The sequence below is a fragment of the Streptomyces erythrochromogenes genome, assembly GCF_036170895.1.
GTDB lineage: Bacteria > Actinomycetota > Actinomycetes > Streptomycetales > Streptomycetaceae > Streptomyces > Streptomyces erythrochromogenes.
Genome location: NZ_CP108036.1, coordinates 1,698,393 through 1,754,698, shown reverse-complemented (window position 1 = coordinate 1,754,698; position 56,306 = coordinate 1,698,393). Strand labels below are relative to the sequence as shown.

49 protein-coding genes and 1 riboswitch (2 of these 50 cut by a window edge) are annotated in these 56,306 nt (G+C 73.0%); of the genes, 24 read left to right on the top strand and 25 right to left on the bottom strand.

What is annotated here, in order from left to right; genetic code table 11:
• Window positions 1–878: the 3' end of a SpoIIE family protein phosphatase gene (locus OHA91_RS08180; RefSeq protein ID WP_031154490.1), read on the top strand. The gene continues 1,189 nt to the left of window position 1, outside the view; only the last 878 of its 2,067 coding nucleotides appear in the window; its start codon lies beyond the left edge, outside the window; it ends in the stop codon at window positions 876–878.
• A gap of 48 nt (window positions 879–926) precedes the next feature.
• On the opposite strand, the gene OHA91_RS08175 is transcribed toward OHA91_RS08180, so the two are convergent.
• Window positions 927–3,695 carry a SpoIIE family protein phosphatase gene (locus OHA91_RS08175; protein WP_037633199.1) on the bottom strand — a complete coding sequence of 923 codons (2,769 nt, stop codon included), beginning with the start codon at window positions 3,693–3,695 and terminating at the stop codon, window positions 927–929.
• A 190-nt stretch (window positions 3,696–3,885) separates the two neighbouring features.
• Window positions 3,886–5,034: a glycerate kinase gene (locus OHA91_RS08170; protein ID WP_266493356.1), complete on the bottom strand. Its 1,149-nt coding sequence runs from the start codon at window positions 5,032–5,034 to the stop codon at window positions 3,886–3,888.
• A 143-nt stretch (window positions 5,035–5,177) separates the two neighbouring features.
• Here OHA91_RS08170 and OHA91_RS08165 point away from each other — a divergent pair, with 143 nt between their 5' ends.
• Genes OHA91_RS08165 through OHA91_RS08155 form a run of 3 tightly spaced genes read left to right on the top strand, consistent with a single transcriptional unit; the run spans window position 5,178 to window position 7,820 of the window.
• The gene (locus OHA91_RS08165; RefSeq protein ID WP_328738937.1) at window positions 5,178–6,845 is read left to right on the top strand and encodes a BCCT family transporter; all 1,668 of its coding nucleotides are present in this window, start codon (window positions 5,178–5,180) and stop codon (window positions 6,843–6,845) included.
• Window positions 6,846–6,854: 9 nt separating this feature from the next.
• Window positions 6,855–7,355 carry an NUDIX domain-containing protein gene (locus tag OHA91_RS08160; protein ID WP_266493359.1) on the top strand — a complete coding sequence of 167 codons (501 nt, stop codon included), beginning with the start codon at window positions 6,855–6,857 and terminating at the stop codon, window positions 7,353–7,355.
• A gap of 36 nt (window positions 7,356–7,391) precedes the next feature.
• Entirely contained in the window at window positions 7,392–7,820 is a 429-nt protein-coding gene (locus OHA91_RS08155) for a hypothetical protein (protein WP_031154497.1), read from the top strand.
• 7 nt (window positions 7,821–7,827) lie between these two features.
• Here OHA91_RS08155 and OHA91_RS08150 read toward each other — a convergent pair whose 3' ends face one another.
• Entirely contained in the window at window positions 7,828–8,217 is a 390-nt protein-coding gene (locus OHA91_RS08150) for an SHOCT domain-containing protein (RefSeq protein ID WP_328738936.1), read from the bottom strand.
• 205 nt (window positions 8,218–8,422) lie between these two features.
• Here OHA91_RS08150 and OHA91_RS08145 point away from each other — a divergent pair, with 205 nt between their 5' ends.
• A complete protein-coding gene (locus OHA91_RS08145; RefSeq protein ID WP_031154503.1) occupies window positions 8,423–9,493 on the top strand; it encodes a class I SAM-dependent methyltransferase in 1,071 nt (356 codons plus the stop codon).
• Here OHA91_RS08145 and OHA91_RS08140 read toward each other — a convergent pair.
• The 11 genes from OHA91_RS08140 to OHA91_RS08090 form a co-directional block, all read right to left on the bottom strand.
• Entirely contained in the window at window positions 9,475–9,990 is a 516-nt protein-coding gene (locus tag OHA91_RS08140) for a methylated-DNA--[protein]-cysteine S-methyltransferase (RefSeq protein WP_031154506.1), read from the bottom strand. The genes OHA91_RS08145 and OHA91_RS08140 overlap by 19 nt on opposite strands.
• A gap of 12 nt (window positions 9,991–10,002) precedes the next feature.
• The gene (locus OHA91_RS08135; protein WP_328738935.1) at window positions 10,003–11,487 is read right to left on the bottom strand and encodes an AlkA N-terminal domain-containing protein; all 1,485 of its coding nucleotides are present in this window, start codon (window positions 11,485–11,487) and stop codon (window positions 10,003–10,005) included.
• Between the two features lie 747 nt (window positions 11,488–12,234).
• Window positions 12,235–13,095 (bottom strand): CDP-diacylglycerol--serine O-phosphatidyltransferase, encoded by an 861-nt coding sequence (gene pssA / locus OHA91_RS08130; protein WP_245386197.1) that lies wholly within the window; start codon window positions 13,093–13,095, stop codon window positions 12,235–12,237.
• The gene (locus OHA91_RS08125) at window positions 13,082–13,738 is read right to left on the bottom strand and encodes a phosphatidylserine decarboxylase (RefSeq protein ID WP_031158098.1); all 657 of its coding nucleotides are present in this window, start codon (window positions 13,736–13,738) and stop codon (window positions 13,082–13,084) included. Before OHA91_RS08125 ends, pssA begins: the two co-directional genes overlap by 14 nt.
• Before the next feature lie 186 nt (window positions 13,739–13,924).
• On the bottom strand, window positions 13,925–15,130 hold the full coding sequence (locus OHA91_RS08120) for an acyl-CoA dehydrogenase family protein (RefSeq protein WP_031158096.1): 1,206 nt from the start codon (window positions 15,128–15,130) through the stop codon (window positions 13,925–13,927).
• Between the two features lie 2 nt (window positions 15,131–15,132).
• Window positions 15,133–15,645 carry a MaoC family dehydratase gene (locus OHA91_RS08115; RefSeq protein ID WP_030027414.1) on the bottom strand — a complete coding sequence of 171 codons (513 nt, stop codon included), beginning with the start codon at window positions 15,643–15,645 and terminating at the stop codon, window positions 15,133–15,135.
• 15 nt (window positions 15,646–15,660) lie between these two features.
• A complete protein-coding gene (locus tag OHA91_RS08110; protein ID WP_031158092.1) occupies window positions 15,661–16,635 on the bottom strand; it encodes an HpcH/HpaI aldolase/citrate lyase family protein in 975 nt (324 codons plus the stop codon).
• Window positions 16,632–18,713, bottom strand: coding sequence for a protein meaA (locus tag OHA91_RS08105; RefSeq protein WP_037634175.1), 2,082 nt, complete (start codon window positions 18,711–18,713; stop codon window positions 16,632–16,634). Before OHA91_RS08105 ends, OHA91_RS08110 begins: the two co-directional genes overlap by 4 nt.
• A 31-nt stretch (window positions 18,714–18,744) precedes the next feature.
• Window positions 18,745–20,082 carry a crotonyl-CoA carboxylase/reductase gene (gene ccrA / locus OHA91_RS08100; protein WP_031158088.1) on the bottom strand — a complete coding sequence of 446 codons (1,338 nt, stop codon included), beginning with the start codon at window positions 20,080–20,082 and terminating at the stop codon, window positions 18,745–18,747.
• Window positions 20,083–20,470: 388 nt separating this feature from the next.
• Entirely contained in the window at window positions 20,471–21,286 is an 816-nt protein-coding gene (locus OHA91_RS08095) for a TetR family transcriptional regulator (protein WP_031158087.1), read from the bottom strand.
• A gap of 163 nt (window positions 21,287–21,449) precedes the next feature.
• Window positions 21,450–23,246 carry a 3-hydroxyacyl-CoA dehydrogenase family protein gene (locus OHA91_RS08090; RefSeq protein WP_328738934.1) on the bottom strand — a complete coding sequence of 599 codons (1,797 nt, stop codon included), beginning with the start codon at window positions 23,244–23,246 and terminating at the stop codon, window positions 21,450–21,452.
• 397 nt (window positions 23,247–23,643) lie between these two features.
• Between OHA91_RS08090 and OHA91_RS08085 the strand changes: the two genes are divergently transcribed.
• A complete protein-coding gene (locus OHA91_RS08085) occupies window positions 23,644–24,201 on the top strand; it encodes an adenylosuccinate lyase (protein ID WP_328738933.1) in 558 nt (185 codons plus the stop codon).
• A 10-nt stretch (window positions 24,202–24,211) separates the two neighbouring features.
• Here the strand turns inward: OHA91_RS08085 and OHA91_RS08080 are convergent, their stop codons facing one another.
• The 3 genes from OHA91_RS08080 to OHA91_RS08070 all read right to left on the bottom strand — a co-directional run bounded on the left by OHA91_RS08080 (window position 24,212) and on the right by OHA91_RS08070 (window position 27,401).
• Window positions 24,212–24,658: a RidA family protein gene (locus OHA91_RS08080; RefSeq protein ID WP_328738932.1), complete on the bottom strand. Its 447-nt coding sequence runs from the start codon at window positions 24,656–24,658 to the stop codon at window positions 24,212–24,214.
• Between the two features lie 24 nt (window positions 24,659–24,682).
• Window positions 24,683–26,257: an alpha/beta hydrolase gene (locus OHA91_RS08075; protein ID WP_328738931.1), complete on the bottom strand. Its 1,575-nt coding sequence runs from the start codon at window positions 26,255–26,257 to the stop codon at window positions 24,683–24,685.
• A gap of 112 nt (window positions 26,258–26,369) precedes the next feature.
• Window positions 26,370–27,401 (bottom strand): Rv2578c family radical SAM protein, encoded by a 1,032-nt coding sequence (locus OHA91_RS08070; protein ID WP_328738930.1) that lies wholly within the window; start codon window positions 27,399–27,401, stop codon window positions 26,370–26,372.
• A 164-nt stretch (window positions 27,402–27,565) separates the two neighbouring features.
• On the opposite strand from OHA91_RS08070, the gene OHA91_RS08065 reads away from it, so the two are divergent.
• The 4 genes from OHA91_RS08065 to OHA91_RS08050 all read left to right on the top strand — a co-directional run bounded on the left by OHA91_RS08065 (window position 27,566) and on the right by OHA91_RS08050 (window position 32,561).
• Window positions 27,566–28,015, top strand: coding sequence for an SRPBCC family protein (locus OHA91_RS08065; RefSeq protein ID WP_031158074.1), 450 nt, complete (start codon window positions 27,566–27,568; stop codon window positions 28,013–28,015).
• A gap of 311 nt (window positions 28,016–28,326) precedes the next feature.
• Window positions 28,327–29,163, top strand: coding sequence for a M55 family metallopeptidase (locus tag OHA91_RS08060; RefSeq protein ID WP_328738928.1), 837 nt, complete (start codon window positions 28,327–28,329; stop codon window positions 29,161–29,163).
• A gap of 1 nt (window position 29,164) precedes the next feature.
• Complete coding sequence (locus tag OHA91_RS08055; RefSeq protein WP_078959648.1) at window positions 29,165–30,550, top strand: M20/M25/M40 family metallo-hydrolase; 1,386 nt, start codon at window positions 29,165–29,167, stop codon at window positions 30,548–30,550.
• 22 nt (window positions 30,551–30,572) lie between these two features.
• Window positions 30,573–32,561 carry a prolyl oligopeptidase family serine peptidase gene (locus OHA91_RS08050; RefSeq protein ID WP_107064841.1) on the top strand — a complete coding sequence of 663 codons (1,989 nt, stop codon included), beginning with the start codon at window positions 30,573–30,575 and terminating at the stop codon, window positions 32,559–32,561.
• A 3-nt stretch (window positions 32,562–32,564) separates the two neighbouring features.
• Here OHA91_RS08050 and OHA91_RS08045 read toward each other — a convergent pair whose 3' ends face one another.
• Entirely contained in the window at window positions 32,565–33,623 is a 1,059-nt protein-coding gene (locus OHA91_RS08045; protein ID WP_031158062.1) for a vWA domain-containing protein, read from the bottom strand.
• A gap of 125 nt (window positions 33,624–33,748) precedes the next feature.
• Entirely contained in the window at window positions 33,749–34,468 is a 720-nt protein-coding gene (locus tag OHA91_RS08040) for a hypothetical protein (protein ID WP_031158060.1), read from the bottom strand.
• 40 nt (window positions 34,469–34,508) lie between these two features.
• Between OHA91_RS08040 and OHA91_RS08035 the strand changes: the two genes are divergently transcribed.
• The 3 genes from OHA91_RS08035 to OHA91_RS08025 all read left to right on the top strand — a co-directional run bounded on the left by OHA91_RS08035 (window position 34,509) and on the right by OHA91_RS08025 (window position 38,123).
• Entirely contained in the window at window positions 34,509–35,066 is a 558-nt protein-coding gene (locus OHA91_RS08035; RefSeq protein ID WP_031158054.1) for a GNAT family N-acetyltransferase, read from the top strand.
• A 125-nt stretch (window positions 35,067–35,191) separates the two neighbouring features.
• Complete coding sequence (locus OHA91_RS08030; RefSeq protein ID WP_031158053.1) at window positions 35,192–36,091, top strand: arginase family protein; 900 nt, start codon at window positions 35,192–35,194, stop codon at window positions 36,089–36,091.
• Between the two features lie 64 nt (window positions 36,092–36,155).
• Window positions 36,156–38,123 carry a DUF5107 domain-containing protein gene (locus tag OHA91_RS08025; RefSeq protein WP_266493420.1) on the top strand — a complete coding sequence of 656 codons (1,968 nt, stop codon included), beginning with the start codon at window positions 36,156–36,158 and terminating at the stop codon, window positions 38,121–38,123.
• A gap of 40 nt (window positions 38,124–38,163) precedes the next feature.
• Here the strand turns inward: OHA91_RS08025 and OHA91_RS08020 are convergent, their stop codons facing one another.
• Complete coding sequence (locus OHA91_RS08020; RefSeq protein ID WP_328738927.1) at window positions 38,164–38,994, bottom strand: methyltransferase domain-containing protein; 831 nt, start codon at window positions 38,992–38,994, stop codon at window positions 38,164–38,166.
• Between the two features lie 191 nt (window positions 38,995–39,185).
• Between OHA91_RS08020 and OHA91_RS08015 the strand changes: the two genes are divergently transcribed.
• From OHA91_RS08015 to OHA91_RS08005, 3 genes are all read left to right on the top strand, one after another.
• Entirely contained in the window at window positions 39,186–39,758 is a 573-nt protein-coding gene (locus tag OHA91_RS08015; RefSeq protein WP_031158046.1) for a TIGR03086 family metal-binding protein, read from the top strand.
• Window positions 39,759–39,878: 120 nt separating this feature from the next.
• Entirely contained in the window at window positions 39,879–41,093 is a 1,215-nt protein-coding gene (locus tag OHA91_RS08010; RefSeq protein WP_328738926.1) for an aminotransferase class I/II-fold pyridoxal phosphate-dependent enzyme, read from the top strand.
• Window positions 41,094–41,179: 86 nt separating this feature from the next.
• Complete coding sequence (locus OHA91_RS08005) at window positions 41,180–42,277, top strand: MBL fold metallo-hydrolase (protein WP_031158042.1); 1,098 nt, start codon at window positions 41,180–41,182, stop codon at window positions 42,275–42,277.
• Here the strand turns inward: OHA91_RS08005 and OHA91_RS08000 are convergent.
• Window positions 42,274–42,732 (bottom strand): MarR family winged helix-turn-helix transcriptional regulator, encoded by a 459-nt coding sequence (locus tag OHA91_RS08000; RefSeq protein ID WP_031158040.1) that lies wholly within the window; start codon window positions 42,730–42,732, stop codon window positions 42,274–42,276. The genes OHA91_RS08005 and OHA91_RS08000 overlap by 4 nt on opposite strands.
• Before the next feature lie 207 nt (window positions 42,733–42,939).
• On the opposite strand from OHA91_RS08000, the gene OHA91_RS07995 reads away from it, so the two are divergent.
• Window positions 42,940–43,911: an NHL repeat-containing protein gene (locus tag OHA91_RS07995; RefSeq protein ID WP_037634163.1), complete on the top strand. Its 972-nt coding sequence runs from the start codon at window positions 42,940–42,942 to the stop codon at window positions 43,909–43,911.
• 203 nt (window positions 43,912–44,114) lie between these two features.
• On the opposite strand, the gene OHA91_RS07990 is transcribed toward OHA91_RS07995, so the two are convergent.
• Both OHA91_RS07990 and OHA91_RS07985 read right to left on the bottom strand, forming a co-directional pair.
• Window positions 44,115–44,762 (bottom strand): DedA family protein, encoded by a 648-nt coding sequence (locus tag OHA91_RS07990; protein WP_328738925.1) that lies wholly within the window; start codon window positions 44,760–44,762, stop codon window positions 44,115–44,117.
• Window positions 44,759–45,535, bottom strand: a complete 777-nt coding sequence (locus tag OHA91_RS07985; RefSeq protein ID WP_031158033.1) for an MBL fold metallo-hydrolase — start codon at window positions 45,533–45,535, stop codon at window positions 44,759–44,761. The genes OHA91_RS07990 and OHA91_RS07985 overlap by 4 nt, the downstream gene beginning before the upstream one ends.
• A 141-nt stretch (window positions 45,536–45,676) precedes the next feature.
• Here OHA91_RS07985 and OHA91_RS07980 point away from each other — a divergent pair, with 141 nt between their 5' ends.
• From OHA91_RS07980 to OHA91_RS07955, 6 genes are all read left to right on the top strand, one after another.
• On the top strand, window positions 45,677–46,081 hold the full coding sequence (locus OHA91_RS07980) for a hypothetical protein (protein WP_031158030.1): 405 nt from the start codon (window positions 45,677–45,679) through the stop codon (window positions 46,079–46,081).
• 102 nt (window positions 46,082–46,183) lie between these two features.
• Window positions 46,184–48,397 (top strand): phage holin family protein, encoded by a 2,214-nt coding sequence (locus OHA91_RS07975; RefSeq protein WP_266493438.1) that lies wholly within the window; start codon window positions 46,184–46,186, stop codon window positions 48,395–48,397.
• A gap of 75 nt (window positions 48,398–48,472) precedes the next feature.
• Window positions 48,473–49,846, top strand: coding sequence for an amino acid permease (locus tag OHA91_RS07970; RefSeq protein WP_328738924.1), 1,374 nt, complete (start codon window positions 48,473–48,475; stop codon window positions 49,844–49,846).
• Between the two features lie 53 nt (window positions 49,847–49,899).
• Window positions 49,900–50,334 (top strand): SRPBCC family protein, encoded by a 435-nt coding sequence (locus tag OHA91_RS07965; RefSeq protein ID WP_031158024.1) that lies wholly within the window; start codon window positions 49,900–49,902, stop codon window positions 50,332–50,334.
• Window positions 50,335–50,435: 101 nt separating this feature from the next.
• Window positions 50,436–51,497, top strand: coding sequence for an ATP-binding protein (locus OHA91_RS07960; protein WP_266496815.1), 1,062 nt, complete (start codon window positions 50,436–50,438; stop codon window positions 51,495–51,497).
• Window positions 51,440–53,311, top strand: a complete 1,872-nt coding sequence (locus OHA91_RS07955; RefSeq protein WP_381622542.1) for a vWA domain-containing protein — start codon at window positions 51,440–51,442, stop codon at window positions 53,309–53,311. The genes OHA91_RS07960 and OHA91_RS07955 overlap by 58 nt, the downstream gene beginning before the upstream one ends.
• Before the next feature lie 60 nt (window positions 53,312–53,371).
• On the opposite strand, the gene OHA91_RS07950 is transcribed toward OHA91_RS07955, so the two are convergent.
• On the bottom strand, window positions 53,372–54,967 hold the full coding sequence (locus tag OHA91_RS07950) for an RNA polymerase sigma factor (RefSeq protein ID WP_031158018.1): 1,596 nt from the start codon (window positions 54,965–54,967) through the stop codon (window positions 53,372–53,374).
• 215 nt (window positions 54,968–55,182) lie between these two features.
• Entirely contained in the window at window positions 55,183–55,944 is a 762-nt protein-coding gene (locus tag OHA91_RS07945) for a methyltransferase domain-containing protein (protein WP_031158016.1), read from the bottom strand.
• Between the two features lie 57 nt (window positions 55,945–56,001).
• Window positions 56,002–56,103, top strand: a riboswitch (ZMP/ZTP riboswitch).
• Between the two features lie 95 nt (window positions 56,104–56,198).
• On the opposite strand from OHA91_RS07945, the gene OHA91_RS07940 reads away from it, so the two are divergent.
• Window positions 56,199–56,306, top strand: partial view of a bifunctional 5,10-methylenetetrahydrofolate dehydrogenase/5,10-methenyltetrahydrofolate cyclohydrolase gene (locus tag OHA91_RS07940; protein ID WP_031158015.1) — the beginning only. 738 nt of this gene lie beyond the right edge of the window; only the first 108 of its 846 coding nucleotides appear in the window; its start codon is at window positions 56,199–56,201; its stop codon lies off the right edge, out of view.

Sequence of the window (56,306 nt, the reverse complement as noted above, 5' to 3'; positions counted from 1 at the left end):
CCCTGGGCTCGGCCCGCCTGGTCCCGCTCGTCGCCCGCGGCACGGTGCTGGGCGCCGTCACCGTCACCCGGACGCGCGAGCGCGAGCCCTTCGACGAGCAGGACTGCGTACTGGTCGACGAGCTCGTCGCCCGGGCGGCCCTCAACATCGACAACGCACGCATGTACACCCGGCAGCGCCAGGCCGCCCTGACCCTCCAGCGCAGCCTCACCAACAGCGTCCTGCCCGAGGTCCCCGGCCTCGAACTCACCGGCCGCTACCTCCCCGCCAGCGACCACGACGTCGGCGGGGACTGGTTCGACGCCATCCCGCTGCCCGGCGGCCGCACCGGGCTCGTCATCGGGGACGTCATGGGCCACGGGATCCACGCCGCGGCCGTGATGGGACAGCTGCGCACGGCCGTACGGACCCTCGCGCGCCACGGCGTACCCCCCGCACAACTGCTCCGCTCCCTCGACGCCGTGGTCGCCGACCTCGGCGAGGACGAGATGGCGACGTGCGTGTACGCCGTCCACCACGCGGCATCGGGCACCTGCGTGATCGCCCGCGCCGGCCACCCGCCGCCGGCCGTCGTCGCCACCGACGGGGCGGTGACCTTTCTCCACGGCCCGCCCGGGACCCCGCTGGGCGCCGGCGGACGGGACTTCCGCACCGAGGAGGTGCACCTTCCCCCGGGCAGCCTGCTCGTCCTCTACACCGACGGACTCATCGAGGCCCGCGACCGCGACCTCGACCAGGGCATGGAACAGCTGGGGCAGGCCCTGCACGGGGTGGAACAGCCCCTGGAGCGGCTGTGCGACCAGATCCTGCGGCGGCTGCTCCCGAGCGCCCAGCAGGACGACGTGGCGATGCTGCTGGCCCGCTCCCGGCCGCTGTGACCGGCCCGCCGACGACGGCCCGCCGCGGCCCCCCGGCGGACCGCAGCGTCACCAGGCCATGTCCTCCAGCGCGTCCAGGTCCAGCGGGGCCGGCGGCTGCGGCTCCGCGCCGCCGGTCAGCGGCAGCTCGGCCCAGATGACCTTCCCGCGGTCGGTGTAGCGGGTGCCCCACCGTTCGGCGTACTGCGCGACGAGGAACAGTCCGCGCCCGCCCTCGTCTGTGGTGGCCGCGTACCGCAGGTGCGGGGAGGTGCTGCTGCCGTCGGAGACCTCGCAGATCAGGCTCCGGTCGCGCAGCAGGCGGACCCCGACGGGCGCGCTCCCGTACCGGATCGCGTTGGTGACCAGCTCGCTGAGGATCAGCTCCACGGCGAAGGAGATGTCCCCCAGGCCCCACTCGACGAGCTGCGCCGAGCCGGCGTTGCGCACCCGGGAGACGGCCGAGTGCTCGCCGGGCACCTCCCATTCGGCGATCCGGTCCGCCTCCAGCCGCCGGGTGTCCGCGATCAGCAGCGCGATGTCGTCGCTCGGCACCGGGAACAGCATCGTCGCGAGCACGTCCGAGGCCGCCTGGTCGGGGCTGCGGCCGGGACGGGAGAGCGCGTCGGCGAGGAGCTGCAGACCGGTGTCGAAGTCCCGGTCGCGGTCCTCGACCAGGCCGTCCGTGAACAACACGAGCCGGCTCCCCTCGGACAGCTGGAACTCGACCGCCTCGAAGGGCATCCCGCCCACGCCGAGCGGGAGCCCGGCCGGCAGCTCGGGGAACTCCACCCCGCCGTCGGGGCTGATCAGCGCGGGCCCGGGATGCCCGGCGCTCGCCATCCGGCACCGTCCGGAGACCGGGTCGTAGACCGCGTAGAGACAGGTGGCCCCGGTGACGGCGGAAGCACGCTCGGCCGCACCGTCGGGCCCTCCGTGCTCCCCGCCCGCTCCGCTCCCGTCCGCGTCCCCGCCCCCGCCCCCGGCCTCGTCCTGGTCGATCCGGTTGATCAGCTCGTCCAGGTGCCCGAGCAGCTCGTCGGGCGGCAGGTCCAGGGTGGCGAAGTTGTGCACCGCGGTCCGCAGCCGGCCCATGGTGGCCGCGGCGTGCACCCCGTGCCCGACGACATCGCCCACGACCAGCGCCACGCGGGCGCCCGGGAGCTGGATCACGTCGAACCAGTCGCCTCCCACCCCCGCCTTCGCCGGCAGGTAGCGGTAGGCCACGTCCACGGCGCTCTGGTCGGGCAGCACCCGGGGCAGGAGCCTGCGCTGGAGGGTCACGGCCGTCGCGTGCTCGCGGGTGAAGCGGCGGGCGTTGTCGATGGAGACGGCCGCCCGCGCACCCAGCTCCTCCGCGAAGGACAGGTCCTCCCCGTCGAAGGGCTCCGGCGTGTCGGCGCGCCAGAAGTTGGCCATGCCGAGGACCACCCCGCGGGCCTGGAGGGGTACGGAGATCAGCGAGTGCAACCCGTACTCGAGGGCCACGCGGGTGCCCTCGGAGTCCTGGGCCCGCCAGCCCATGGCCGCGTTCAGATCGGCAGCCAGCACCGCGTGCCCTTCGTCCAGGGCCGCCGCCATCGGGGCCGTCGGCACCACGAACCGGATGAGGTCGCCGACCGGCTGGAGCGGCGAGTCGGTGCGCACGCCGGTGATGGCCGCCCGGCGCATCTCGGTGTAGACGCCGGTGACGTCGGAGGGCTCGTCACCGTGCAGTACGGGCTCCAGCAGCTCCACCGTCACGAAGTCGGCGAAGCGCGGTACGGCCACCTCCGACAGCTCCTCGGCGGTGCGCACCACGTCGAGCGTGGTGCCGATCCGCCCGCCCGCGTCGTACAGCAGCTGCAGGCGGCTGCGGGCGACCTCGGCCCGGCCGGTGAGGGAGGCGAGCTCCGTAGTGTCGCGCAGCGTCACCACGCGGCCCGCCGGCCGCCCCGCGTACGCCATGGTCGGCCGTACGTTGACCGCGAGCAGCCGGTCGCCCGCCAGGTGCACGTGGTCCGTCACGACCCGGCCCGAGGCGAGGAGCTCGGTGGTGCGGGGGTCGAGACCGAGGTCGCCGACGGCGCGCTCCTCGGCGTCCTGCGGCAGGTCCAGGAGTCTGCGGGCCTCGTCGTTGGCCAGGATGAGCCGCTGGTCGTTGCCGATGATGAGCACGCCCTCGCGCACGGCGTGCAGAACGGCCTCGTGGTGTTCGTTCATCCGGGTCATCTCGGCGGCGCCCAGGCCCCTGGTCTGGTGCAGCAGCCGCCGGCTGACCAGGGCGGCGCCGGCGGTGCCGAGCAGCAGTCCGCCGGCCGTGGCGCCCACGAGGAGCGGGAGCTGCCCCTCCACCGCGTGGGAGACGTTCTCCACCTCTATGCCGGTGCCGACCAGGCCGATGACGGCGCCGTCCGCGTTCCGCACGGGGACCACGGCCCGGACGGCATCGCTCGGCTGGCCCTGGAAGACCTCCGTGAAGGACTCCCCGGCGACGGCCCGGGAGACGTCGGAGGCGCGCTGGCCGATCAGCTCGGGCCGCGAGTCGGTGTAGCGGACCCCGCGGACGTCCATCACGGCGATGAAGTCGAGGCCCGAGGCCCTGCGGGCGGCCTCGGCCAACGGCTGGAGCGCGGCCGTCGGATCCCGGGACATCAGCGCCTCCGGCAGGCCGGGGGCGTGCGCGAAGGCCTCGGCGGCGGCGAGCGAGCGGTTGCGGGCGTCGCGCTGGCTGTCGTAGCGGGCCTGGAAGACCAGGGCCAGCGCGGCGGCCGTGGTGAGCAGCACCACGATCACCGCCATGAGGGCGAAGACCTGACCGGCGACACTGTGCGCCCCCCGGGACAGGCGAGCGGACATGCGCGAACCCCTCCCGGTCGGCTGTCGACCAAAACGTCCGGTCATGAGCCCTTTCTAACACTGTCCCGGGGTTTGGGCGTGGCCGGGCGGCGGCGCCGACCGGCCGCGCCCGCACGGCCGCCCGCTCCGGCCCGTGGAACGGCCGAGGCCCGGCCCCCGGGCGGGGGGCCGGGCCTCCGGGCCGGGTGGGTCAGAGGACGTCGGCGGCGATGTTCGCCGCGACCTGCTCCAGGAGGGGACCCGCGTTCGGGATGGACTTGGCCGGGTCGGGTTCCAGGTCCGTCAGCGGGTACGCCTTGCGGATGCCCGCCGCCTGCAGGGCCTCCTGGCCCAGCAGCAGCCGGCCGCAGACCGCCACGACCGGCTTGCCGGCGGCGCGCGCGGCCGCCGCGACACCCGCGGGAGCCTTGCCGTGCAGGGTCTGCTCGTCCAGCGAGCCCTCACCGGTGATGACGAGCGTGGCCCGCTCCAGCGCCGGCGCGAAGCCCAGTACCTCCAGCATCAGCTCGATGCCGGGACGGAAGCTCGCGCCCAGCAGCAGCGCGCCGTAGCCGATGCCGCCCGCGCCGCCCGCGCCCGGGGAGGCGGCGAGCTCGGCGGCCTTCGGGCCGATCGACTTCTCCAGCACCTGCGCGTAGTGCGCCAGCGCCGCGTCGAGCGTCGCCACGTCCTCGGGCGAGGCGCCCTTCTGCGGGCCGTAGACGGCCGCGCAGCCCTTCGGACCGGTCAGCGGGTTGTCCACGTCGCTGGCCAGGACGAAGTCGACCTCCGCGAAGCGCGGGTCCACGCCCGACAGGTCGGCCGAGGCCAGGTCGGCCAGCGCGCCGCCGCCCGGACCGACCGGTTCGCCGTTCGCATCCAGGAACACCGCACCGAGAGCCGCGAGCATGCCGGCGCCGCCGTCCGTGGTGGCGCTGCCGCCGACGCCGAAGACGATCGAGCGGGCACCCGCGTCCAGCGCGGCCTTGAGGACCTCGCCCGAGCCGTACGTGGTCGCCGTCAGCGCGGCGAAGGTGCCCGCCGGCAGCAGCTGGAGACCGGAGGCCTCCGCCATCTCGACCACCGCGGTGCCCTCGCGCAGCGCGAAGGCGGCCGTGACCTGGTCCCCGAGGGGCCCGGTGACCCGTACCTCCCGGCGTTCGAAACCGGCCGCGACGGCGGCCGCGACCGTGCCGTCGCCGCCGTCCGCGACGGGGAGGGTCTCGATCTCCACGCCCGGTACGGCCCTTCGGAGGCCGGCCGTGACCCGCTCCGCGACCTGAACGGCCGTGAGCGAGCCCTTGAATTTGTCCGCGGCGATGAGCACGCGCGCGGCCTCAGTTACTGCTCCGTCCGTCACCTTGCTATTCCCTTGCTATCGAACAGTGCAGTCGCGCCGCCATGAGCTTATCCGGAGGATCCTCCTATGCCCATGAGTGGCCTGGGCCACACCCGGCGCGCCATGCCCCTAAATAGGGATATACGCCTGCATAGTGTGGCCGCATGAGCGCCGAATCACTGGAACAGCCACGTCCGGACACCCCCGGAGGGGGCTCCGGCAGTCCGGTGGACGGCGCCCCCGACCTCACCGTCGTCAGCGTCGGCGTGATCGCCGTGCTGGCCGTCGTCGCCTGGGCGGCCCTCGGCAAGGACTCCTTCGACACCGCCTCCGCTGCCGCCCTGGCCTGGGTCCTGAACAACTTCGCGTGGCTGTTCGTGATCGCCGCGGACGTCTTCCTCGTCATGTGCGTCGTCCTCGCGATCAGCCGCTTCGGCCGGATCCGCCTCGGCGCCGACGACTCCGAGCCCGAGTTCACCAACCTGTCGTGGATCGCGATGATGTTCAGCGCCGGCATGGGCATCGGCCTGATGTTCTACGGCGTGGGGGAGCCGCTCACCCACTACCTGGCCCCGCCGCCCGCCTCCGGGGCGGCCCCCCGCACGGGCGCGGCCGCCTTAGCGGCCATGGAGTACTCCTTCTTCCACTGGACCCTCACCCCGTGGGCCATCTACGGCATCGCCGGCCTCGCCCTCGCCTACGCGACCTTCCGCAAGGGCCGCGGCAACCGCCTCAGCTCCGCCTTCGTCCCCCTGATCGGCCGGGAACGGGCCGACGGCGGGCCCGGCAGGGCCATCGACCTGCTCGCCGTCTTCGCCACCGTCTTCGGTACCGCCACCAGCCTCGGCCTCGGCGCGCTCCAGGTGTCCAAGGGACTCAGCCTCACCACCGGGATCGAGGACTCCACCACCGTCGAGCTGATCATCATCTGCTCGCTCTCGGCGGCCTTCGTGCTCTCCGCCTTCTCCGGCCTGCACAAGGGAGTGAAGTGGCTGAGCACCAGCAACATCGTGCTCGCCGCCGTCCTGATGGTCTTCGTCTTCCTGCTCGGCCCCACCGTCTACATCCTCGACGTGATCCCCTCCGGCGTCGGCGGCTACCTGAGCGAGCTGCTGCCCATGGCCAGCCGCACCGGCGCCTTCACCGACAGCGCCTGGCTCGGCGCGTGGACGATCTTCTACTGGGCGTGGTGGCTCTCCTGGGCCCCCTTCGTCGGCACCTTCATCGCCCGCATCTCACGGGGCCGCACCATCCGCGAGTTCCTCATCGGGGTGCTGCTCGTACCCAGCGGGGCCACCGTCGTCTGGTTCTGCGTGATGGGCGGCACCGCCATCCGCCTCGACTCCACCGGCGCCGTCGACTTCGCGGCCGAGCTCGAGGAAGGCACCGAAGCCTCCCTCTTCGCCATGCTGGACGCGCTGCCGCTGTCCACGCTCACCTCGTGGGTCGCCATGGCCCTCGTCATGACCTACTTCGTCACCAGCGCCGACTCCGCCTCCCTCGTCATGGGCTCCCTCACCAGCCGCGGCTCCCTCCACCCGCCCACCTGGCTCGTCGTCACCTGGGGCGTGCTGATGGCCGCCGTGGCCGCGGTACTGCTCCTCGCGGGCGGCCTGAAGTCCCTGCAGACCGCCACCATCCTGGTCGCGCTGCCCTTCGTCGTCGTCATGCTGCTGCTCTGTTGGGCCCTGCTCAAGGAGCTCCGCGAGGACCCCGGCGCGGGACCCGCCCGCCACCATCCCCTGCACGGCGTGCGGGACGCGGTCCGGGCCATGGTCGGAGACGCCGTCACCGAACAGGGGCGGGCGGCCGACCGACCGCCCCCTCGGTAGGGTGGCCGGGTGACCACCACGGATGACTTCGCCACGTACATCGCGAGCCTGCCCCGGGTGCTGGCCGGCGCGGCCGCCCTCTACCGGGACGCCGAGGGCCGGGTCCTGCTCGTCGAGCCCAACTACCGCGAGGGCTGGGCCCTGCCGGGCGGAACCATCGAGTCGGACCAGGGCGAGTCGCCGCGCACCGCCGCCCGCCGGGAGAGCGCCGAGGAGATCGGCATCGACGTCCCCCTCGGCCGCCTCCTCGCCGTGGACTGGACGCTCGGCCCCGGCCGCCCGCCGCTCGTCGCGTACCTCTACGACGGGGGAGTGCTCGACGAGGCCCAGTTCGCCTCGATCAGGCTCCAGGAGGAGGAACTGGTCTCGTGGCGGCTCGTCGACCCCGCCGAACTCACCACCTACCTGCCCGGATCGCTCGGCCGGCGTACCGAAGAGGCCTACCGCGTCCTCCGGTCGGGTGAGGGCACCGCGGAACTGGAGAACGGCCGGCGCCCGGTCACCTCGTAAACACCCGGCTTACTTCGACCAGGACAGAATCAGAAGATGATCACGATGTACGCCTGGCCCAGCACGGCTGACGGGCCGGACGCCCTGCCCATGGTCCACTTCACGACGGACCAGCAGGCCGGTGGCGAGGTCACCCCCGACGGGACGCCGGTGTGGCTCTTCGACACCGCGATACGCGAGGGCGGCTGGGCCCAGTTCGCCGACTTCGAGGGCTGGTCCACACCCGCCGCCGACTGGCGGGCCCTCTACCGCCGCGAGGACGACTTCCTCGCCGTCACCGGCCCCGGCGCCTGCGAGGGCTGGTACGAGGGCAACCTAGGCGCCGACACCGACTGGGTGGCGGCGGCCGCCACCCAGTCGAGCGTGGTGCTGCTGGCCGCCCCCGTGCAGCACCCCTCGCTCTACGGCTACGCCGTGGAGGCCGGCGCCGCCTTCGCCCTGCTCGTCCCGCTCCTCGTGGTCTGACCCGGGGTCAGGCCAGCAGCTTGGCCTTGGCGCGGTCGAACTCCTCCTGGGTGATGTCGCCCTTGTCCTTGAGGGCGGAGAGCTTGTGCAACTCGTCCGCCGAACCGCTGCCGGGGCCGGCCGCCTGCTGGACGTACTGCTTGAAGGCCGCCTCGTTCTCCTGCATCTGCTTCATGTCCCGCTCGCCCATGCTCTTCCCGCGGGCGATGAGGTACACGAACACGCCGAGGAACGGCAGGATCAGCACGAAGATCAGCCATCCCGCCTTGCCCCAGCCGCTCATCGTGTGGTCACGGAAGATGTCCGTGATGATCTTGAAGAGCAGGAAGAACCACATGATCCACAGGAACAGCCACAGCATCGTCCAGAAGAGGTTCAGAAGCGGATAGTCGTCCATGCCCGGCTCCGATCGTGTAGCGGTACTCCTTTCATACAGGTGCTCCCTTATGTCCGCATTCGGAGCGATCTGTTGCCGGACCCCCTTGGAGTGACTTCGGCCCCGCCGCCGCTGCGGCGACCCCGCCGGACGGCGCCCGGATGCTTGCCTAGGGGCTAGGGCCGCACACCGGCGGCCGCAGCCGACCCCACAGGAGCACGCACCCATGGCCGCACCCAGGGAACCGGACAGCGCGAAGGTCGAAGCCTTCATGGAAAAGGCGCTCGGGGACCTGAGCGGAGCCATGGCCACCGCACTGTGCGCCATCGGCGACCGGCTCGGCCTGTTCAAGGACCTCGCCGCCCACGGCCCGACCCGCAGCCAGGACCTGGCGGACCGACTGGACCTGCGCGAACGCTACGTCCGCGAGTGGCTGCGCGGCCTCACGGCCGCCGGCTACCTCACCGAGCCCGAACCGGGCACCTTCGCCCTGCCCCCCGAACACGTCCCCGCACTCGCCGCCGAACCGGGCCCGATGTTCCTGGGCGGCGTCCACCAGATGCTCCCCGGCCTCTGGCAGCCCTACGAACAACTCGTGGACGCCTTCCGGACGGGCGGCGGCGTACCGCAGGCCGCCTACCCGCCCTCCGTCTGGGACGGCATGAGCCGCTTCTCCGGCAGCTGGTTCGAGAGCGTCATGATCGACGACTGGCTCTCCACCTTCCCGCACGTCGTCGGCAAGCTCGAACGCGGCAGCTACGTCGCGGACGTCGGCTGCGGCGCGGGCCGGGCCCTGATCGTGCTCGCCAAGGCGTTCCCGCGCTCGCGGTTCACCGGCTTCGACGTCTTCCCGGCCCAGGTCGAACGCGCCCGCGCCAACGCCCAACGGGCGGGCGTCGCCGACCGGGTCTCCTTCCGCCTCCTCGACGTCGCACAGGGCCTCCCCGACCGGTACGACATCGTCACCACCTTCGACGTCATCCACGACGCCGCGGACCCCCGGGGCCTGCTGGCCGCCATCAGAGCCGCCGTCAAGGACAACGGCGACTACCTCATGCTGGAGGTCAACTCCCGGGACCGCCCCGAGGACAACGTCGGCCCCGTCGCCTCGCTCCTGTACGGGTTCAGCGTCTTCTACTGCATGACCACGTCCCTGGCCGGCGACGGAGCCGCCCTCGGGACCTGCGGCCTGCCCGAGGAGACCGTCCGCACCCTCTGTGCCGAGGCCGGCTTCCGCGAAGTCACCCGTTCTCCCGCCGAAGACCCCTTCAACGTCCTCTACGACGTCAGACCCTGACCGGCCTCGAAGGCCAGCAGCCGCACCTTGCGCTCGACCCCGCCGCCGTAGCCGGTCATGCTGCCGGACGCGCCGATCACCCGGTGGCACGGCACGATGATCCCGACCGGGTTCTTCCCGTTGGCCAGACCCACCGCGCGCGAGGCGTTCGGCTTGCCCAGCTTCGCCGCCAGCTCCCCGTACGACCACGTCTCGCCGTACGGGATCCGCGCGAGCTGCTCCCAGACGCTGCGCTGGAACTCGGTGCCCTCCAACCGGAGCGGGAGGTCGAACTCGGTCAGCTCCCCGGCGAAGTACGCGGCCAGCTGGCGCACCACTTCGGGAAAGGGCTCCTCGCCGGCCGCCACCCGCTCCCCGAAGGACTCCTCAGCCGGGCGGTGGCGCTGCCCGGTCATGTAGAGGCCGCTGAGGACGCCGTCCGCGGCCACCAGGGTGAGCGGACCGTACGGGCTGTCGACGACGGTGTGCTGCTTGCGGCTGTTCGCGGTGTCTCGCATGACTGCTGCTCCTCAGACCGGCAGGTGGTTGATGGGGTGGGCGTCCGTGGCCCACAGGTACTGGACGGCGTACGCGCGCCAGGGCCGCCAGCCGGCGGCCCGCGCCGTGAGCGCGGACGGGGTCGACGGCAGACCGAGCCCCTGCGCGGCGCGCCGCACGCCCAGATCGGACGGCAGGAACGCGTCCGGGTCGCCGAGCGCCCGCATCGCGATCACCTCGGTGGTCCACGGGCCGAAGCCGGGCAGCGCCGACAGCTGCGCGCGGGCCGCGTCCCAGTCGCTGTCGATGCCGAGCGGCAGCGAACCGTCGGCCAGCGCCGACACCAGGGTGGTGAGCGTGGCCCGCCGGCTGCGCGGCAGGGCCAGCGACTCCGGGTCGAGCCCCGCGAGGGCCTGCGGCGACGGGAAGAGGTGCGTCAGCCCGCCCAGCGGGTCCTCGACGCGCTCCCCGTACGCCGTGACCAGCCGGGCGGCGTGCGTGCGCGCCGCCGCGGTGGACACCTGCTGGCCCAGCACGGCCCGCACGGCGAACTCCGCCGCGTCGACCGTACGGGGGACACGGCGCCCCGGGGCCTTGTCCACGAGCGGCGCCAGCAGCGGGTCGGAGCGCAGCTGCTCGTCGACGGCCTCGGGGTCCGCGTCGAGGTCGAGCATCCAGCGGCAGCGGCTGATCGCGATCGTCAGGTCGCGCAGGTCGGTGAGGGCCAGGCGGCAGCCGATGTGGTCGGGCTGCGGGGTCAGCGCCACGACGCCGGTGCCGTGGGGGAGGCGCAGGGTGCGGCGGTAGGCGCCGTCGCGCCACTCCTCGACACCGGGGACGGCGGTCGCGGCGAGGTGCCCGAAGAGGTTGTCGGGGTTCAGGGGGGCCCGGAACGGCAGCCGCAGGCTGATGGTCCCGGGGATCCGGGGCGGGGCGTCCTTCTTCCGCCCGGCCTTCACGGACCGCTCCCGCAGCTCGCTCGGGGAGAGGGCGAAGACCTCGCGGACGGTGTCGTTGAAGGTGCGGATGGAGGAGAAGCCGGCGGCGAAGGCGACGTCGCCCATCGGAAGCTCGGAGGTCTCGATGAGCAGCCGCGCGGTCTGGGCGCGCTGGGCCCTGGCCAGGGCGAGCGGGCCGGCGCCGAGTTCGGCGCCCAGCTGCCGTTCGACCTGGCGGGTGGAGTAGCCGAGGCGGTTGGCCAGGCCGGGGACGCCCTCGCGGTCGACGACCCCGTCCTGGATCAGCCGCATCGCCCGGGCGACGGCGTCGGCGCGGGCGTTCCACTCGGGGGAGCCGGGGCTCGTGTCGGGCCGGCAGCGCTTGCAGGCGCGGAACCCGGCCTGCTGGCAGGCGGCGGCGCTGGGCAGGAAGGTCATGTTCTCGACCTTCGGCGGCACGGCGGGGCAGCTGGGCCGGCAGTAGATCCGGGTGGTCAGGACGGCGGTGAAGAACCAGCCGTCGAAGCGGGCGTCCTTCGACTGCACGGCCCTTACGCAGCGCTCGGTGTCGGTGTGCATGGCTCCAGGATCCGGGGCGTGATCCCCGGCGGCTGGCGGTTTTCCGACATCAAGGCTAACGCGGGGTGGGGTGGGGTGGGGTGGGGTCGGGTGGGCGGGGGCGGGCGGGGCCGTGGCCGGCGGCGGGGCGGGGGCTGTCCGGGGTAGGCATGATTTATGGCCCCCCGGCCGGATGGAAAGGCGCCCCGCGGCAAGGGCCACAAATCACGTTTTACACCCCGGACAGCCCCCGCCCCACCACCGACCCCGTCCCCGCCCTCAGGCCCACCCCCCCGTCCTGGGCCCCTCCTGCACCCAGTCCCCGGCCCTGAGGCGCCACGGGGGTCATGGAGGCCATGAGGGGGCCATGAGGGGGCCATGGGGTGGGGGGAAGGGGCCTGGAGGGGACAGGTCAGGGTCGGGGTGGGGTCGGGCCGAGTAACGGGGGCCGGGACAGGGCCGGGTCGCTCCGTGGGCAAGGGGGCCGGGACAGGGCCGGGTCGCTCCGTGGGCACGGGGGCCGGGTCGGGGTCGGGGACGGGGACGGCGGCGGGGCGGGGAGGGTCCGGGGTGTAAAACGTGATTTGTGGCCCTTGTGCCGAGTCCTGTGGCATTCCGCTCGGGGGCCATAAATCATGCCTACCCCGGACCCTCCCCGCCCCGCCGCAGGCCCCGGCCCCGACCCGCGCCACCGCCGCCCGGCCCCGCCCCCGGACACGCAGAGGGCCCCCGGATGCCCATGGCATCCGGGGGCCCTCATCGGTACAGCTAGCGCAGCGACGTGGCGCGGGCTTCGCGGCGGTTGTGGCGGAAGGTGTTGGCCCTCCGAGTCGTCGCGAACAGCGGAATGGTCGCCGCCATCGCGATCTGCAGCGCACAGCCGGTCTGCAGCAGCAGCTGACCGCCCGGGGCGTCGAACGCCCAGGCCGCCAGCAGCCCCATCGCGCCGATGATCCAGCAGAGCATCGCCACCGCGAGGACACCCCGCGGCTTGGGGTACTCGACCCGGCTCACCATCAGCCACGCCACCCCGATGATCGCCAGCAGCGTCGGGATGAACGGAAGCTCCAGCAGCACGATCGACACGACCGTCAGCGCGCCGAACGGGCTCGGCATGCCCTGGAACATGCCGTCCTTCATCGTCACGCAGCTGAATCTCGCGAGCCGCAGCACCACGGCGAGCAGCACCACGATCGCGGCCAGCGCCGACATCTTCTGGTCCGCGTCGACGGCGACCATGCCGTAGACGAGGACGAAGTAGGCCGGGGCCAGGCCGAAGCTGATCAGGTCGGACAGGTTGTCCAGCTCGGCACCCATCGGGGAGCTGCGCAGCTTGCGGGCCACGATGCCGTCGAAGAGGTCGAAGACCGCGGCGAGCAGCATCAGTATCACCGCCGTGGCGGCGCTGTTGCGGGCCATGCCCGTCTCGCCGCTCCCGGTCAGGTGCGGGATGAGGATTCCGGTGGTGGTGAAGTACACCGCCATGAATCCGCACGTTGCGTTGCCGAGGGTGAGGGTGTCCGCTATCGACAGCCGCAGCGAGAGCGGCATGTCGTCCTCTGCGGACTCCTCCTCGGCGGACTCGGGCACCCAGCCGGTGGCCGGAGTCTCAGGGTCAGTCACGGTCAATTCGTGTCACCCCCGCGGTGGTGGCCTGACCGACCTCGACCGCGACCTCGACGCCCTCCGGGAGGTAGATGTCGACGCGGGAGCCGAAGCGGATCAGACCGATGCGTTCGCCCTGCTCCACCTTGGTGCCGGCCGGCAGGTACGGGACGATGCGCCGGGCGACGGCGCCGGCGATCTGCACCATCTCGATGTCACCGAGCTCGGTGTCGAAGTGCCAGACAACGCGCTCGTTGTTCTCGCTCTCCTTGTTGAAAGCCGGGACGAATCCGCCGGGGATGTGCTCCACGGACGTCACCGTGCCCGCGAGGGGCGCGCGGTTGACGTGGACGTTGAGCGGGCTCATGAAGATCGCGACCCGGGTCCGTCCGTCCTTCCACGGCATGATGCTCTGCACCACACCGTCGGCGGGCGAGATGACACGGCCCTGAGCGATCTCACGCTCCGGGTCGCGGAAGAACCACAGCATGCCCGCGGCGAGCGCGGTTGCGGGCACGGCCACAGCGGCCCAGCGTCCGGACTTGCGCGCCCGGGTGAGGCTGAGCGCCGCGGTGGCGACGGTCGGCAGAAGCCACGGCGATGCTCCGCGGGCGAGACGTACGCCGAGTCGGCTGTCGCGGGATGCAGAGGTTTGGCTGTGGGGCATGGATGACCTTCGTAGCGGGTGATTGCCGCGCCGCAAACAGGGGGACGGGACGGCGGCTTTACTGGAATGCTATCGGTTGCGCGCAACAACTGGGCAAGCCAGAAGCCGAGTCGATGACCGTCGGCCAGTGACTGGTAGTGACCTTGCTGCGACGGACCCGGGGAGGATCCGCCGCAAAAGGGACTTTCAGCCCTGGAGTCGGTACTCCTCGAGCAGGCGTCGCCCGATGATCATTTTCTGGATCTCGGCGGTACCTTCGCCGATCAGCAGCATCGGGGCCTCGCGGTAGAGGCGCTCGATCTCGTACTCCTTCGAGAATCCGTATCCACCGTGGATCCGGAAGGCGTCCTCCACGACCTCCTTGCAGTACTCGGAGGCGAGGTACTTCGCCATCCCCGCTTCGAGGTCGTTTCGTTCCCCAGAGTCCTTTTTGCGTGCTGCATTCACCATCATCGCATGAGCGGCTTCGACCTTGGTAGCCATCTCGGCCAGCTTGAACTGGATGGCCTGGTGTTCGGCGATCGCCTTGCCGAAAGTGTGACGTTGCTGGGCATACGAGACGCCGAGTTCGAAAGCACGCTGAGCGACGCCACAGCCACGCGCCGCCACGTTGACGCGGCCGACCTCGACGCCGTCCATCATTTGGTAAAACCCTCGGCCGGTCTGGCCGCCGAGGACGCGATTGGCCGGAATGCGCAGTCCGTCCATGATGAGCTCGGTCGTGTCGACGCCCTTGTAGCCCATCTTGTCGATCTTGCCGGGGATGGTCAGGCCGGGGCGGACCTCACCGAAGCCGGGCTCCTTCTCGACGAGGAACGTCGTCATCGACTTGTGGGGCGCGGTGCCCTCGGGGTGTCCTTCGTCACTCCGGACGAGAACGGCCACCAGGGTGGAGCTGCCGCCGTTCGTCAGCCACATCTTCTGGCCGTTCAGGACGTACTCGTCGCCGTCCTTCACCGCCTTGGACGTGATGGCCGACACGTCGGAGCCGAGCGCCGGCTCGGACATCGAGAACGCGCCGCGCACCTCGCCCAGCGCCATGCGCGGGAGGAAGTGGTCCTTCTGCTCCTGAGTGCCGTGCTGCTTGAGCATGTACGCCACGATGAAGTGCGTGTTGATGATGCCCGAGACGGACATCCAGCCCCGCGCGATCTCCTCGACGCACAGGGCGTAGGTGAGGAGCGACTCACCCAGGCCGCCGTACTCCTCCGGGATCATCAGCCCGAAGAGGCCGAGCTCCTTGAGACCGTCGACGATCTGCTGCGGGTACTCGTCGCGGTGCTCCAGCTCGGTGGCGACCGGGATGATCTCCTTGTCGACGAACTCGCGGACGGTCTTGAGGATCTCCCGCTGGACGTCGGTCAGCCCGGCGGTCTGGGCGAGTCGGGCCATGGCTACTTCTCCTGGGTCTTCAGCTGGGGGCGGCCGGGCTGCTCGCCGCCGCGCTCCTTGATGTACGTCTCGGTCGGGACCATCACCTTGCGCCGGAAGACGCAGACGAGGGTGCCGTCCTGCTTGTAGCCCTTGGTCTCGACGTAGACGATGCCGCGGTCGTTCTTCGACTTCGACGGGGTCTTGTCGAGGACCGTGGTCTCGCCGTAGATCGTGTCGCCGTGGAAGGTCGGCGCCACGTGCCGCAGGGACTCGATCTCCAGGTTGGCGATGGCCTTCCCGGAGACGTCCGGCACGGACATGCCGAGCAGCAGCGAGTAGATGTAGTTGCCCACGACCACGTTCTTGCCGAAGTCGGTGGTGTTCTCGGCGTAGTTCGCGTCCATGTGGAGCGGGTGGTGGTTCATGGTCAGGAGACAGAAGAGGTGGTCGTCGTACTCCGTGACCGTCTTCCCGGGCCAGTGCTTGTAGACGGCCCCGACCTCGAACTCCTCGTACGTGCGTCCGAACTGCATGGTGGTCTGTCCTTGTCAGCTGGCGGGAATCTCGAACTTGGTGGTGCGCTCCATGCCGGCGGCCCGGCCCTTGCCCGCGATGACCAGGGCCATCTTGCGGCTGGCCTCGTCGATCATCTCGTCGCCGAGCATCGCGGAGCCCTTCTTGCCGCCGGCCTCCGAGGTGCACCAGTCGTACGCGTCGAGGATCAGCTCGGCGTGGTCGTAGTCCTCCTGGGAGGGGGAGAAGACCTCGTTGGCCGCGTCGACCTGGCCGGGGTGCAGCACCCACTTGCCGTCGAAGCCCAGCGCCGCGGCCCGGCCGGCCACCTCGCGGTAGGCGTCCACGTCGCGGATCTGGAGGAAGGGGCCGTCGATGGCCTGGAGGTTGTGCGTACGGGCCGCCATCAGGATCCGCATGAGGATGTAGTGGTAGGCGTCCGCCGGGTAGCCGGGCGGCTGCATGCCCACGACCAGGGACTTCATGTTGATCGAGGCCATGAAGTCGGCCGGGCCGAAGATGATGGTCTCCAGCCGGGGCGAGGCGGCGGCGATCTCGTCGACGTTCACCAGGCCCTTGGCGTTCTCGATCTGCGCCTCGATGCCGATCTTGCCGACCTCGAAGCCCATGGTCTTCTCGATCTGGGTCAGGAGGAGGTCGAGGGCGACGACCTGCTGGGCGTCCTGGACCTTCGGCAGCATGATGCAGTCGAGGTTCTGGCCGGCGCCCTCGACGACGGTGATGACGTCGCGGTAGGTCCAGTGGGTGGTCCAGTCGTTGACGCGCACGACGCGGGTCTTGCCGGTCCAGTCGCCGTTGTTCAGCGCGTCCACGATGGTGTGGCGGGCGCCTTCCTTGGCGAGCGGGGCGCAGGCGTCCTCCAGGTCCAGGAAGACCTGGTCGGCCGGCAGGCCCTGGGCCTTCTCCAGGAACCGCGGGTTCGAGCCGGGCACCGCGAGGCAGGAGCGACGCGGGCGAAGGCGGTTCACCGGGTGGACGGGCGTGGTCATGCGGGGACCTCCGTGCTTGCAACGAGTGCGTTGTCTGTGTCGAGGGGGGCGAGCTTGTTGGCCTTGCGGATCTCGTCGACGATACGGCCGATGATCTCCGTGATGCCGAAGTCCTTCGGGGTGAAGACCGCGGCGACACCCGCGGCCTTGAGCGCGACGGCGTCGGCGTTCGGAATGATGCCTCCGACGATGACGGGGATGTCACCCGCCCCCGCCCCGCGCAGCCGCTCCAGGACGTCCGGGACGAGGGCGCTGTGCGATCCGGACAGGATGGACAGTCCCACGCAGTGCACGTCCTCGGCCAGCGCGGCGGAGGAGATCTCCTCCGGCGTCAGCCTGATGCCCTGGTAGACCACCTCGAAGCCGGCGTCGCGGGCGCGGACGGCGATCTGCTCGGCGCCGTTGGAGTGCCCGTCCAGGCCGGGCTTGCCCACCAGCAGGCGCAGCCGGCCCGAGCCGAGCTCGTCGGCGGTGCGGGCGACCTTCTCGCGGACCTCGTGCATCGGCGTGCCCGGTTCGGCGGTCACGGCGACGGGGGCCGAGGAGACCCCGGTCGGTGCGCGGAACTCGCCGAACACCTCGCGCAGCGCGCCCGCCCATTCGCCGGTGGTGACACCGGCCCGGGCGCACTCCAGGGTGGCCTCCATCAGGTTCTCGGTGCCCGCCGCGGCCTCCTTCAGGCGCTCCAGCGCCTGCTGGGTGGTGGGGAAGACGAACGGGTCGCCGTTCCCCTGGCGGTCCGAGGACTCCTGGCGCTCGGCGCGCCAGCGGCCGATCCGCTCGACGGTGAAGGCCTCCACTGCCCCGTCCACGGTCATGATGGCGCCGTCCAGGTCGGCCGTCAGCGGGTTCGGCTCGGTCTGCTCGAAGCAGTTCACGCCGACGATCTTGTCCTCGCCGGCCTCGATCCGCGCCCGCCGCTCGGCGTGCGAGGAGACCAGCTGGGACTTCAGGTACCCGGACTCGACGGCGGCCATGGCGCCGCCCATCTCCTGGATCCGGTCGATCTCGGCCAGGCAGTCGGCGACCAGGGAGTCGACTTTGGCCTCGATGACGTGGGATCCGGCGAAGATGTCGTCGTACTCCAGCAGGTCGCTCTCGTGGGCGAGGACCTGCTGGATGCGCAGCGACCACTGCTGGTCCCAGGGCCGGGGCAGGCCCAGCGCCTCGTTCCAGGCGGGCAGCTGCACCGCGCGGGCGCGGGCGTCCTTGGAGAGGGTGACCGCGAGCATCTCCAGCACGATGCGCTGGACGTTGTTCTCCGGCTGCGCCTCGGTGAGTCCCAGGGAGTTGACCTGGACGCCGTAACGGAAGCGGCGCTGCTTCGCGTTCTCGATGCCGTAGCGCTCCTTGGTGACCTTGTCCCAGATGCGGCCGAAGGCGCGCATCTTGCACATCTCCTCGATGAAGCGGACGCCCGCGTTCACGAAGAAGGAGATACGGGCGACCACCTCGCCGAAGCGCTCCTCGGGAACCTGCCCCGAGTCGCGCACCGAGTCGAGGACGGCGATCGCCGTGGACATCGCGTACGAGATCTCCTGGACCGGGGTGGCCCCGGCCTCCTGCAGGTGGTAGCTGCAGATGTTGATCGGGTTCCACTTCGGGATGTGGTTGACCGTGTACGCGATCATGTCGGTCGTCAGCCGCAGGGACGGCCCCGGCGGGAAGACGTGCGTCCCGCGCGAGAGGTACTCCTTGACGATGTCGTTCTGGGTGGTGCCCTGGAGCTGGGCGATGTCCGCGCCCTGCTCCTCGGCGGCCACCTGGTAGAGCGCCAGCAGCCACATGGCGGTGGCGTTGATCGTCATCGAGGTGTTCATCTGTTCCAGGGGTATGTCCTGGAACAGCCTCCGCATGTCGCCCAGATGGGAGACCGGGACCCCGACCCGGCCCACTTCGCCGCGGGCGAGGATGTGGTCGGGGTCGTAGCCGGTCTGCGTCGGCAGGTCGAACGCGACCGACAGGCCGGTCTGGCCCTTGGCGAGGTTGCGGCGGTACAGCTCGTTGGACGCCTCGGCCGTGGAGTGGCCGGCGTACGTCCGCATGAGCCACGGACGGTCCTTCTGGCGCTCTGTCATCTCAGGCTGTCCCTTAGGCCTTTGAACGGTCTCAGACGTTGCGGAAGCGGTTGATGGCGTCGAGGTGCTTGGCGCGCATCTCGTGGTCGCGGACGCCCAGGCCCTCCTCGGGGGCCAGCGCGAGGACGCCGACCTTGCCCTGGTGGAGGTTGCGGTGGACGTCGTAGGCGGCCTGGCCGGTCTCCTCCAGGGAGTAGACCTTCGACAGGGTGGGGTGGATCTTGCCCTTGGCGATCAGGCGGTTGGCCTCCCACGCCTCGCGGTAGTTGGCGAAGTGCGAGCCGACGATCCGCTTCAGCGACATCCACAGGTAGCGGTTGTCGTACTGGTGCATGTAGCCCGAGGTCGAGGCGCAGGTGGTGATGGTGCCGCCCTTGCGGGTGACGTAGACCGAGGCGCCGAAGGTCTCGCGGCCCGGGTGCTCGAAGACGATGTCGATGTCCTCGCCGCCGGTCAGCTCGCGGATCTTGGAGCCGAAGCGCTTCCACTCGCGGGGGTCCTGGGTGTGCTCGTCCTTCCAGAACTTGTAGCCCTCGGCGTTGCGGTCGATGACCGCGGTGGCGCCCATGGCCCGGCAGATGTCGGCCTTCTCGGGGGAGGAGACGACGCAGATCGGGTTGGCGCCGCCGGCCAGCGCGAACTGGGTGGCGTAGGAGCCGAGGCCGCCGCTGGCGCCCCAGATCAGGACGTTGTCGCCCTGCTTCATGCCGGCGCCGTTGCTGGAGACCAGCTGGCGGTAGGCGGTGGAGTTGACCAGGCCGGGGGAGGCGGCCTCCTCCCAGCTCAGGTGGTCGGGCTTGGGCATCAGCTGGTTCGACTTGACGAGCGCGATCTCGGCCAGGCCGCCGAAGTTGGTCTCGAAGCCCCAGATGCGCTGCTCGGGGTCGAGCATCGTGTCGTTGTGGCCGTCGGAGGACTCCAGCTCGACGGACAGACAGTGCGCGACGACCTCGTCGCCCGGGTTCCAGGCGTTGACGCCGGGGCCGGTGCGCAGGACGACGCCCGCGAGGTCGGAGCCGATGACGTGGTACGGGAGGTCGTGGCGCTTGGTGAGCTCCGACAGGCGCCCGTAGCGCTCCAGGAAGCTGAAGGTGGAGACCGGCTCGAAGATCGAGGTCCACACGGAGTTGTAGTTGACCGAGGAGGCCATGACCGCGACCAGGGCCTCGCCCGGGCCCAGCTCCGGCACCGGGACGTTGTCCAGGTGGAGGGACTTGCGCGGGTCCTTCTCGCGTGTCGTCAGCCCCGCGAACATCTCCGCCTCGTCCTTGTGCACGGTGATCGCGCGGTACGAGTCGGGAAGCGGCAGGGCTGCGAAGTCTGCTGCGGTGGCGGACTGCGACTGAATCGCGTCCAGGATGTCCTTCACGGTGAGCCTCCGGCTAGCGCTGATGAGGGTGCGCTGAGGTGAACGGGTGCGTGGAGCGGGTGCGGTGTGCCGTCGGTCCGGCTGTGCTGTGGTGCTGGGCGCCGCCCGTGGTGGGGCGTGCGGGGTGCCTGGTGACGCAGGCGTCCGGGGCGCGTTCCGTGCCGTGTGGGCGTGGGTCGCGGGGACATCCGGACGACTTCAACGTATGGCACCCCGTGTCACCCGGCAAGGCACCGCGTGCCAAAACTTTCTCTCATTTGCCTATTGACCTGCGCAGATGAGCGATGATCGATCAGAGTTACCGCCGAGTAGGGGCAAGCCGGACATACGAAAGCGGCCGCCCCCTCCTCGGGGACGGCCGCTGTGACGAGCATCGCTTCCGGCGGTGCTACCGCGCGCGCAGTGCCTCTTCGATGGTCCGCATGACCTCGTCCAGGGGCGCGTCGGTGCGGGCCACCGCCACCAGCACCTCGCCCTCCGTACGGACGGCCGCCGGCGCGGACGGCGCCGCCGGGCCCAGGGTGCGGCCCGCGCCGATCCCCGTACCGAAGGTCTTGCGCACGATCGAGAAGGCGTGGTCCAGCTGCGCCTCCACGTCACCCTGGCCGCCGGCCCGCAGCCAGCGCCGCAGGACGTGGTTGTGGGCCGTGACCACCGCCGAGGCGGCCACCTCGGCCAGCAGCGGGTCGTCGTTGCCGTCGTGGTGGTCGGTCTCGTCGAAGTGCGCCAGCAGGTAGCGCGTGAACAGCCGCTCGTACCGGGCCACGGAGGCGATCTCCCGCTCCCGCAGCGCCGGCACCTCGCGGGTCAGCCGGTAGCGCTCCACCGACACCGCGGGCGAGGCGGCGTACATCTTCATGACTTCCTTGATCCCGCGGCACACCGTGTCGAGCGGGTGCTCGTGCGCCGGGGCCACGTCCAGGACCGCCTCGGCGCGGATCAGGGTGTCGTCGTGGTCCGGGAAGATCGCCTCTTCCTTCGACCGGAAGTGCCGGAAGAAGGTCCGCCGCGCGACCCCGGCCGTCGCGGCGATCTCGTCGACCGTCGTCGCCTCGTACCCCTTGGTGGCGAACAGCTCCATGGCCGCCGTGGCCAGCTCGCGGCGCATTTTGAGCCGCTGGGCGGCAGCCCGGGTGCCGGCCGCGCTCTCCGGGGCGTCGGGGGCCGAGGAGGCGCGGGGCGAGGTCTTGGCGGGCTGGGACATAGAGCGAAAGTACTTCATTCGCGCAGGGGAGCGCGCCTGAGGGGGGTGGGAGAGGGGTGGATGCGGGGGAGAGCCCGCACTGGGCTCGGGAGGGTCAGTCCGCCGTGAGGGTCCGGCGGACCCGAGCAGCCCTCCCCACGCATCCGGCTCATGGCCCGCTCGGTTACCGCCGGGCGTACTCACGGAATCCGCGGCCGGTCTTCCGGCCCAGGCAGCCCGCCGCCACCAGGTGCTCCAGCAGCGGGGACGGGGCCAGGCCCGGGTCGCGGAACTCCTTGTGGAGGACCTTCTCGATGGCCAGCGAGACGTCGAGGCCGACCACGTCGAGCAGCTCGAACGGTCCCATCGGGTAGCCGCCGCCCAGCTTCATCGCCGCGTCGATCTGGTCGAGGCTCGCGTAGTGCTCCTCGACCATCTTGATCGCGTTGTTGAGGTACGGGAACAGCAGCGCGTTCACGATGAAGCCGGCCCGGTCCCCGCAGTCCACCGGGTGCTTGCGCACCTTCACGCAGATCTCGCGGACCGTGGCGTGCACGTCGTCGGCCGTCAGGACGGTCCGGACGACCTCGACCAGCTTCATCGCCGGGGCCGGGTTGAAGAAGTGCATGCCGATCACGTCCTGCGGACGCGAGGTCACCCGGGCCACGGCGATCACCGGCAGCGAGGAGGTGGTGGTGGCGAGCACCGCGCCCGGCTTGCAGACCTTGTCCAGCGCCGCGAACAGCTCCTGCTTGACCGCCAGGTCCTCGGCGACCGCCTCCACCGCCAGGTCCACCTCGGCGAAGGCGTCCAGCGACCCGGCCGGGGTGATCCGGCCCAGGGTCTCGTCCGCCGCCTCCTGCGTCAGCCGGCCCTTGGACACCGCACGGCCCAGGGACTTGCCGATGGCGGCCTTGGCGGCCTCCGCCTTCTCCTGGCTGCGCGCCGCCAGGACCACGTCGAACCCGGACTGGGCGAAGACCTGCGCGATGCCGCTCGCCATGGTGCCGGAACCGGCCACGCCGACCGAGCTCACCGGGCGGCCCGCACCCAGCAGGGACCCGTCCAGCGGGGTCTGCAGGTCGCGGACGATCACCGAGCTGCCGGGTGCCTCGTACGTGTAGAAACCGCGCCCGGACTTCTGCCCGGCCAGCCCGGCCTCGGCCAGCTGCCCGAGGATCGGGGCCGGGGCGTGCAGCCGGTCGCCGGAGGAGGCGTACATGGCCTCCAGGACCGTGCGGGCCGTGTCCACGCCGATCAGGTCGAGCAGCGCGAGCGGGCCCATGGGCAGGCCGCAGCCGAGCCGCATCGCCGCGTCGATGTCCTCGCGGGAGGCGTACTTCGCCTCGTACATGGCGGCGGCCTGGTTGAGGTAGCCGAAGAGCAGGCCGTCCGCGACGAACCCGGGCCGGTCGCCGACCGCCACGGGCTCCTTGCCGAGTTCGCGGGCCAGCTCCGTGACCGCTTCCACGGCCGTCGGGGCGGTCAGGACGCAGGAGACGATCTCGACCAGCTTCATCGCCGGGACCGGGTTGAAGAAGTGCAGGCCCAGCACGCGCTCGGGGCGCTGGGACTCGGCGGCGAGCCGGGTCACCGACAGGGCGTTGGTGCCCGTGGCCAGGATCGTGTCGGGCCGCACGACCGCGTCGAGCTCGCGGAACACCTGCTGCTTGACCTCGTACGACTCCGGCACGACCTCGATGACGAGATCGGCCTCGGCCACGGCGGCCAGATCGGTGAAGGTGCGGAAACGGGCCAGGACGTCCGCCCGCTCCTGCTCGGTGAGGCGCTCCCGGGCGACGGAACGCGCGGTCGCCGCGGCGAGGGAGGTCGAGGCCCGGCGGGCGGCGGTCTCGCTGATGTCGATGCCGATGACCTCGCGGCCGGCCCGGGCGAGGACCTCGGCGATGCCGGTGCCCATCGTGCCGAGGCCGACGACGGCGATGGTCTGGAGGGTGGGCTGACTGGACTGACGGTCCATCGAGGGACTCCAGTGGAAGAGGGTGACGACTGAGGGGGCGCGCGGCGCACGGCGCGCGCGGATGCCGTACGGAGTGCCGTGCGGTGAGGAGCCCGGGGCGGGAACCGCCCGGACGGGAACCCGGCGGGGAGGAACCCCGGGGGTGGAAGCGGCAGGACCCTGTCCCGGGGCCATACCGTGCATGCGAGAACGAACCGACCGGCACGAGGCGGCTGCGTCACCAGGCCGCCCTCGTACGTGTTGCAACGACAGTAACTCGCCGGTAACTGGTGCGCCAGAGCGCGGAGATGTGACCTGTACCGCCGAAATGTACCGATCATCGATCATCGATCAACCGGCCTTGATCATCTGCGGGAACCCGGCGTGCCGACCGCCCCGCCCGCCTAGGGTGGGCCGCGTGAACGACGTGCTGGAGCGCTTGCGGGCGGAGGCGGGCGGGTCGCCCGAGTACGAGGTGCTGCTCGCGGCCGGCCCCGACGCGCTGGCGGACTCACTGACCTCGGCCGGGCTGCCCCTGTGGGCCCGCGAGCTGGCCGCGTACCGGCTCGGGCTCGCCGGGGACCGGCGCGCCTTCGAATCCCTCGTGCTGCTCCTCAACCACCGGGACCCGCCCCGCTGCGCGGCCGCCGCCGAGGCCCTGGCCGCCCTCGGCGACCCGCGCACCGCCCGCGCGGCCGCGGCCCTCGCCACCAACGGCCTGCGCACGGCCTACGCCCTCCAGCCCGTCCGGCTGCTCACCGCCCTGCGCGCCCCCGAGTCCGTACCGGCCCTGCTCACCACCCTGTCGCGGCTGCTGTCCCCGAACGATCCCTACTGGCGGGTGGCCCTGGCCTGCGTCGAGGGCCTGGGCGCCCTCGGCGACCCCCGCGCACGCGAACTCCTCACCCGCGCCCAGTCCCACCCCCGCCTGGCGGTGGCCGCGACGACCGCGCTGCGCGGCCTGCCTCCCGGCTAGGGCCGGTGGATCAGGGCCGGGCCGGGGCCGTCGCCGGGGGCTGTGCCGGGACGACCGCGAAGGCCTCCACCTCCAGCAGGAGCTCGGGACGGACCAGGGCCGCGACCTGGACCGCCGAGGAGGCCGGGAGGCGGTCCGCGGGGATGACCGCGTCACGGGCGGCCCGCACCGCGGGGAGGTGCGCCACGTCCGTGACGAAGTAGGTCAGTTTCACGACGTCGTCGAAGGTGGCCCCGGCCGCCGCCAGGCACCGGCGCAGGTTCTCGAACACCTGGCGGGCCTGGGCGGCGGCGTCGCCTTCGCCGACCACCTCGCCCTTCTCGTCGAAGGCGCACTGGCCGGAGACGGCGACGAACCGCCCGGTGCCCCAGACGACGTGGCTGTATCCGGTACCGGGGCTGACGCCCTCCGGGGCGTGGACGCGGGTGAGGTGGCCGTGCTCAGGCGTGATGGTCATGGGCACGATCGTGCCCTGTGAAGATCAGCCGCGGAAGCCCAGCAGGCCGTGCAGGGCGGCGCCGCCCGCCGAGGACGGCACGGCCCGCGTCGCCGTCGTCGGCTGCGGGGCCGCCTGCGCCGGGCAGGTGGCGTCCGCGGCCTGCCCGGTCCTCAGGTAGGCCGCCACCTTCTCGTCCAGGCACTTGTTCCCGCTCAGGGCGATGCCGTGGTTGCCGCCGCCCTCCTCGACCACCAGGGCCGAGCCCGACAGCTTCTCCCGCATGCTGACCGCCCCCTCGAAGGGGGTCGCCGCGTCGTCCGTCGCCTGCAGGAGCAGGGCGGGAGGCAGATCCGCGTTGGTCACGTCCGGGGCCCGGAGCGGCTCGGTCGGCCAGAACGCGCACGGCGCGTTGTACCAGGCGTTGTTCCAGGTCATGAACGGCGCCTTGGTGTGGGTGCGCCACATGTCCGCGCGCCACTCGTTCCAGTCCCGGGGCCAGGCCGAGTCCCGGCACTGGACCGCGGTGTAGACGCTGTAGCTGTTGCCCGCCGAGGGCTCCACCGCTCCGAACCGCTCGTACGCCGCCACCAGGGGCTTCGGGTCCTTCTTCACCGCGTACGCCGCGAAGGCCTCGGCCAGGTTGGGCCAGTAGCCGTTGTAGTAGCCGCCCGGCATGTAGGTGTCCTCCAGCTCCGACGGGCCCACCTTGCCGCCGGCCGGGGTCCCGCGCAGCGCCTGCCGCATCGCGTACCAGCGCGCCTCGACCGCCGCCGGGTCGGTGCCGAGCCGGTAGGTGGCGTCGTGCCGCGCCACCCACGCCAGGAACGCCTTGTGGCGGGCGTCGAAGGCGAGGTCCTGGGAGAGGTTGTCCTGGTACCAGACGCCGTTCGGGTCGACGACGGAGTCCAGGACGAGCCGGTGCACCCGGCCCGGGTGGCGCTTGGCGTACACCGCGCCCAGGTAGGTCCCGTAGGAGTAGCCGAAGTAGCTGATGCGCTCCGCGCCGAGGGCGGTGCGCAGCACCTCGATGTCCCGGGCGGCCGAGACGGTGTCGATGTGCGGCAGCACGTCCGCGTGCTTGGCGCCGCAGGACTCGGCGAAGGCCCGTACGCGGTCCAGGTTGGCGTGCTCGGTGGCCGCGTCCTGCGGCACGGAGTCGGGCCGCACCGGGGTGAAGTGCCCGGCCCCGCAGTCGAGGGCGGGCTCGCTCTTGCCGACGCCCCGGGGGTCGAAGCCGATGACGTCGTACTGCGCGGCCACGTCCTTGGGCAGCGTGGAGGCGACGAACCCGGCGAGCGCGCGCCCGCTGCCGCCCGGACCGCCCGGGTTGACCAGCAGCGGGCCCTGGGAGGTCTTGGCGGTGTGGGGGACCCGGGTCAGCGCGAGCGTGATCGTCCGGCCGGCGGGCCGGTCGTGGTCGAGAGGCACCTTGAGGGACGCGCACTGCAGCGTCGGGTAGCGGGGCGTCGCGCAGCCGGTCCAGCGCAGGGCGGCCTGTGCGGCCGCCGCGGCCGGGGCGGGCGAGGCCGGGGCGGCCGTCACCGGACTCGCGAGGGCGGCGGCGACGGTGGAGATCGCCAGCAGGACGGCGGCGCGCTTCTTCAAGGGGTGGAGCATGGGGCCTCCCAGCCGAGGGTTCTGGGCGGAATCGTCCCGGAAACCACGCCTGGAAGACGGGATTGGAATGGCTATTGGCCCGATGTGATGACCGTTCAGGGCGTGATGGACGTCAGAGGAGGGTGAGCTGGGTGGCCCCGGCCGGCTCGGGTCCGTCCCGGCGTTCGGGGCCGGCGGTCCGGCGGGTCGCGCCCCGCCGGGCCGGGCCGATGCCGAATTCGGCCGCCAGTTCGTGGACTTGGCGGGTGATCATGCGCTGGTACCAGGTGGGCGCGTACGAGCCGCCCGCGTACATCCGCTCGTAGCGCTCGACGAGGTGCGGGTGGTGCTCGCCCAGCCAGGCGGTGAACCACTCGCGGGCCCCGGGCCGCAGATGGAGTACCAGGGGTGTCACGGAGGTGGCGCCGGACTCGGCGACGGCCCGCACGGTGGCCCGCAGCTGCGCGGGGGAGTCGCCGAGGAAGGGGATCACCGGGGCCATCAGCACCCCGCACTCGATCCCGGCGTCGGTCAGCGTCCGCACGGCGTTCAGCCGGGCGGCGGGGGAGGGCGTCCCGGGCTCCACGGTCCGCCACAGGGGCGTGTCGGTGAAGCCGACGGAGACCGAGATCCCGACCTCGGTGACCTCGGCGGCCTCGCGCAGGAGCGGGAGGTCCCGGAGGATCAGCGTGCCCTTCGTGAGGATCGAGAAGGGATTGGCGCGGTCGCGCAGGGCCTCGATGATCCCGGGCATCAGCCGGTAGCGGCCCTCGGCGCGCTGGTAGCAGTCCACATTGGTGCCCATGGCGATGTGCGCGCCGGTCCAGCGGGGCGCGGCGAGCTCGCGGCGCAGCAGTTCGGGGGCGTTGGTCTTGACCACGATCTGGGAGTCGAAGCCGAGGCCGGTGTCGAGGTCGAGATAGCCGTGCGTCTTGCGGGCGAAGCAGTACACGCATGCGTGGCTGCAGCCGCGGTAGGGGTTGACGGTCCATTCGAACGGCATGCGCGAGGCGCCGGGGACCCGGTTGACGATCGACCGGGCCCGCACCTCGTGGAAGGTGATCCCCCGGAACTCGGGTGTGTCGATGGTGCGCGTCACGACCGCGCCGGCCCCGAAGAGCGCGGCCGGCCCCGCGGGGCCTTCGGTCAGGTTCTCCCAGCGCATGGTGCGCCTCCCTTGCTGGCTCTGCCGAGAGAATAGAACAAATGTTCCCATGATCGTGCGGGCGTGGAACCTTGCCGGTCGGCGACCGGCCCGGATTTGGGCCACCGCCCCGGAGGTGGTTGGCTTCGCCGTGACGAGCGGACACAACTGCTGGAGGAACAGCTATGGCGCAGGTCGAGGCCACCACGGAGCGCATCATCGGGGCCGACGCGGAGACGGTCTTCGACACGCTGGCCGACTACAGCGGAACCCGGGGCAAGCTGCTGCCCGAGCACTTCAGCGAGTACGAGGTGCGTGAGGGCGGCGACGGCGAGGGCACCCTGGTGCACTGGAAGCTCCAGGCCACCAGCAAGCGCGTGCGCGACTGCCTGCTGGAGGTCACCGAGCCCACCGACGGGCAGCTCGTGGAGACGGACCGCAACTCCTCCATGGTCACCACCTGGGTGGTCACCCCGGCCGGCGAGGGCAGGTCCAAGGCCGTCGTCACCACCGTGTGGAACGGCGCCGGCGGCATCGGCGGCTTCTTCGAGCGCACCTTCGCGCCCAAGGGCCTCGGCCGCATCTACGACACCCTGCTGGCCAACCTGGCCGCGGAGGTCGAAGGCAAGGCCTGAGCAAGGCTGTTGCCCGGGCCCGGGCGGGGCCCGGGCAGGGTCCGGCCGCCTCACCGGATCGGGTGGACTTTCCGCCCCGGGCCCTCCCGGCCCCCTCCCGGGCCCCCTCCCGGCCCCCTCCCGGGCCCCCTCCCGGCCTCTCCCCGCCGTGCCCCGGCTCCGCCCCCGCCGTGCCCCGGCTCCGCCCCGCCGTGCCCCGGAACCGACGCCGCGCGCTGATCCACCCCGGACGGGGGGAGAGCCCTTAGGCTGGGCGCAGCGCGTGCCGGCCGCGTCGCGCGCGACCGCGCAACCGACTGCCCGGGGGCCCGATGAAGATCCTCATCTCCGCCGACATGGAAGGCGCCACCGGCGTCACCTGGCCCGCGGACGTGCTGCCCGGCACGCCCCAGTGGGAGCGCTGCCGCGGGATGTTCACCTCCGACGTCAACGCCGCCGTGCTCGGCTTCTACGACGGCGGCGCCGACCAGGTCGTCGTCAACGAGGCCCACTGGACCATGCGCAACCTGCTGCTGGAGCGCCTCGACGCCCGCGCGGAGATGCTCACCGGCCGCCACAAGTCCCTCTCCATGGTCGAGGGCGTCCAGCGCGGCGACGTCGACGGCATCGCCTTCGTCGGCTACCACACGGGCGCCGGCTCCGAAGGCGTGCTCGCCCACACCTACCTCGCCAACTCCATCACCGGCGTCTGGCTCAACGGGACCCGCGCGAGCGAGGGCCTGCTCAACGCCCACGTCGTCGCCGAGTACGGCGTCCCGGTCATCCTGGTCACGGGCGACGACCTGACCTGCGTGGACGCCGCCGGCTACGCCCCGCAGGCCGTGACCGTCGCGGTCAAGGACCACGTCTCGCGCTACGCCGCCGTCTGCCGGACCCCGGCCCGCACCGCCGCCGACATCCGGACCGCGGCCAAGGCGGCCACCGCCCTCGCAGGCCGGCGCGAGCCCGTGCCCGGCGCCGGCCCGTACACCGTGGAGCTGGAGTTCGACGCCGAACACCTGGCTATGTCCGCCACGGTGGTCCCGGGGGTGCAGCGCAGCGGGGAGCGCAGGGTCGCGTACACCAGCGAGACGATGTACGAGGGGATCCGGGCCTTCAAGGCGGTCACGACGGTCGTCTCGGCGGCCGTGGAGGAGCAGTATGGCTGACATGCGCGCAATCGACACCGGGGTTCCCGTCGAAGCCGGCGACGCCGTGACCGCCGTGACCGCCGCGGACGCGGTGGACGCGGTGGCCCTCGACGAGGCCGTCGGGTTCACCTCGGACCTCATCAGGATCGACACCACCAACCGGGGCGGTGGCGACTGCCGGGAGCGGCCCGCCGCCGAGTACGTCGCCGAACGGCTCGCCGCCGCCGGCCTGGAACCGCTCCTGCTGGAGCGCACCCCGGGCCGCACCAACGTGGTCGCCCGGATCGAGGGCACCGACCCTTACGCCGACGCGCTCCTCGTCCACGGCCACCTCGACGTGGTCCCCGCCGAGGCCGCCGACTGGAGCGTGGACCCCTTCTCCGGCGAGGTCCGCGACGGTGTCGTCTGGGGCCGCGGCGCCGTCGACATGAAGAACATGGACGCGATGGTGCTGGCCGTCGTACGGGCCTGGGCGCGCGCGGGAGTGCGCCCGCGCCGGGACATCGTGATCGCCTACACCGCCGACGAGGAGGACAGCGCCGTCGACGGCTCCGGCTTCCTCGCCGACCACCATCGGGAACTCTTCGAAGGCTGCACGGAGGGCCTGAGCGAATCCGGCGCCTTCACCGTCCACACCGGCCCCGGCCGGGCCCTCTACCCGATCGCCGCCGGTGAACGCGGCACGGCCTGGATCAAGTTGACGGCTCACGGCACCACCGGCCACGGCTCCAAGCCCAACAAGGCCAACGCCGTCAGCCGGCTCGCCGCCGCGGTCGCCCGGATCGGCGCGTACGAATGGCCGGTCCGGCTCACCGACACCGTCACCGCCTGCATCACCGAACTCGCCGCCCTCCAGGGCCTGTCGGTCGACCCGCGGCGCCCCGGCTTCGACCTGGACTCGTTCCTCGGCAAGCTGGGCCCGGCCGCCGTCCTCGTCGAGGCGACCGTCCGCAACAGCGCCAACCCGACCATGCTCACCGCCGGTTACAAGCTGAACGTGATCCCGGGCCAGGCCACCGCCTACGTCGACGGCCGCATGCTGCCCGGCGGCGAGGCCGAGTTCATCGCCACCCTCGACGCGCTCACCGGCCCCGACGTCACGTGGGAGTTCCACCACCGGGAGGTCGCGCTCGAGGCTCCCGTGGACGGACGGACCTACGCCGTCCTGCGCGAGTCCGTCGAGCGGTTCGACCCGGACGGGCACGTGGTGCCCTTCTGCATGGCGGGCGGCACCGACGCCAAGCAGTTCTCCCGGCTCGGCATCACCGGCTACGGCTTCTCCCCGCTGAAGCTGCCCCCCGGCTTCGACTACTGGTCCCTCTTCCACGGCGTGGACGAGCGGGTCCCCGTCGAGGCCCTCCACTTCGGCGTCCGCGTCCTCGACCGCGCCCTGCGGACCCTGTGAGCGGGGCCCGGTGATGGCCGCCATGCAGACCTGCCCGTACGGGAGCTGGCCCTCGCCGATCGACGCAGGCCTCGCGGCCTCGCTCGACGGACGCCCCGAATACCTCGGCGCGGTCGGCGACGAGGTGTGGTGGACCGAGCCCCGGCCGCAGGAGGCCGGCCGCCGCACCCTCGTACGCCGCCGCCCCGCCGGGGCCGGGACCGAGGTCAGCGAGCTGCCCGCGCCGTGGAACGTGCGCAGCCGGTTCACCGAGTACGGCGGCCTGCCCTGGGCGGGGGCCGAGCGGGCGAGCGGCGGCCCCCTGCTGGTCTTCGTCCACTTCGCCGATCAGCGGCTGTACGCGTACGAGCCGGACGCGCCCGGAGCCCCCGAGCCCCGGCCCCTCACCCCGGTGTCCGCGACGGGCGGCGGGCTGCGCTGGGCCGACCCGGTGCTGCGCGGGGGCGAGGTCTGGTGCGTGCTGGAGGAGTTCACCGGGCCCGCGCCGAGCGATGTGCGCCGGGTGCTGGCCGCCGTACCGCTGGACGGGTCGGCGGCCGGGGACCGGTCGTCGGTACGGGAGCTCACCGACGACCGGCACCGCTTCACCACGGGACCCCGGCTGTCCCCGGACGGCCGGCGGGCGGCCTGGCTGGTGTGGGACCACCCGCTGATGCCCTGGGACGGCACCGAGCTGCAGCTGGCCGAGGTCACCGCGGACGGGGGACTGTCCGGGGCCCGGACCGTCCTCGGCGGCCCCGACGAGTCCGTCGCCCAGGTGGAGTGGACGGCCGACGGAACCCTCCTCGCGGTCAGTGACCGCGGCGGCTGGTGGAACCCGTACCGGGTGGACCCGGACACGGGGTGGGCCGTCAACCTGTGCCTGCGGGAAGAGGAGTTCGGGGGAGCCCTGTGGAAGCCCGGGCTGCGCTGGATCGCCCCGCTCCCCGACGGGCTCGTCGCCGTGCTGCACGGCCAGGGCTCCTCGGTGCTCGGCATCCTGGACCCGGAGAGCGGCGACCTGGTGGACGCGGCCGGGCCGTGGACGGCATGGCAGCCGACGCTCGCCGTGCAGGGCAGCCGGGTCTACGGGGTCGCCGCCAGCCCGCGCAGCGCCTACGAGGTGGTCGAGCTGGACACCGCCAGCGGGCACGCCAGGGTCGTCGGCGCGCAGGGCGCGGACCCGGTGGACCCGGCCTACTACCCCGAGCCGCAGAGCCGCACCTTCCTCGGCCCGGACGACCGGCAGATCCACGCCCACGTCTACCCGCCGCACCACCCGGCCTGCCGGGCCGCCGCCGACGAACTGCCCCCGTACGTGGTGTGGGTGCACGGCGGCCCCACCGACCACGTGCCGCCCGTACTCGACCTGCACATCGCCTACTTCACCTCGCGCGGGATCGGCGTGGTCGAGGTGAACTACGGCGGCTCCACCGGCTACGGCCGCGCCTACCGGGAGCGGCTGCGCGAACAGTGGGGCGTGGTGGACGTGGAGGACTGTGCGGCGGTGGCCCGGGCGCTGGCAGCCGAGGGCACCGCCGATCCCGTCCGGCTGGCCATCCGCGGCGGCAGCGCGGGGGGCTGGACGGCGGCGGCGTCGCTGGCCGCGACCGACCTGTACGCCTGCGCGGCGATCATCTACCCGGTGCTGGACCTGCTGGGCTTCGCCGAGGAGACCCACGACCTGGAATCCCGCTACATCGACGGTCTGGCCGGGCCGCCGCAGACCCTCGCCGTCGTGAGCCGCGAGCGCTCCCCGGTGGCCAACGCCGACCGGATCACGGCGCCGTTCGTCCTGCTCCAGGGGCTTGACGACGCGGTGTGCCCGCCGGCCCAGGCGGAGCGGCTGACGGCCGCGATGCGGGGCCGGCCGGTGCCGCACGCCTACCTGGCCTTCGAGGGCGAGGGCCACGGCTTCCGCCGCGCCGACACCATGGTCCGGGCGCTGGAGGCCGAACTGTCGCTCTACGCGCAGGTCTTCGGGATCGAACGCACCGACGTCCCGAGGCTCACCCTGGAGACCTCTTCGTGAATCTCAGACCATGACGAGCAGGCGCGTCCTCGCCTTCAGCTTCCTGTTCACCGAAAGGCTCTGCACGTAGACCTCCAATTCGGGGTTGTGGCCCGCCTTCACGGAGACGGTCCCCCGGACGCCGGTGCCGAAGAGGAGGCTGCGCGCCGCGTCGCCCGTGTAGGCCCGGTCGGTGCCCTTCTCGACGACGACGACCTCCTTGTCGGGCTGTACCTGGACCCGGCTTCCCAACTGGTAGTAGCAGGAGCCGCGTTCATAGGTCACGTCCGGGTGGGCATCGACGAAGGAGCGGATTCCCATATCTGCTTCGACCTCCAGCAGCCGGTATTTGTCGGCCGCGATCGGTTCGAGGTGGGCGCGTACGTCGTCGACGGAAATGTCCTGGCCGACGGCGAACAGGTTCTTCGTGCCGCGCACGCCCTTCTCGCGGCCGCGCAGGAAACTGGTGGCGGCGGCGCGGACGGTGCCGATGGCCTCCTTGACGCCCTCCTGGGAATCCGCGTCCCAGATGGCGATGTTCCCGGCCGGAAAGCCGTAGTTCTGGGCGGTCCGCTTCGCCAGGGAGTTCGGGACGAGGATCGCGGAGGTCCAGTGGCCCGGGAGCGAGCCCATCTTCGCGGTGATCCGGTCGAGCCAGGGGCCGAGGACGGCCATGTTGCCGTCGTGCCGCCGGTCGCCGCCGGAGGCGTTCTCCTCGCCGTCCGTCACCACGATCTGGAGGAAGCTGTGCTCGCCGTATTCCTCCCAGATGTGGCCCAGGTCGTCCAGGGATTTCAGGGAGGCTTCGATGAGAGCGGTGGCGCCGTTCTTCACCTTGTAAAGGCCCCGCATGGACGGCAGGTGCTTCACGTCCATGTCCCAGACCAGATTCTCCACCTTGTGGTCGAAGGCGTAGAGGCTGATCCGCGTCTCATGGCCGAGGTTGTCCGACTCGGCCTTCAGCCCCGACACGAACTCGTCCACCACACGGACGAGTTGATTCTGGTGCTGATGCATGGAACCCGAACAGTCCACTACCAGCGCGACGTGATTCACCTTGTGCTGGATCCTGTTTGCGGACATGATTGTGCCCCCTTTTTCGAAGCTCCCCGAGTGATGTCTCCACACTATGGGGAGGCACTGACAACGGAGCTTGACGGACGATCAGCCGCAGAAGGTGCCCGCCACCAGGGCCGTCACGCCGGCCGTCACGCGGTCCGCAGCCAGACGCGCAGCGGGCCGACGGCGGTGAAGCCGGCACGCAGGGCGGTGTCCAGGTCCTCGCCGTGCTCGTAGCCGACCACGGGCAGGTCCGGCCGGCGGGCGGCGGTCGCGGCCAGGGCGCCCGCCCAGGCCGTGTCGGCGCCGGCCCCGTCGCGGGCGAACAGGTTGGAGACTCCCACCACGCCGCCGCCGGTGTGCAGGGCGGCCCCGGCGACGATCCGGCCCCCGGCGCGGCCGGCGAGGAAGGCGGTGTCCCCGCCGAGCAGGGAGGGCTTGAACAGCCCGGTGCTCTCCTCGCCGTCCCAGGCGGCCTCCCAGGCCGCCAGCTCCGCGGCGTCGCCGACCTCGGACCACTGCGGTGCGGACGGGCCGGCCGCCGGGACCGGGGCCCCGGCCGGCCGGTGGATCCACTGCGCCTCGAACAGCACCTCGAAGCCGTCCCCGGCCAGGTCCAGGTCGGCGAAGCTGTCCTTCACCGAGCAGCCGGGGGAGCCGGTGTCGACCGGCCGGAGCACGCGCTCCGCCGGGACGGCCCCGTCCAGGGTCACGGCATCCGGATACAGCGGCGGGGTCCGCACCGCGCTCAGCCAGAGGTCCCCGCCGTCGTACCGCGGCTTCAGGCCGTGCGCGCGGCAGACCGCGTCGCACCACGAGGCGTTGTTCAGCGCGGCCCGGCGGCGCAGCGCCGCATTCGTCCCGTCCATGATCATGACCCGATCGTGTCACAGGCCCTAGCCTGGGCGGATGACCATTTCGATCTACGTCCGGGAGGGAGGCCGCGTCGGCCTGCGGCCCTACCGGCTCGTCGACGGGCCCGAGTTCACCGCCCGCGTCCGCGAGAGCCGGGACCTCCACCGCCCCTGGCTGTTCCCGCCCGCCACCGTCGAGGAGTACGAGCCCTACGCGACCCGGCTGGCCGAGGGCGACGCCCGCGCCGGGTTCCTCGTGTGCGAGCTCGGCACCGGCGCCCTGGCCGGATTCGTCAACGTCAACAACATCGTGCGGGGCGCCTTCCAGTGCGGGGCCCTCGGCTACGGTGCCTTCGCGCACGCGGCCGGCCGCGGGCTCCTGCGCGAAGCCCTCGGACTGGTCCTCGACCACGCCTTCGCCCCCGCCGGGAAGGGCCTCGGCCTGCACCGGCTGGAGGCCAACGTCCAGCCCGGCAACACCGCCTCGATCGCACTCGTCCGGGGCGCCGGCTTCCGGCTGGAGGGCCTGTCCCCCGACTTCCTCCACGTCGACGGCGCCTGGCGCGACCACGAACGCTGGGCCGTCACCGCCGGGATGCCGCGCGCACGATGAGGCCCCCTACGGAGCGCGGCTCGGCGGGAGGGATCCGCCGGCCGTACGGGCCGGGCCCGGCATCGTTCCGGATCCGGCCGCGACGATTTCCTCCGCCGCGCCGCCGCATCGCGCAGGATGAGGGGATGCGCACCCTCGTACTGCTCGATGCCCCGTCCAACCTGGGTCTGCGGCCGCCCGCGCCCGGGACCGTCCCCGGTGTCTACAAGCTCGCGGGCGCCCTGCGCGAGCAGGGCCTGCTCGCCAGGCTCGGGGCGCGCGAGGGCGGTGTCGTGGTCCCGCCCCGCTACGACCGCGGCGACTGGAAGGAGGGCGACGGCGTCTTCAACGCCGACGCCCTCGCCGCGTACACCGTCGCCCTCGCCGACCGGATCGAACGCCACCTGAAGGCGGGGGAGTTCCCCGTCGTCCTCGGCGGGGACTGCTCCATCCAGCTCGGCGCCTCCCTCGCCATGCGCCGGACCGGCCGCTACGGCCTGGCCGCCGTCGACGGTTCCGCCGACTTCCGCCACCCGGGCAACACCGCCGTCAACGGGCCCGTCGGTGCCGCGGGCGGCGAGGAGCTGGCCCTGGCCACCGGCCGCGGGCAACCCTCGCTCAGCGACCTGGAGGGGCTCGCGCCGTACCTGCGGGACGAGGACGTCCGGCTGTTCGGGATCCGGGACGGGGACGCGGACCTCCTGGAACTGGCGGAGGCCGGGATCTTCGCCGCCACCGTCGGCGAGATCCGCCGCCGGGGCGCCGCGGCCGTCGCCCGCTCCGCGCTGGACGGCCTGCACCCGCCGGTGACCGACGGGTTCTGGGTGCACCTGGACGCCGACGTGCTCGACCCGGAGGTGATGCCCGCCGTGGACAGCCCCGACCCCGGGGGCCTGCTGCCGGAGGAGGTCGCCGAACTGCTCGGCGTACTGGTGGGGTCACCGCGCTGCGTCGGACTGAACGTCACCATCTACGACCCGGACCTCGACCCGGACGGCCGTGCGGGCGCGCTCCTCGCGGATCTGGTGGCGGGGGCCTTTGCGTAATCCTGACCGGTGGTGATCCGCGGAACCCCTGTGCACCGGACGCCGTGGCGTGTTCCATTTCCCCATGGCCACCACCGTCCGACGCGCCGTACTGACCCTCCCCGCAGCCCCGTTGGGCTCCGACAACCCGCTGCCCGCCCTGCGCGCGCCCGACGGCGTGCACGTCCTGGACGAGCGCTCCCGCGACGGCCTGCCGCGTGACATGGCCCGCCAGATCGGGTACGAGCCGCTGCGCTCGCTGCTGCCCGTACGGATCCGCGACGGGTACCGGCGGGAGCGTGCGGAGCGGGAGTTCGAGGCCGTCGTCATCGAGAACGAGCACCTGCGGGTCACCGTGCTGCCGGGCCTGGGCGGGCGGGTCCACTCGCTCGTCCACCTGCCGACCGGGCGCGAACTGCTCTACCGCAACCCGGTGTTCCAGCCCGCCAACTTCGCGCTGAACGGTGCCTGGTTCTCCGGCGGCATCGAGTGGAACACCGGCGCGACCGGCCACACCACCCTGTCCTGCGCCCCGCTGCACGCCGCCCTGGTCCCCGCCCCGGACGGCGGCGTGATGGTCCGGCTGTGGGAGTGGGAGCGGCTGCGCGACCTGCCGTTCCAGGTGGACCTGTGGCTGCCCGGGGACTCGCAGTTCCTGTACGTCGGCGTCCGCGTGCGCAACCCGCACGAGCGGCCCGCCCCCGTCTACTGGTGGTCCAACATCGCCGTCCCCGAGGACCCGGGCAGCCGGGTCCTGGCCCCCGCCGACGAGGCCTGGCACTTCGGGTACGAGCGCTCGCTGCGCCGCATCCCGGTGCCGGAGTGGGAGGCCGCGGACCGCACGTACCCGCTGCGCAGCGAGTACCCGGCCGACTTCTTCTACGAGGTCCGGGACGGGGCCCGGCCCTGGATCGCCTCCCTGGACGCGGACGGGCAGGGCCTGGTGCAGACCTCCACCGGGCGGCTGCGCGGGCGGAAGCTGTTCGTGTGGGGCGCGGGCGGTGGCGGCCGGCGCTGGCAGGAGTGGCTGACCGAGCCGGGCACGGGCGGCTACGCGGAGATCCAGGCCGGGCTGGCCCGGACCCAGCTGGAGCACGTACGCCTGGAGGGCGGGGCGGAGTTCAGCTGGCTGGAGGCGTACGGGCCGCTGTCCGCAGAGCCCTCGGCGGTGCACGGCGCGGACTGGGCGGCGGCCCGCGGCGCGGCGCAGGACGCGCTGGAAGCCGTACTGCCGCGGGAGCGCGTGGACGCGGCGTACGAGGCGTGGCGCGGCCACGCCGACACCGAACCGGGGGAGCGGCTCGCGGTCGGCTCGGGCTGGGGAGCGCTGGAGGTGCTGTGCGCGGGCCACCGGCTGCCGGGTACGCCCTTCGAGGAGTCCACGCTGGGCGAGGAGCAGGAGCCGTGGCTGGAGCTGTGGCGCACGGGCGTCCTGCCCGCCCCGCGGCGGGTGGTTCCGCCGGGGCCGAGCCTGGTCGCCGCGCACTGGCGGGACATGCTGGAGACGGCTCCCGCGGATCCGCTGACGGAGTACCACCTGGGGGTGGCGCAGTGGCACGCGGGTGACACCGCCCAGGCGGTACGGAGCTGGGAGCGCGGCTTGGCGCTGGCGCCGTCGCAGTGGCCCCTGCTGCGCTGTCTGGCGGTGGCGGACGCGCTGGCGGGCGATGCGGCGCGGGCCGCCGACGGATTCGCGGCGGCCTTCGAGGACCTGGTGGTGGAGAGCCGCGGGGGCGAGCCGTGGACGGCCGCGGAGTCGGCCCTCGGCCAGGAGGCGATGGCCGCGCTCCTCACGGCGGGCCGGCTGCCCCAGGCCCGCGCCGTCTGGGACCGGCTCCGGCCGGCCCTGCGCGAACAGGGCCGCTTCCGGCTGCTGGCGGCCCGGCTGCTCGCGGCGGAGGGCCACGTGCGGGCGGCCCGCCGGGTCTTCGAGGACGGCTTCGAACTCCCCGACCTGCGGGAGGGCGAGGAGACCCTGTCCGAGGTCTGGTCCGTCCTCACGGACTGCCCGCTGCCCGCCCGCTACGACTTCCGCATGCGCCCGCCGGTCTGATCCCCCGCCCGCCGGCGGCGGGCCCGTGACCGCCGCCGGGTCAGGCCCGGCACAGGATCTCGGCGTTCAGGACCGAGAACCAGGCGTCCGGGTCGGCGCCCCAGGTGTGCCAGGCATCCGCTGCGGCCTCCAGGTCGCCGGTCGCCGCGTGGCCGCCGCGGACGGCGATGTCCGCGTACGAGGAGGCCTTCGTCCGGTCGGCCCACAGTGCGGACCACCATGCCGTCTCCTCCGGGGTGGCGAAGCACCAGGCGGTGGCCGAGGAGGTCACGTCCGTGAAGCCGGCCTTGCGGGCCCAGGCCCGCAGCCAGCGGCCCGCGTCCGGTTCGCCGCCGTTGGCGCGGGCCACCCGCCGGTACAGGTCCAGCCATTCGTCCAGCCCGGGCGTCGCCGGGTACCAGGTCATCGCCGCGTAGTCGGCGTCGCGCGCGGCGACGACCCCGCCCGGCCGGCACACCCGCCGCATCTCGCGCAGCGCCCGTACCGGATCCCCGACGTGCTGCAGCACCTGGTGGGCGTGGACCACGTCGAAGGAGTCGTCGGGGAAGTCCAGGGCGTGCACGTCCGCGACGGCGAAGGACACGGCGTCGTCCAGGCCGCGCTCCGCCGCGTGGGCCCGGGCCTGTGCCAGGACGTCCTCGGCCGCGTCGACGGCGGTGACCCGGCCGCCCGGTGCGACCAGCTCCGCCAGGTCGGCCGTGATGGTGCCCGGGCCGCAGCCGACGTCCAGCACCGACAGGCCGGGGCGGAGCTCGCCGATCAGGTAGGCGGCGGAGTTCCGGGCCGTGCGCCAGCGGTGCGAGCGCAGGACCGACTCGTGGTGGCCGTGCGTGTAGACGGCGGTCTCCTTGGCGGCGTTCGTGGCGTCCATGGCCGTACCCCTCCTCGTCGAAGCGTGGGCACCACCGTAGGCGATCAGTTCGCCATTCGAGATATGCGTTTTGACATGTGGACACTGCCCTTGGTTGACAAGGAGGTTGGGTGGGTCGGTGGCAGGGCCGTACGGGGGCGAGGAGAGTTGCACCAGGGGGATGTCACCCCCGGCGGAGGGCGGTGGGAGCCATGTCCGACACGCTGCTCGAACGGCACGCCGAAGCGCTGCGGTTCTTCGGCGAGCAGGTGCGCGCCGTGAAGGGCGACCAGTGGGACGCGCCCACCCCGTGCTCGGAGTGGACGGTGCGGGACCTGGTCAACCACGTCACCGGGGAGCAGCTCTGGATCCCGCCGCTGATCACCGAGGGCCGCACCGTGGAGGAGCTGGGCGACGCCTTCTCCGGGGACGTGCTGGGGGACGACCCGGTCGCCGCGTGGGACAGGGCCTCGGGCGCCGCGCACGCCGCCTTCGCCGCGTCCGGCGCACTGGAGCGGACCGTCCGGCTCTCGTACGGGCCCGCGCTCGGGTCGGCGTACTGCTCGGAGCTGACCGCCGACTGCGTCGTGCACACCTGGGACCTCTGCCGCGGCATCGGCGCCGACGACCGGCTGCCCGACACCCTCGTCGAGTTCTCGATCAAAGAGGTCATGCCGTACGCCGACGCACTCGCGGCCAGCGGCATGTACGCCGAGCCGGTCGAGGTCCCCGCGGGCGCGGACGCGCAGACCAGGCTGCTCGCGATGGTGGGGCGAACGGGCTGAGGGAGGCCGGCGGGCCGACGGGCGGCGCCCGACAGGGCATATCCGGCCAAATAATCGTATAAAGGTCAGGGTCGGGGAGTGCGGCGCGACGAACGCGGAAGGCGGACAGCGGTGGAGGGGATGCAGCGCACGGCGGAGGGCCGCGGCCCGGTCCGCTACGGCCCGCCCGCGCCGCAGCCCGGCCTGCCCGTGCTCTCCGATCTGGTCTCCGTCCTCGGCGCGGCCGCCGGACGCTCCTCCCCGCAGCCCCCGGGCGGCGGGTTGTCGCTGCGCGAGGCGGGCTGCCGGTACTGGGGCCGGCGCGGACTGGCCACCTCACCGGAGAACGTGGCGGCGGGACCCGGCGCCCCGGCGCTGCTCCTGGCCCTCCTCGGAGCGTACGGGGGCGACGTGATGCTGCCCCGGCCCTGTCCCGCCTGGTGGACCCCGCAGGTCAGACTGCTCGGGCGGCGGGCCTACCATGTGCCGACCCCCGCCGAGTGCGGCGGCGTGCCCGACCCCTACGCCCTGCTGGAGACCGTACGGCGGGTGCGCGCCGAGGGCGGTGATCCGCGCGTGCTGCTGCTGTCGGTCGCCGACGACCCGACCGCGACCGTCCCGCCGCCCGAGCTGGTGCGCGAGGCGTGCGAGGCCGCCGAGTCCGCCGGGCTGTTCGTCGTCAGCGACGAGAGCTGGCGCGACACCGTCCACCGGCCCCACGACGACCTCGTCCTGAGCCCCGCCGAGATGCTGCCCGAACAGGCGGCGGTCCTCGTCGACCTGTCCGGGGCACTGCTGCCGGCCGGCTGGCCCGCCGCCGTGGTCCGCTTCCCCGGCACACCGCGCGGGGTGCGGCTGCGCGCCGGCACCCTCGACGTCCTCACCGCCACCGGCGCGGTGGTCGCCGGGCCCGTCGCCGGCGCCGCGGCGCACGCCCTCGACGAACCCGACGCCGTCGCCGCACGCGCGTACGCGGCCGCCCGCCTGCACGGCCTGGTGGCCGCCGCCGCGCACCGCGAGATCCGCACGGCGGGAGGCCTGGCCCGGCCCCCGCAGGCCGGACGGCACCTGTACGCAGACCTCACCCCGCTGCGCGTCGGCCTCGCCCGGCACGGCGTCGGCGACGCCATGGAACTGGAGGACTGGCTCGGCGCCCGGCTCGGCGCGCCCACCCCCGGCGGACAGCGGTTCGCGGACGAACTGGGCGCACTGCGGGTCAGGTTGTCCACCGGGCCGCTGCTGGGCGCCACGCCCGAGGAGCGGCTGGCCGCGCTCACCGCCCGCGATCCGCTCGAACTGCCGCACGTGCGGAGCTCCCTGGACCTCCTCGGATCGGTCCTGGCCGGGCTGGCCTGACCACCCGGGCGGGCCGCCCGGCCCGCCGCGACCCCGCACCCGCACCCGCACCCGCACCCGCGACCACGGTGAACGGAGACTTCTCGATGAGCGACCGGACGGACGCCGCCCCCGCACCCGCCCCGGCCGCCCCCGCCGCGGGGCCCGTACGCCAAGGCGCCACCCGGCCGGCCCCGCACCCGTCCGCCCCGCGCCCGCTCGGCGCACGGCGCCGCTGGCCCCGCTCGTTCGCCGACCGGCTGACCACTCCGCTCCCCGGCGTGCGCGCCTTCGCCCGGCTCGCCCGCGAGGGTGCCTTCCGGCCCGGCCCCGAAGGGCTGCGCGGCATCCCGGACCTGCCGTACGAGCCGGGCCCGCTGCCCGCGACGGCCGCCGGCGCGGTGTCCGTCACCTGGGCCGGGCACGCCAGCTGGGTCCTGCGGACCGGCGGACTGACCGTGCTGACCGACCCCGTCTGGTCCCGGCGGATCCTCGGCACCCCCTCCCGGATGACGCCCGTCGGGGTGCGCTGGGAGGACCTGCCGCCGGTGGACGCGGTCGTGATCAGCCACAACCACTACGACCACCTCGACGCCCCCACCATCCGGCGGCTGCCCCGGGACACCGCCCTCTTCGTCCCGGCGGGCCTCGCGGGCTGGTTCCGCCGCCGCGGCTTCACCCGGGTCACCGACCTCGACTGGTGGGAATCGGCCGAACTGGGCGGCGTACGGTTCGAGTTCGTCCCCGCCCACCACTGGTCGAAGCGGTCCCTGATCGACACCTGCCGGTCCCTGTGGGGCGGCTGGATCCTCACCGACACCCTGAGCCCGGTCCCGAGGAAGGTCTACTTCGCGGGGGACACGGGCTACGGCCGGTGGTTCCGCGAGATCGGCCGCCGCCACCCCGGCATCGACCTCGCCCTGCTGCCTGTGGGTGCGTACGCCCCGCGCTGGTGGCTCGGCGACGTCCACGCCGACCCGGAGGAAGCCGTCCAGGCCTGCCTCGACCTCGGGGCCCGAAGGATGGCCCCCATGCACTGGGCGGCCTTCGTGCTCTCCGCCGAGCCGGTCATGGAGCCCCTGCACCGCACCCTCGCCGCCTGGTCCCGGTCGGGACTGCCCCGCGAAGACCTCTGGGACCTCCCGGTCGGAGCCTCCCGCACCCTCCCGGACCCGGATACGGCCCCCGTCCCGGATCCGGCCTAGTGGTGCCAGGCACGGCCGCCCGTGTTGTGGATGAAGCGCTGCAGCACCTTGAGGGTGGCCAGGTACTCCTCGTCCGAGATGCCGTCGTGCCGCTCGTCCCACAGCTGCTTCTGCAGTGCCTCCGCGCGGCCGAAGAACTCCAGGCCCTCCGGGGTGAGCGCGAGGCGGCCCTCGTCGTCCTGCGCGATCCAGCCCCGGGCGACGGTCGTGTCGATCTCCTCCGCCAGCGCCTCGTCGCCCACGGAGAGGTAGCCGCGCAGGGTCCGCGTCACCTCGTCGCGGGTCCGCACCTCCTCGGCCCGGGCCACCTGGGCCAGGATCCACCACTGGGGCTGGGTGGTGCCGATCGAGGCGAGCGCGCCCCGGGTGCGGGTGACGACCGCGTCGTAGGCGGCCCAGCTCCAGTAGCCGATGGGCTGCTGGAGGAGTCCGGCGTCGTCGTGCGAGTACTCCATGGCGATCAACTCCCCGTAGGTCCTTCAGGTCTGCTGATCCACGACCCTACGAACCCAACCGCACTTGAGGTCCAGCCCCCGCGGCGGCGGGCATTGGAGTGGCCGGGGCGGGTACCGGTGGCGTGGCTCCCGCACCCCCGGGCGGCGGTTCCTAAGGTCGGCGGGGGTACGGCACCGGGCCGACCGTCCAGATCAGGTGGGTGAGTCGTGGAACGCAAGACGGCCGAGTCGCGAACGATCGATCCGCCGGCCCCCGCGGGCCGCCCGGCCGCCCGGCGGTGGACCCGGCGGCTGGCCGCCGCCGCGGGACTGCTGGCGCTGTGCGCGCTCGCGGGCGGGGTGGCCGGCGCCGCGCAGCCCGGCGGTGCGGGATCGCCCGCCGGCCCGCCGCTGTACGTGTCCGACTACGGCAACAACCGCGTGGTGGCCCTGCCCGCGGACGGCGGCGGCCAGAGCACCGTGCCCCTCGACGGCCTGGTGCGGCCGACCGGCCTGGCCTGGGACGCGGCGGGCCGGCTCTACGTCGCCGACACCGGCAACAACAGGGTGGTCGTCCTGCCTCCGGACGGCGGGGGACAGTCGGTCGTCCCCACCGTCAACCTGTCGCGCCCGCTGGGGCTCGCCGTCGACCCGGCCGGCAGCCTCTTCATCGCCGACAGCTTCAACGACCGGGTCGTGAAGGTGGCCGCGGACGGGAGCGGCCAGACCACCGTCCCCACCACCGGGCTGCTGCACCCCTGGGGGCTGGCGATCGCGTCCGACGGGGGCCTGTACGTCTCCGACTTCGTCAACGACCGGGTCGTCAAGGTCGCCGCGGGCGGGGGCGGCCAGACCACCGTCCCCACCACCGGCCTCTCCCAGCCGACCGGGCTGGCCCTGAACGCCGCCGGCGACCTGTACATCGCGGACAGCGGCAACAACCGTGTCGTGAAGGTGCCCGCGGGCGGCGGCCCGCAGAGTACGGTGCCCATCACCGGCCTGAGCTCTCCGCTGGGCCTCGCGCTCGACGGCTCCGGCGGCCTGTACGTGGCCGACGGCTTCAACAACCGCGTGGTACGGGTCCGGGAGACCGGCGGCGGACAGGTGACGCTCGCCCTCACCGGCCTCAACACGCCGACGGGCCTCGCGTTCCCGCCGCAGGCCGCCCGGCCGGGCCACGGCCGGCACGAGGCCCCCTAAGGGGTGTCCTGCCGGTCAGGCCGCGCCCGGGCGGCCCGGCACCGCGGCCTGCGGCGTCGGCCGTCAGTCGCCGACGCCGCGCGGGGGCTCCCTCCTCCGCCTTGCCGGCCTCACCCCTCGGCCCTGCGGGCGCCAGGGCACCTGACGACCCGGGCCGAGCGACCCTGGTCCGCCGGGCACCCCCTGGTGTTCCGGCGGCCCGCTCACGGACTGCGGCGCAGCCGGCGCCAAGCCGCCGGGCCCGCGCTGATCAGCAGCGCCAGGCCGACCGCCACGGCCACGCCCTTCCACGGCTCCGAGAAGAGCGAGCCGCCCAGGATGCCGATCAGCCCGTACGCGGCCGCCCAGGCCAGGCACGCGGGGCCGTCGCCGCGGGCGAACCGGCGCAGCGGCAGCTCCGCCAGTAGGCAGGCCAGCATCACCGGGATCCGGCCCGCCGGGACCAGCCGGGAGAGCACCAGCACCGTCACCCCGTGCTCGTCCAGCCGGGTCTGCGCCTGCGCCAGCCGCTCGGGCGTGGCCCGGCCGCGCAACGCCTCCAGCCACCGCGAACCGTTGTGGGAGCGCACCCCGCGCTGCCCGAGCCAGTACAGCGCCAGGTCCCCGGTGAAGGCCGCCACCGCCGCCACCGCGAACACCAGCAGCACCCCGTACGGCGCCTGGTGGTGGAACGCCACCACCGCCGCCGAACTCACCAGCGCACCGGTGGGAATCACCGGCACCAGCGCACCCAGCGCCACCAGCACGAACAACGCCGGGTAGCCCACCGCCTGCCGGGTGGTCTCCGGCGGCACCTGGCCGGCCCCCGCGGCCGCCGCCGCTGCCACCGCCGTGAGGTCGCGGAGCGTCACGGCAGCCGCACCCGCTCACCGTGTCCCGGTACCCGCACGGTCACCTTGGGCGCCAGCTGCCGGGCCCGCCGCTCGAACTCCTCGCCCGGCGCGTGGAACTCGTGCGGCCGCACCGCGTCCATCCCCACCGGCCAGTACGTCCCGTAGTGGACCGGCACCGCCGCCGCCGGCGCCAGTTGCGCCAGCGCGCGCGCCGCCCGCCCGGCGTCCAGGTGCCCGGGCCCCAGGTACGGACCCCAGCCGCCCACCGGCAGCAGGGCCACGTCCACCGGCCCCACCTCCTCGGCCATCGTGTCGAACAGCCCCGTGTCCCCGGCGAAGTACGTCCGCGCGGAGCCCTGGACCACGTATCCGAGCGCCGGCGCGCGGTGCGGCCCGAACGGCAGGCGGCGCCCGTCGTGCCGGGCGCTGACCGCCCGGACCCGTACGCCCTCCGCCACGCGGACCTCCTCGCCCGGCGCCGTCTCCGTCACCGTCAGCCCGCGCAGCCCGGCGAGCCGGGCCAGCCCCGGGACCGCCCGCCGGGCCCCCCGCGGCACCAGGAGCCTGGTCCCGGGCGCGAGCCGACCCAGCGACGGCAGGTGCAGATGGTCCGCGTGCAGGTGCGACACCAGCACCACGTCCGCCGCAGCCGCCTCGGGCGGCGGGAGCGCCCCGCGCCGCCGCCGCAGGTGCGCGAGCCGCCGCGTGAACAACGGGTCCGTCAGCAGCCGCACCCCGGAATCCTCGACGGTGCACGTCGCATGGCCCCACCAGGTGATCTCCACCGGCACCAGGCCCTCCCTCCCTCGCCGTCCCGCCAGCCTCGGGGTGTCCTACCCATCATGCCGGGCCGGAGGCTCCCGCCACCGCGTCGGAATCCGAAGCCGGCAGCCCCTCCTCTCGGGCGGCGGATCGGAGTAGGGTCCGGCGGCATGGAAGAGTTGCGCGTGGCCGCGATCGCCAGCCTGGCCCCGCTCGAAGACCTGGACGCCGACCCCTTCGCCGTGGACACCCGAGGCCAGCACGCCGTGTGCGCACGCTGGGCGGCCGACCGGGGCTACGTCGTGACCAAGCAGCTGCTGGTCTACGGGATGCGCGCGGACAACTGCGGGTTCTGGTCCGAGATAGCCATCGGGCGGGTCGACCTCTTCGTCGCCGCCAACCAGCGGGTGCTGGCCCGCGCACTGGGCTGCGTCGAGGAGTTCACCGCCGAGTGCGAACGGCGCGGCGTGCGCCTGGAGACCGCCGGGGGCGAAGAGCCCCGGTACACCTCCGCGATGAAGGCCGAGGTGCACCGCCGGCTGTCCATGCCGACCGCCGGCTACGACGGCACCTGACCGCCGCCCCGCCGCGCACTCCCGTACGCCGTCCCGGCCGCCCGGCCGGGCCGCCCCCGCTGTGCGAGCCTGGAAGCGCAGGACGACCCAGGGGGTGGCACGGTGCGGCGACGACGGTGGCGGACCACGGGCAACGCCCTGGTGCGGGTGGCCCTCGTCTGGGCGGTGTCCACCCTGACGATGCTCGCCCTGGCCGGGATCCTCCCCGACTTCCGGCTCCAGTCCGACGACGGCGACAGCATCACGCAGATCGGCCTCACCGCGGCCTGGGGCGCCGGCGCCTTCGGCCTGCTGAGCGCCCTCGTCTGGCCCGCGCTCGTGCGGGCCCTGCTGCTCGTGCCCGCCCTCGTGCTCGGGCTGCTCGTCTTCTTCCTGAACGGCTCGCTCCTGCTGATAGCGCTCAGACTGATCCCCGACGGGCGGGGCGAGGCCGCCCCCGAGACCGCGGTCGTCGTCGCCGCCGTGATGTCCGCGGTGGCCTCGGCGACCTCCACCGCGCTCGCGGTGCGCGACGACGAGGCCTACCGGCGCCGGCTCTACCGGCTCGCCGACCGGCGCCGCCGCAGGCAGGGCCGCGGGGCCGCGCCCCGGGCCGGGGCGGCCGCGCCCGGGCTGCTGGTCCTCCAGCTCGACGGGGTCGGGTACGAGGTGCTGCGCGAGGCCTGCAGCAACGCGCTGATGCCGACCGTCGCCGACTGGCTGGAGCGCGGCCACCGCGTCACGTCCTGGCGCACGGACTGGTCGAGCCAGACCGGCGCCAGCCAGCTCGGCATCCTGCACGGCTCCACCTTCGACGTGCCCGCCTTCCGCTGGTACGAGAAGGACACCGGCGAGGTGATGGTCTGCAACCGGCCCACCAGCGCCGCGGAACTCCAGCGGCGGGCCATCGAGCGCACCGGCGACGGCGGACTGCTCACGCTCGACGGGGCCAGCCGGGGCAACCTCTTCAGCGGCGGCGCGGACCAGCTGGCGCTCGTGCTCTCGGTCTCGGCGCGGCGCGGCCGGGCCAACCGGTCCCGCTCCGGCTACTTCGCGTACTTCTCCGATCCGGCCAACGCCGTCCGCACGGCCCTGTCCTTCGTCGCCGACGCGGTCCGCGAGATCGGCCAGTCCCTGCGGGCACGGATCCGCGGAGACCGGCCCCGGGTCTCGCGCGGCGGGCTCTACCCGCTGATCCGGGCCTTCGCGACCGTGGTCGAACGGGACGTGGTCGTCGCGGCGGTGATCGGCGACATGCTCGCGGGACGCTCCGCGGTCTACGCCGACCTCGTCGCCTACGACGAGGTCGCGCACCACTCGGGCCCGCGCGGCCGGGACACCGACCAGGTGCTGGAACGCCTCGACCGCAGCCTCGCGCTGCTCGCCCGGGTCGCCGAGCACGCGCCGCGCCCGTACCGGATCGTGCTGCTCTCCGACCACGGCCAGAGTCCGGGGGAGACCTTCCTGGCGCGGTACGGGCTGACCCTCAAGGACCTGGTGCGGGCGGGCTGCGGACTGCCCGTCTCCCGCAAGGCCGGCGGTACGCGCAGCGGGGCCGAGGCCCGCGCGGCGGTCCTCGCGGCCCTGCACCGGCCGGTGGAGGAGGGTGAGGAGGCCCGCCCCGGGCCGGGTTCCGACCCGGTGGTGCTGGCCTCCGGCAACCTCGCCCTGATCTCCTTCCCGGACGTCCCCGGCAGGGCCTCCCGGGCCCGCATCGAGCGCACGCACCCCGCGCTGCTGGCGACCCTGGCGAACCACCCCGGCGTGGGCTTCCTCCTGGTGGACGGGGTGGTGCTGGGACCGGGCGGGGCCGAGGCCCGGCTGGACGTGCCCGGCGAGGCGGAGGAGCTGCTGGCCCCCTTCGGTCCTGGCGCGGCCGCGGCAGTCCGCCGGACCGACGCCTTCCCGCACGTGGCCGACATCATGGTGAATTCGGCGTACGACCCGGACACGGGCGCGGTGCACGCCTTCGAGGAGCAGATCGGCTCGCACGGCGGGCTGGGCGGGGAGCAGGGACACCCGTTCCTGATGTGGCCCGCGGAGCTGTCGGACCCGGGGGAGGAGCTGGTCGGCGCGGAGGCCGTGCACGGCGTACTGCGGCGCTGGCTCAGGGAGGCGGACGGCCCCCAGGTGCCGGTGGCTCCGCCGGGGGACAGGTGGGCGTGGGAGCCCGCGCCCCGCGACGCGGGGCGGTACGCGGCCGCCCCGCCGGCCCGGGCCGCGGGGGCGGTCGGCAGGGGGACCTCCCGAGAGGCGCCGCAGGATTCCCCGCCGGAAGGCCCCCTGGGCGGAATCCTTCCTTCCGATGGGTCGCCCGCGCGGGACGAAACCCGCTGATTTGGTACGTCCCGCACCGTGGCCGACCATGTGTCGACCCGCCCACCATGTGAGACGACCCGAGGCGCACCACCGATGACCAGCACCGCAGCCCTGCCCGCCGAGGCCACCGCACCCCCCGAGCCGGGCCGCGACCCCCATGCCCGGCGCTTCGGCCTCCCCATCGCGACCTGCCTGGTCATGGGCAACATCATCGGCGGCGGGATCTTCCTCCTCCCCGCCTCGGTCGCACCCTTCGGCACCATCAGCCTCCTCGCCTTCGCGGTGCTCACCCTCGGAGCGATCGCCCTCGCGCTCGTCTTCGGCCGCCTCGCCCACCGCCACCCGCAGACCGGCGGCCCGTACGTCTACGCCCGCGCCGCCTTCGGCGACTTCGCCGGCTTCCTCGCCGCCTGGAGCTACTGGATCACCTCCTGGGTGTCGAACGCGGCCCTCGCCGTCGCCTCCGTCGGCTACCTCTCCGTCCTCTTCCCGGCCATCGGCGAGCACAAGTGGTCCATGTGCCTGGCGGCCCTGGCCATGCAGTGGCTCCCCGCGCTCGCCAACCTGGCCGGCACCCGCTACGTCGGCGCCGTCCAACTCGTCGCCACCGTGCTGAAGTTCGCCCCGCTGCTGCTGGTGGCCGTGGGCGGCCTGTTCTTCTTCGACCCCGCCAACCTCGGCCCGTTCCAGGCCACCGACCAGAGCCCGGCCGGCGCGCTGTCCGCCTCCGCGGCGATCCTCCTCTTCAGCTACCTCGGCGTGGAGTCGGCCGCCGTCAGCGCCGGAGAGGTCCGCGACCCCGCCCGCAACGTCGGCCGGGCCACGATCCTCGGCACCACCGGCGCGGCCGTCGTCTACCTCCTCGGGACCCTCTCCGTCTTCGGCCTCGTCGCCCACGAGAAGCTGGTCTCCTCCGAAGCCCCCTTCACCGACGCCGTCAACGCCATGTTCGGCGGCACCTGGGGCGGCACCCTCGTCGCCTGCGCCGCCGTCGTCTCGATGGCCGGCGCCCTCAACGGCTGGACCCTGCTCAGCGCCCAGACCCCGTACGCCGCCGCCAAGGACGGGCTCTTCCCGCGGGCCTTCGAGAAGAAGCGGCGCGGCGTCCCCGTGGTCGGCGTCGTCGTCACGACCTCCCTGGCCTCCGCCCTGACCGTCTACAACTACACGGCCGGCTCCGACGGCGTCTTCGAGATCCTGGTCCTCGTCACCACCTTCACCGCGACCGTCCCCTACCTGCTCTCCACCGCCGCGCAGATCTACTTCCTGCTCTCCGGCCAGGGCGAGCGCGTCGGGCGGGGGCGCCTGGTCCGCGACGGCGCCCTCGCCGTCCTGGCCTTCGGCTTCTCCATGTGGCTGGTGGCCGGCTCCGGCTACGCCGCCGTCTACCAGGGCGTGCTCTTCCTCTTCGCCGGCGTCGCCGTCTATGCCGTGATGGCCGCCCGCAGGCAGCGGACAGTCGCCTGACCTGCGCGGTAGCGTGGAAGGACAGCGCCTTTAGGGGGCACGAAAGGGCCGCCATGTCCGCGATCAGAGAAAGCATCGAGATCGACCGCAGTCCCGAAGAGGTCTTCTCCTACGTGTCGGACGCCTCCCACCTGCCGGAGTGGCAGAAGAGCGCCGTGTCCGTCCGGGGCTCCGAGCACCCGGCCGTCGGCTCGCTCATCGCCGTACGGCGGCGCATCGGGCGGCGCGAGTTCCCGACGACCATGGAACTCACCGAGTACGACCCGCCCAGGAGCTGGCACCTGCACGGCATCGACGGCCCGGTCCGCGGCGACGTCCGGGGCACCGTCGAGCCCCTGGGCGACGGGACGCGCTCCCGGCTCACCCTGAGCCTCGACTTCGAGGGGCACGGCATCGGCAGGGTCCTCGTACCGCTCGTCGTGAAGCCTTACGCGCGCAAGGAGATGCCGCTGAACGAGGAGAAGCTCAAGCACCTCATCGAGACCTGAACCGGGCGGGCGTCCGGCGAAAAACCGGATGCCGGGCGGTGCGCGGTATGACCACACTGGCCGCACCACACACCGCCCCGCCCCGAAGGACCATCCCGCCCGTGCAGGCTGCCGTCACCGTCACCCCCGCCCAGATCCCCGAACTGCTGCTCGGCCTCGCCACCGTGCGGCCCGTTTTCCTCTGGGGGGCGCCCGGCATCGGGAAGTCCTCGCTCGTGCGGAAGTTCGCCGACTCCCTCGGCCTGGAGTGCGTCAGCCTCCTCGGCACGCAGCTCGCCCCCGAGGACCTGATCGGCGTACCGCAGATCCGCGACGGCCGCTCCGTCTTCTGCCCGCCCGAGGCCATCGCCCGCGACGAGCCGTACTGCCTCTTCCTCGACGAGCTCAACGCCGCGGGCCCGGACGTCCAGAAGGCCTTCTACTCGCTGATCCTCGACCGCCGGATCGGCTCCTACGAACTGCCCGCCGGCTCCATCGTCATCGGCGCGGGCAACCGTGCCACGGACAACGCGCTGGCCCGGCCCATCGCCTCCGCCCTGGTCAACCGCCTCACCCACGTCCACCTCCAGGCGTCCGCACAGGACTGGCTGGTCTGGGCCGGCGAGCACGGCATCCACCCGTGGGTCACCGACTACCTCACCGAGCGCCCCGACCACCTCTGGTCGCAGCCGCCCAAGACCGAGGAGCCCTTCTCCACCCCGCGCTCCTGGCACATGCTCTCCGACGCCCTGCACTCCTTCGGCACGGAGCTGGACGAGGAGACCCTCAAGGTGGTCGCCCACGGCACGCTCACCCCTGCGCACGCCGTCTCCTTCTGCGGCTACGCCAAGATCGTCCGCCACACCTTCGGCATCGAGGCCATCGTGAAGGGCGACGCCTCCTGGCCCGCCCGGCTCCAGGACCGCGACCTGCTCTACTACCTCGCGGAGGCCTTCCGCGGCCGCCTGCTCAAGGAGCTCCCGGCGCAGAAGGAACACGTCTCGCCCGCCCTGCGGCAGCACACGTACCGCTTCAAGTCGCTCCTCGTCCAGCTCGCCGAGATCTCCGTCGAGGTGGCCCAGACCGTCATCGCCGACGACGCCGACGGCCTGCCCGTGCTGCCCGGATGGTTCCTGATCGAGGCCGCCCGCGACATGCCCCGGCTGGTCGAGGCCCGCCGGTGAGCCGGAGCGGAAAGGCCCGGGCGAAGGCCGCCGCCAAGCCCGACCCGGCCACCCAGGCCTTCGCCGAGGGCCTGGCACTGGTCAAGCAGAACCCGGCCCTCGGCGCCCTCGACGGCAAGATCTGCCGCGAGGCCGGCTGCCCGGAGTCCCCGGACGGGGGCCTGGCCACCATCACCTCCAACGGCGTCGTCCACGTCCACCCCACCCGGCGGGCCGAGCCCCGGGAGTGGGCCTGGACGATCGCCCACGCCCTGCTCCACCTCGGCTTCGGCCACGTCCCCGCCGCCAAGGACGAGAACCGGACCCAGCCGGACCGCTTCGACCTCGCCGCCCGCTGCGCGGTCGTCAACCGCTTCCTGCTGACCTTCCCGGTCGGCCGCGCCCCCGACCACCTGCCCGCCGGTTACCCGGGCGGCGACGAGGACGAGCTCGCCGCCCGCTGGCGCCGCGACGGCATCCCGGCCGCCTACGAGCACTGCGGCACCGCCGGGCGCGCCCCCGACCAGGTCCTGACCACCTGGCGGACCTGGAGCACCGCCGTCCCCGACTGGCAGACCGCCTTCGCCGCCGCCCTGACCCGCAGCGTCTCCGCCGCCATGGACGTGGCCGGCGGCCGCCGTGACCGGACCACCGGCGAACGCGTGGCACAACGCCCCTGGGACCGGGCCCTGAACTGGTTCGTGTCCTCGTACCCGCTGCTCGGCGGGCTCGCCGCCGGCCTGACCGTCGTCGCCGACGCCGAGCTGGCCCGCGCCCAGGACATCGCCGTCGCCGCCGTCAGCGCCACCGCCGGGGAGATCTACATCAACCCGCTGCGCACCTTCGAGGACGACGAGTGGCGGTTCATCCTGGCCCACGAGATGCTGCACGCCGCCCTGCGCCACGGCGAGCGCCGCGGCGGCCGCGACCCGTACCTGCACAACGTCGCCGCCGACTACGTCGTCAACGACTGGCTGGTGGAGATGCGGATCGGCAGCATGCCCGAGGGGCTGCTGCACGACCCGGCGCTGCGCGGGCTCTCCGTCGAGGAGGTGTACGACCGGATCGCCACCGACCTGCGCCGGATGCGGCGCCTGGCCACCCTGCGCGGCAAGGGGGCCGGGGACATCCTGGGCGAGCCCCTCGCGCACGGCGCGGGGCGCCCGTACGCGGACCTCGACGATTTCTACCGGCGCGGCCTCGTCCAGGGCTTCGACCTGCACGTCCGCGACGGGCGCGGCCTGCTGCCCGCCGGGCTCGTCCAGGAGATCCGGGCCCTCGCCCACCCGCCCGTGCCCTGGGACGCCCGGCTCGCCCGCTGGTTCGACGAGTACGTGCCGAGGCCGGAGGCCGTACGGTCCTACGCCCGCCCGGCGCGCCGCCAGGCCTCGACCCCGGGCATCCCGCGCGCTGGCCGGTACTTCCCGCCCGAGGAGATCGCCCGCTGCACCTTCGGCGTGGTCCTCGACACCTCCGGGTCGATGAACGCCGCCCTGCTCGGCAAGGCGCTGGGAGCGATCGCCTCGTACGCCGAGGCCCGGGACGTACCGGCGGCGCGCGTCGTGTTCTGCGACGCGGCGCCGTACGACGCGGGCTACGTGCCGCCGACCGAGATCGCGGGCCGCGTCCGGGTCCGCGGCCGGGGCGGCACGGTGCTCCAGCCGGGCATCGACCTGCTCCAGCGGGCCGAGGACTTCCCGCCCGCGGCGCCGCTGCTGGTCATCACCGACGGCTGGTGCGACACCCTGCGCATCCGCCGCGAACACGCCTACCTGATCCCCCAGGGAGCCTCCCTCCCCTTCACCCCGAGGGGCCCGGTCTTCCGGCTGTCCTGAGACGCAGAACGCCCCCGGCCCGCGGATGCGCAGGTCGGGGGCGTGCTGGTGGAGATCGACTCAGTCGAGGTAGTCGCGCAGCACCTGCGAACGCGACGGGTGGCGCAGCTTCGACATGGTCTTCGACTCGATCTGGCGGATGCGCTCACGGGTGACCCCGTACACGCGGCCGATCTCGTCGAGGGTCTTCGGCTGGCCGTCGTTGAGGCCGTAGCGCATGGAGACCACGCCCGCCTCGCGCTCCGAGAGCGTGCCCAGGATCGACTGGAGCTGCTCCTGGAGGAAGGTGAAGGAGACCGCGTCCGCGGGCACGACGGCCTCGGAGTCCTCGATGAGGTCACCGAACTCGCTGTCGCCCTCCTCACCCAGCGGGGTGTGCAGGGAGATCGGCTCGCGGCCGTACTTCTGGACCTCGATGACCTTCTCGGGGGTCATGTCGAGTTCCTTGCCCAGCTCCTCCGGAGTGGGCTCCCGGCCGAGGTCCTGCAGCATCTGGCGCTGCACACGGGCGAGCTTGTTGATGATCTCGACCATGTGGACGGGGATGCGGATCGTGCGCGACTGGTCGGCCATGGCACGCGTGATCGCCTGCCGGATCCACCAGGTCGCGTACGTGGAGAACTTGAAGCCCTTGGTGTAGTCGAACTTCTCCACGGCGCGGATCAGGCCGACGTTGCCCTCCTGGATCAGGTCCAGGAAGAGCATGCCGCGGCCGGTGTAGCGCTTGGCGAGGGAGACCACGAGACGGAGGTTGGCCTCCAGCAGGTGGTTCTTCGCACGGCGGCCGTCCTCGACGAGGATCTCCAGCTCGCGCTTGAAGGCGGGCTTGTGGTCCTCCTCCTCTTCGAGCTTGTACTCGGAGAAGAGACCGGCCTCGATGCGCTTGGCGAGCTCGACCTCCTGCTCGGCGTTGAGGAGGGGCACCTTGCCAATGAGCTTGAGGTAGTCCTTGACCGGGTCGGCGGTGGCGCCGGCGACCATGACGGTCTGCGCCGGGGCGTCGTCCTCGTCGTCGTCGGACAGCACGAAGCCCTGGGCGCCGGCCTTGGGCGCCTCCTCCTCGGCCTCGTCGACGAGGTCCTCGGCCGCCCAGTCCTCGCCCTCGACGGCCGGGGTCTCGCCCTCGTCGGAGTCCTTGGCGCTGGTCTTCTTCGCCGCGGCGGTCTTCTTCACGGCGGTCTTCTTGGCGGCGGTCTTCTTGACCGTGCGCTTCTTCGGCTCGGCGGCGGCCTCGGCCGGCGCCGCCTCCGCAGCCGCGGCGGCCGACGGAGCGGATATCGCCGAGGCCGTGGACGTGACCGTGGTGGCCGCGGCCGGGGCCGCGGTCTTGCGCGCACCGATGGGGCGGGGCGCGGCGGCGGCCTTCTTGGCCACGGTGCGGGCGGGGGCGGCGGCAGCCTTGCGGGGCTTCTTCGCGGCAGCCTTGGTGGCAGGGGCCGCGCTGACGTGAAGGGCGACACCCTCCTCGTCGAGGACCTGGTTCAGGCTGCGCAGGACCCGCTTCCACTGGTCCACCGGGATGCGGCCGGCCTCGAAGGCCTGGCGCACGTCGTCACCGTTGATGTGACCCTGCTCGCGGCCGCGCTCGACGAGCGCGACGAGGGCCTCGGATTCGGCGATCTCCGGAGGGAACGTACGGGACGGGCTGAGCGACACAAGGAGCCTCTCGTTGCGAACAAATATGGGGTGGGCGGGACATCATCGCGCGAACTCGGGAAACAGACCCGAGGGGGGTCTGTATTCCGGGCCGCGCGAGGACACCTGTCGGTTCATCGCATGCCCGAGTCGATTCGTTACGCGCTGAATTGAGTGACCTGCGCCACGCTGCGACCGGGCAACCTGATCCGGCGTGGATCCGTCCGCCCTCCGTGTCAGCCCGTTTTGCGGGCTTCGATCAGGAAGCGGGCGGTGTGCGCGACGAACGGACCGTCGCGCTGGATCCGTTCGTGCAGCTCGCGCAAGCGGTCCCGGTACTGCCCGACCGTGAAGCCGGGCACCATCCAGATCACCTTCCGTAGAAAGTAGATCACGGCTCCGATGTCGTGGAACTCGGTGCGCAGCCGTTCGGAGCGCAGGTCCAGGACTTCAAGGCCCGCCTTCGTGGCGTCGGCGACCGCGTCGTCGGGGTGCCGGGCGCGCCGCACCTCCTCGGGCTGGGGCCCGAGAAAGAATTCGACGAGTTCGAAGACGCTCGCCGGGCCGACCTGCTGCGAGAGATACGTTCCGCCCGGTGTCAGCACCCGGGCGATCTCGTCCCACCAGATGGTCACCGGGTGTCGGCTGGTCACCAGCTCGAAGGCCTCGTCGCCGAAGGGCAGGGGCGGCTCGTCGGAGTCAGCGACCACCACCGCGCCCAGCGGGTGCAGCAGCCGGGTCGCCCGCTCGATATTGGGCGGCCAGGACTCCGTGGCCACCGTCAAGGGCGGCAGGGGACCGGACCCGGCGAGGACCTCGCCGCCGCCGGTCTGGATGTCCAGGGCCGACCGGACCCGGGCCAGGCGCTCGGCCAGCAGGCGCTGGTACCCCCAGGAAGGACGCTGCTCGGTGGCCCGCCCGTCGAGCCAGGAGAAGTCCCAGCCGTCCACGGACACGGACTCGGCCTCGGCGACAAGATGGTCGAAAGTACGCGTCATGTACTGATCGTCGCAGGTCGGGCGCCGGGCGACCACCGATTTGGTCGACTACAGTGGTCGGCGGGCCGTGACTGGCGTTCGGGTGGATCACCACCGGGGAGCGGCCCGGCGTACCGAGGACCTCCCGTACGTCGACTGCCGCGCGCCTGGGCGAACCGCGATCCGCGCACCGCGCACCGCAGCGACGTTCAGGAGATCCCGTGACGACCGCCCAGCAGACCGCCCCCGCCCCCGCCGCCGGCACCGCCCGGCCGATGGACGGCACCGCCCTCGCCCGCCGCATCTCGGAGCAGACCGCCGCCCTCGCGGCGAAGATCACCGAGCGCACCGGCACCGCGCCCTGCCTCGCGACCGTACTGGTC

Excerpts from the sequence above, each read along its gene's own strand:
- OHA91_RS08175 (WP_037633199.1), bottom strand. The coding sequence starts at position 3,695 with ATGTCCGCTCGCCTGTCCCGGGGGGCGCACAGTGTCGCCGGTCAGGTC.
- OHA91_RS08165 (WP_328738937.1), top strand. The coding sequence starts at position 5,178 with ATGAGCGCCGAATCACTGGAACAGCCACGTCCGGACACCCCCGGAGGG.
- OHA91_RS08155 (WP_031154497.1), top strand. The coding sequence starts at position 7,392 with ATGATCACGATGTACGCCTGGCCCAGCACGGCTGACGGGCCGGACGCC.
- OHA91_RS08150 (WP_328738936.1), bottom strand. The coding sequence starts at position 8,217 with ATGGACGACTATCCGCTTCTGAACCTCTTCTGGACGATGCTGTGGCTG.
- OHA91_RS08145 (WP_031154503.1), top strand. The coding sequence starts at position 8,423 with ATGGCCGCACCCAGGGAACCGGACAGCGCGAAGGTCGAAGCCTTCATG.
- OHA91_RS08140 (WP_031154506.1), bottom strand. The coding sequence starts at position 9,990 with ATGCGAGACACCGCGAACAGCCGCAAGCAGCACACCGTCGTCGACAGC.
- OHA91_RS08135 (WP_328738935.1), bottom strand. The coding sequence starts at position 11,487 with ATGCACACCGACACCGAGCGCTGCGTAAGGGCCGTGCAGTCGAAGGAC.
- OHA91_RS08125 (WP_031158098.1), bottom strand. The coding sequence starts at position 13,738 with ATGCCCCACAGCCAAACCTCTGCATCCCGCGACAGCCGACTCGGCGTA.
- OHA91_RS08120 (WP_031158096.1), bottom strand. The coding sequence starts at position 15,130 with ATGGCCCGACTCGCCCAGACCGCCGGGCTGACCGACGTCCAGCGGGAG.
- OHA91_RS08115 (WP_030027414.1), bottom strand. The coding sequence starts at position 15,645 with ATGCAGTTCGGACGCACGTACGAGGAGTTCGAGGTCGGGGCCGTCTAC.
- OHA91_RS08110 (WP_031158092.1), bottom strand. The coding sequence starts at position 16,635 with ATGACCACGCCCGTCCACCCGGTGAACCGCCTTCGCCCGCGTCGCTCC.
- OHA91_RS08105 (WP_037634175.1), bottom strand. The coding sequence starts at position 18,713 with ATGACAGAGCGCCAGAAGGACCGTCCGTGGCTCATGCGGACGTACGCC.
- OHA91_RS08095 (WP_031158087.1), bottom strand. The coding sequence starts at position 21,286 with ATGTCCCAGCCCGCCAAGACCTCGCCCCGCGCCTCCTCGGCCCCCGAC.
- OHA91_RS08090 (WP_328738934.1), bottom strand. The coding sequence starts at position 23,246 with ATGGACCGTCAGTCCAGTCAGCCCACCCTCCAGACCATCGCCGTCGTC.
- OHA91_RS08080 (WP_328738932.1), bottom strand. The coding sequence starts at position 24,658 with ATGACCATCACGCCTGAGCACGGCCACCTCACCCGCGTCCACGCCCCG.
- OHA91_RS08075 (WP_328738931.1), bottom strand. The coding sequence starts at position 26,257 with ATGCTCCACCCCTTGAAGAAGCGCGCCGCCGTCCTGCTGGCGATCTCC.
- OHA91_RS08070 (WP_328738930.1), bottom strand. The coding sequence starts at position 27,401 with ATGCGCTGGGAGAACCTGACCGAAGGCCCCGCGGGGCCGGCCGCGCTC.
- OHA91_RS08065 (WP_031158074.1), top strand. The coding sequence starts at position 27,566 with ATGGCGCAGGTCGAGGCCACCACGGAGCGCATCATCGGGGCCGACGCG.
- OHA91_RS08060 (WP_328738928.1), top strand. The coding sequence starts at position 28,327 with ATGAAGATCCTCATCTCCGCCGACATGGAAGGCGCCACCGGCGTCACC.
- OHA91_RS08055 (WP_078959648.1), top strand. The coding sequence starts at position 29,165 with ATGCGCGCAATCGACACCGGGGTTCCCGTCGAAGCCGGCGACGCCGTG.
- OHA91_RS08050 (WP_107064841.1), top strand. The coding sequence starts at position 30,573 with ATGCAGACCTGCCCGTACGGGAGCTGGCCCTCGCCGATCGACGCAGGC.
- OHA91_RS08045 (WP_031158062.1), bottom strand. The coding sequence starts at position 33,623 with ATGTCCGCAAACAGGATCCAGCACAAGGTGAATCACGTCGCGCTGGTA.
- OHA91_RS08040 (WP_031158060.1), bottom strand. The coding sequence starts at position 34,468 with ATGGACGGGACGAATGCGGCGCTGCGCCGCCGGGCCGCGCTGAACAAC.
- OHA91_RS08035 (WP_031158054.1), top strand. The coding sequence starts at position 34,509 with ATGACCATTTCGATCTACGTCCGGGAGGGAGGCCGCGTCGGCCTGCGG.
- OHA91_RS08030 (WP_031158053.1), top strand. The coding sequence starts at position 35,192 with ATGCGCACCCTCGTACTGCTCGATGCCCCGTCCAACCTGGGTCTGCGG.
- OHA91_RS08025 (WP_266493420.1), top strand. The coding sequence starts at position 36,156 with ATGGCCACCACCGTCCGACGCGCCGTACTGACCCTCCCCGCAGCCCCG.
- OHA91_RS08020 (WP_328738927.1), bottom strand. The coding sequence starts at position 38,994 with ATGGACGCCACGAACGCCGCCAAGGAGACCGCCGTCTACACGCACGGC.
- OHA91_RS08015 (WP_031158046.1), top strand. The coding sequence starts at position 39,186 with ATGTCCGACACGCTGCTCGAACGGCACGCCGAAGCGCTGCGGTTCTTC.
- OHA91_RS08010 (WP_328738926.1), top strand. The coding sequence starts at position 39,879 with ATGCAGCGCACGGCGGAGGGCCGCGGCCCGGTCCGCTACGGCCCGCCC.
- OHA91_RS08005 (WP_031158042.1), top strand. The coding sequence starts at position 41,180 with ATGAGCGACCGGACGGACGCCGCCCCCGCACCCGCCCCGGCCGCCCCC.
- OHA91_RS08000 (WP_031158040.1), bottom strand. The coding sequence starts at position 42,732 with ATGGAGTACTCGCACGACGACGCCGGACTCCTCCAGCAGCCCATCGGC.
- OHA91_RS07980 (WP_031158030.1), top strand. The coding sequence starts at position 45,677 with ATGGAAGAGTTGCGCGTGGCCGCGATCGCCAGCCTGGCCCCGCTCGAA.
- OHA91_RS07970 (WP_328738924.1), top strand. The coding sequence starts at position 48,473 with ATGACCAGCACCGCAGCCCTGCCCGCCGAGGCCACCGCACCCCCCGAG.
- OHA91_RS07965 (WP_031158024.1), top strand. The coding sequence starts at position 49,900 with ATGTCCGCGATCAGAGAAAGCATCGAGATCGACCGCAGTCCCGAAGAG.
- OHA91_RS07955 (WP_381622542.1), top strand. The coding sequence starts at position 51,440 with ATGGTTCCTGATCGAGGCCGCCCGCGACATGCCCCGGCTGGTCGAGGC.
- OHA91_RS07945 (WP_031158016.1), bottom strand. The coding sequence starts at position 55,944 with ATGACGCGTACTTTCGACCATCTTGTCGCCGAGGCCGAGTCCGTGTCC.